This is a genomic window from Archaeoglobaceae archaeon, from assembly GCA_038734275.1.
Taxonomy (GTDB): Archaea; Halobacteriota; Archaeoglobi; order Archaeoglobales; family Archaeoglobaceae; genus WYZ-LMO2.
The window spans coordinates 56,827-111,620 of sequence record JAVYOO010000004.1 but is presented as its reverse complement, the minus strand read 5'-3'; the positions used below and the strand labels follow the sequence as shown (position 1 = coordinate 111,620).

Here is a 54,794-nt window from a genome sequence, read left to right as displayed (position 1 = left end):
CCAGATTGCGGTGCGGACATAGTTCTTGCACTCGAGCCTTCTGAGGCCTTAAGATACGCCAAATATTTGAACAAAAGATCGAAAGTAATTCTTAACTCCAGAAAAATAATTCCACCTTCAGTAACCGTAGGCTTGGCGAGATATCCTACGATTGAAGAAATTTTGGAGAATCTGAGAAAAATAACGAATGAAATCTACGAGGTAAATGCTTCTGAGATCGCTGAAAAAGTGGGGGATGCAGTTACAGCAAATGTTGTAATTGTTGGAATAATGCTCTCTTTACTAAAATTGCCTTTTAAAGTCGAACACGTTGAGGAGGTGATAAAAGAAACAATGGGGAGAGTAGAACTAAACTTAAAAGCTTTAAAAATGGGCTACAATTTTAGATTAACCCAGCCCTCTGTAGAATAAGCAGGTCTTCTGTGTCTATCTTTTCTCCCCTCTTGAACATTTCGTAAATCTCTTTTGCCTTCTTAAGGAGCTCTTCTCTTTCTATCTGCTCTTTTGTCTTATACTGTTTCGACTTTAGAGCCTTGATTACTTTTTCAAGATCTTTTATGTCTTTCTTCCTTCTGAGAGCTTCAGCATGACATTTATCTGCCTCTTTTTTACTTTCTGAGAACTTCAAATGCATTTCATCTGCAAGTTTTCTCTTCTCGTCCAGATCTTTTACCGTTTTCATCAGTTCTTCGTGGTATTTGTCCGCCTCATCTCCACATGCTTTCATTTCGTTGTTGATCTCTCTAACCTTATCCTTCAATTCTCTTATCCTCACTATGAGTCTCTTGAATTCCTCATGTTGCTCAAGTTGTGCTTTTCTTTCCTCCAGCTCTCTTTTTAGCTTGGAAATCCTTTCAACTATTGCCCTCTCTTTATCTATACTCATTACAGTGGTTTGCTGTTTGAATTCAAGTCTTCTAATTTCCTTTTCTATTTCTCCCAGAGGTCTTCCACCTTGGTCTATCTTCTTTCGCAGCTTGTCGACTTCTTTGTAGAGCTTATCTATTTCTTCATAAAGCTCGTTTTTCTTGGCTTTGAGTTCCTTGGTTTTATTGTTCAATTCATCCCTTTTGGTCCTCAATTCCTTAACTTTCTCAACTAACTGTTTCACTTCCTTGTTTAGTTCATCTCTCTTTTTTGCGCACTCCTTTGCAAACTGGTTGAGTTCATCTCTCTTCTTTGTAAATTCCTGCAATTCCTTCTCAAGCTCTGCCTTCCTTTCTTCAAGTTTCTCCAACATCATGGTCCCACAACAGCCTTTTTTAGCGTTGTGCACAGATGTTTTCATCTGGATTTAAATTTTTCTCTATGGGACTATGGTTGATGTGGAAACTAAATCTTCTATTTTGCATTCATCAGGCGATTTATCATCTCTTAATCTAAGAAAAACTGGAGCTCGTAGCTTTAAATCTTCTGTAATCTCGAGATATTCTACCTCACAAACATATTTCGGCTGACACCAATGCACCACTCTTCTCGTTTCGATCAAAAAATAAGGTGTTTTTATTTCTATTTCCTGCAACTTTTTAGAGAACCACTCAAGAAAATCTGAATCAAATCCGGAGCCAACCTGGCCGACATGCACGTAACTATTTCCAGATTTTAAAGCCAGAATAAGAGATCCAAATTTTCCCTTTCTTTCCCCTTCACCTTCGAGCCATCCAACAATTATAAACTCGCCAGTGTTTCTCTTCTTTATCTTTATCCAACTCTCCGATCTTTTTCCCGGAGTATAATAACCTCTTTTCTCCTTTCCTATAACCCCTTCTATCTCTGCCCTAACGACTTTCTCATAGAGCTCTTCACCTTTTTCCTCTACGTAATCCACAAGAGCGATTCTACGTGTATCTGAACAAAGTTCCGAAAGTATCCTCTTTCTATTTTCAAGGGGCGTTTTGTAAAGCCAACCTCGAGACTCAGTATAGAGGACATCAAATACCAAATAGTTTGCCGGAATCTTTTTAGCCAGAATTGATGCCTTAAACTTGCTATCCGTATGATCGCGCTTTTGCAGTAAACTAAAAGAGGGTTTATTTCCTTCAAATACCACGATTTCCCCATCCAGAATTGCGTTCTCTGAAACGAAATTCAAGAAATCAAACTCCGGATATCTGTAAGAAATCTCCAGCAATCTTCTGTTCTGAAGTCTTATTTTTTCATTCTTGACGTCAATAAAAGCCAAGGCTCTTGTCCCGTCCCATTTTATTTCAAAAAAATATTCAGGACTACTGAAGGGTTTTCCCTTAACTGCCAGCATCGGTTTTATTCTTTCTTCGAACCAGCTCATCTTATAGCCTCCAAGCTGGCTTTGAGTGCCTCCATTAGCGATCTTGCTGTAGGAGCTTCTTCTGGCATTAAAACCTCTCTGCCTGCAAGTTTAGCCTCTATCAGCTTCATTAGAGCCTCTTTGTATTCGTTTCTGAATTCTTCAAGTCTTAAAGGCTTTTTTAAAGCCAAAACAAGTTTTTTGGCAAGCTCAAGCTCTTCAGGGCTTATTTCTGCCTTAACTTCCCAACCGGTAATTTCCCTTGGACTGCGAATCTCGTCAATGTAGTGAAGATTGGCCATTAAAATCCCACCATTAAACTCACGTAAAGCGACAAGCCCTTCTTTCCCTCTTATTGCAATTTTTCCAATTCCCATGAGATTCGTTTCCTTCATAGCCTCTTTTAAAAGTAAGTAAGCCTTCTCAGCCCCCTTATCTGGAACTAAATAGTAGAATTGGTTGTAATAGATTATACTGAGTTCTGAAGGCTCGAAAAACTGCCTTATCTCGATTGTTTTTACACTCTTAAGGGGTATCTTTTCAAAATCCTCGTCAGTCAGAATCACATACTCGTTCTTAGAAACTTCAAAGCCCCTCGTGATTTCTTCGTCCTTAACCTCTATCCCGCATTTTTCGCAGTATTTTCTGTATCTTATTCTTCCACCGTCTCTTGAATGAAGCAAGGTGAACTTTATTTCCTTTGGAACTGCAGTGTTGTATGCCTTTACAGGAATCGAGACTAAGCCAAAGCTTATCGAACCTTTCCAGCTAGCCCTCATAATATGAAGTTCACTGAAAATAAATATATCTGTATTCAACACTATGCCACAAAGAATAAATCTTTCAACTATTACAGAATTCGTGGAAAAGCTCACTATACTCGTCGAAAAAGGTGAGGGTGAGAATGTAGAGTTTAAGGAGTTTCTTAATTCAACTCACTTAAAAGAGAGTCGTTTTAGACAGCTCGCTTGCCAGATGAACCATAGACTCATAATGGGGAAGGGAAGGGCATACTATGTGATAGGAGTTTCAGATTCGGGAATCGTGAAAGGACTGGACGAAGAGAAGTTCAATGAAACAATAGAAGTTCTTAGAAAAGTCGCAAAAGAAATCGAAGCAGAAATAAGTTCTGTTGAAAAATACAAAATAAATGGGGGATATGTAGGTATAATCGAAATCATGAAATCGAACGCCAAGGAGCATATTTTGATTGGCACTGCAGGACACGTAGACCATGGAAAATCAACCTTGGTTGGATGCCTCATAACTGGAATGCCTGACAACGGAGATGGAGCTACCAGAGTATTTCTTGATGTTTTAAAGCATGAAATTGAGCGCGGACTTAGTGCTGAACTGAGTTTTGCCGTTTTGGGCTTTAAAGATGGTAAAATTTTGAGGTTAAAAAATCCGATGAGCAAGGAGGAGAAGGCAAGAATAGTTGAAAAATCCGATAAACTTGTCAGCTTTGTTGACACAGTGGGACATGAGCCATGGCTTAGAACTACGATTCGCGGTCTATTAGGGCAAAAAATTGATTACGGATTGCTTGTAATCGCTGCAAACGATGGAGTCATGAGGACTACGAGAGAGCATCTCGGCATATTGCTGGCAATGGAATTGCCCGTAATCGTTGCAATTACAAAAATAGATATGGTTGGCGAAGAAAAGATAAAGGAGATAATTTCACAGGTTTCAAATCTTTTAAGATCTGTGGGGAGAATCCCGATACTTGTTCGAGACATCAGAGATGTCTTAAAAGTATCTAACTTTGTTTCTGAGAACAAACTGATAGTCCCAATAATTCAAACCTCTGCGGTTACACTTCAGGGGTATGATTTGCTCGAAGAACTGTTATACAGGCTTCCAAAAAGATATACTGCTGAAAAGGACTTTTTGTTGTATATAGATAAAGTCTACAGGGTTACAGGGGTTGGCGTGGTTGTGAGTGGAAGTGTTAAATCTGGAGAGCTCAGAGAGGGCGAGGACGTATTTCTCGGGCCATTTGACGATGGTAGTTTCAAACAGGTTAAAGTCATGAGCATAGAGATGCACCACTATCGGATTAGCAAAACTAAATGCGGAGACATTGTTGGAATTGCACTAAAAGGTGTTAGATACGAAGATATTCGTAGGGGGATGGTGATTAGCAAAACTATGCCAAAAGCGGTTCGCGAATTCGAGGCAGAGGTTTTCGTTTTCACTCATCCGACACTCATAAAACCGGGTTACGAGCCTGTGCTTCATTCTGAGACAATTGCCGAGACAGTAACATTTAAGGCAATTGAAAAAGGATACCTAAAAGCAGGGGATAGAGATAAAGTTCGAATTAGATTCAAATATCATCCTCAATGTGTCTTTGAAGGACAGAAGTTCATATTTAGAGAGAGCAGAAGCAAAGGAATGGGAGAAATCATCAGGGTTTTTGAATAGAGAGATATGTTTTTATAATTAAACATAAACCAATTCTTATGGAAGAGGGGATTACGAGAATTGGAGTTAGTTTGCCAAAAAATCTTTTAGATGACTTCGATAAGATAATAAAAAACCGTGGATACTCTTCAAGAAGCGAAGCAATAAGAGATGCAATTAGAGGATACATTGCAGACTATAAATGGCTTGAAAGTGAAAAAGGCGAGGTTATAGGAGTTCTTGTTGTTGTTTATGACCACCATGTAAAAGGAGTTAGCGATGCCATTATCTCCCTTCAGCATCAGTTCGCACACATAATCTCTTCAAATATGCATATCCACCTCAGCGAAGATCAATGCTTGGAGATAATAGTGGTAAAGGGAAACATGGAAGAAATAAAGAAACTGGTAGATAGGATTTCCGCAACGAGAGGTGTGCTAAACCATAAAATGATTACAGCACAGAAAGAAATTCAATAGACAAATGCATCTACAACGACGTGAACAACCCCGGGAGAGTAGTTTTTTACCTTTCTGATCTGAAGTATTTTGCATTTTTTTCCAACCCTTTCGCAGGCTTTTTGAACTCTGTAGACAGGCCTATCAAGCACCTTGAGCGGAGTTGATTCGTGATAGTGAATAGTTCCCTTACCATTTAAGGCTCGAATCCCCACTTCCAGAAAATCTTGGCAAAAAATGTGACCCATTACCACTCTGTCCGCAATTCTTTCGGGAGTAAGTAGCATTGAGTCCCCAAGGATTGGTAAAACGTTATTTAGCTTGTTTAATCGAATGTTTTCAAGCAAGTAGTAATATGCGTCTGGATTGATCTCAATTGCGAACACTTTTTCTGCTTTTTTTGCAATTGGAATCGTGAAGTATCCTATTCCAGCAAACATATCCACTACGATTTCATCCTTAGCCTCGTTTGCAACTCTCTGCCTTTCATGTTGATTTCCGAGACTAAACATCACCTTTGTTATGTCAAGCTTGAAAAAACAGCCATTTTCAACATGCACAGTTTCACTGCCCTCTCCAGCCAAGAGTTCAAGCTTTGGTTTTCTAATCATCCCCTCTTTGCCCAGGTCTCTCCAAACTGCTCTTAGTCTCGGATTTGAGATTAAGATCGAATTTGCTATCTCTCTTGCGTATCCGGACAATTCTTCTCTGAGCTTTATGATTGCAAGATCTCCGATAATTTTGTATCTGCTTGGTAGATGTTTACGAAACTCTTTGGGGATTCTATCTTTAATCAGATCAAAAAATCTTTTTCTTGGATTCTCAATAGGATAAGATTGCTCAACTACTTCAAATTCTAAAAAATACTGCTCAAATTCGTCCAAAATTGGGATTTCTACGTAATCACCAACTCTTTTGATATATCTGCTCCTATCCTCAGCCCCGATTTTTTCTACAAGTCTTCGAACTTCTTCTGCATTTTCCTTTCTAACTCTTAATGCCTTCATAAATCCCGCGGAAAAGCATAAGTTCTGCTTTTATACTCAAAGATAAAAACCTCCTTGCCTACTTCTGCACCAAATGGCCTCGGAACGAGCACTATATCCCCCTTCTCAGTCATGACTTCTGCGGTGCTCTCATCAAGATAAGTTATAACTCCCCAGCCAAAAGATTCTTTTTTAGCCACGAGAGTCGTGTTCGTGATATTTGCATGCTTCCCACTTATCAAATCGATACCTTTCCCAGCTCTGGAGTTTTTAACAACGTAGAGGTTTTCTCCTTTTACTACAACGTCCATATCTTCGTATTCAGGTAATCTGACGAGAAATGTAAATCGATAAACGTCTCTACCATCAATTCTTGTGTGCAGTTTTTTACTTTCCAGAATTTTTCCGCCAAGTTCTTCAGCGATCTTTTTAGAAATTTTTTCTCCAAGTTTTCTGCTCCCCAAGTAAAAGTCAATACCCTTCTTCATGATTTCGAACTTCGAAATGAAGTCTTTATCACCTTCACATTCCATAATAGTTTTCTCTACTATTTCCCTCGCTTTTTGAATCTCTTCTTCTCTCAGCTGTCTTTTACCTGCTCTGAGCTGAACAATGGATTCATAATAACCACCACTTTCCATTGAGCACTTCGGGCAGGAAATTCTGTGCACTTTGTAGTTTATTGGAATCTCAGTTTCAACAAAATCGCCATGCAAAATCCCTCTCAGGATTGCAATTTTGTCGTAAACGACGATTTCTTGAACTTCAAAATCCTGAACAACTCGAATTTTTTCGGCAATCCAACTTTCAATTGCCTCACCAAGGCCAATTTTTTGCCAGTCTTTACCCATTTTAACCGAATTACATTTACTGCATACTTCTAAAGTAAATTTCTCAATGCTTGCTACCTTCTCTCTTTCTATGAGACATTCCCCACAGACCTTATACTTGCTCTCTTTTCCACAGACTACGCATCGCACAACTTTTGTCATTGAAAGGATTGATAAAGTGATCTATAAATTTAGAAATTTTATAAAAAATAAAAATTAATTTAAACACACAAAAGTAAGCCAGTTCGTCTACGAATAAAAACGAACACAAGATATAAATACGATTTTGCTCAGCTAATTTTGGTGATTTTAGATGATGACCGGAAAAGAGTATATTGAAAGTTTGAAAAAATACAAGCCAAAAATTTACTTTATGGGAAGAAGAATAGAGAATGTCGCTGACGATCCAATAACGGCGCCTCATGTAAATGCTGCAGCAATGACTTACGAGCTTGCCCACGATCCAAGATTTGAAGATGTAATGACCGCCATTTCGCATTTAACGGGGGAGAAAATAAACCGATTCAATCACATTCATCAGAGCACTGAGGATCTTGTCAAAAAAGTCAGAATGATCAGGGTTCTCGGACAGAAGACTGGTTCCTGCTTCCAGCGCTGCGTTGGCTGTGATGCGATGAATGCAATTTACATAACGAGCTACAACATCGACAAGAAGTATGGCACAGATTATCACGAGAGGGTTAGGGAATACATAAAGTTCGTGCAGAAAAACGATCTCATGCCCGCTGGAGCCATGACAGATGTAAAGGGGGACAGAAGCAAAAGGCCGAGTCAGCAGGCGGACAAGGACATGTATGTAAGGGTTGTGGAAAAAAGAGAAGACGGGATCGTTGTTCGAGGAGCAAAAGCTCATATCACCGGTGTAGTCAACTCCCACGAGATCATAGCGATGCCCACAAGAGCTCTTGAAGCCGACGATAAGGACTACGCTGTTGCCTTTGCGGTGCCAGTTGACGCTGAAGGCGTTACCATGATCTTTGGGAGGCAAACGAACGATCTTCGCAGACTCGATGGAGACATAGACTGCGGAAATGCGAAATATGCTACTGTAGGTGGTGAGGCATTGGTGATCTTTGACGATGTCTTTGTTCCTTGGGAGCGCGTTTTCATGTGCGGGGAATACGACTTCGCTGGCGAGCTCGTTGAAGTCTTCGCTACCTTCCACCGCCAGAATTATGGGGCATGCAAAGTAGGAGTTGCGGACGTGCTTATTGGGGCAACAGCAAACGTTGCAGAGATGCAGGGAATTGCCAAAGCCTCGCATGTTGTTGACAAGATCACCGAGATGATACACTTGGCTGAAACTTGCTGGTGCTGCACCCTCGCGTGCTCTTACGAGGGCTATAAGACTCCCTCAGGAGCTTACATGCCAAATCCCTTGCTTGCAAATGTAACAAAGCTTAACATCACGAGATTCCCGTATGAGTGGTCAAGGATTGCTCAGGACATCACTGGCGGGATCGTTATAACATTGCCCTCTGAAAAAGATTACAAGAATCCAGAAACTAAGCATTTGATCGAGAAGTATCTCAAAGGAGTTGCTGAGACTCCGACTGAGCAGAGAATGAGAATGATCAGACTCGTGGAGAACCTTTCAATCGGTGCTGAATTGCCAGAGTCTATGCATGGCGCTGGATCACCGCAGGCACAGAAGATAATGATCGCAAGAAGGGGCAATCTGGAGATGAAGAAAGAGCTTGCAAAGGTAATTGCAGGAATAAAGGAAGATGAGCACTTCAAGAAAATAAGAGGGGTCAGCGAAAAAGAATTCTTTGCAAAGCTGAAATGAAAATTGCGGTGAAGTATTGCGGAGGCTGTAATCCGACTTACAAAAGAGAGGAAATTGAAGAAGTGCTAAAAAAGCACTTTCAGATTTTTTATTCTGGCGATTCAGAGCTTTTAGTCTGCATTAGCGGATGCAAGAGAGGTTGTGCGGGAGAAAAGGCTAAGGGGAATTTTGTGCACTTCGACGAGAAGGCTGAAGAAGAAGAGATCTTAAGAAAAGTAATAGAGAAAATTTTCAAAGCTGAAAAGTCCGCTTAGAGGTGGTTAAAGAGTATAATTTCTAAGTTCTGAACATTCTATTTTGAACCTCTTCTTCAACTCCTCAAGTATGTCTTTTACGTCTATTACTCCCGCTTCAGGTGGGTAAACGCCATTTATGTAGTCCTCATTTAGCAATTTTAGAGCGGTTATCGCACAAGGCAAGGCAGTGGCTTCAGTTGCGTCTTTACAAGCTATTTTATACGTAATCGAGCATTCTTCTCCATTTTTAGTTCCTTTAAGCCTTACACCCAGCCCAACCCCTGTAAGGGCATATTCGCCGAGCCTGTCGCTAACATTTGCAAGGATTTTTTGAAGTTCCTCAGGCTGGATTAGCTTATCTAATGACTTTGAAATTCAGTTCACCTACATTTATTACCCCGTCTCCTGTAAGCCCTAACTGAGAGAACACCTTTGCAATCTCATTTAGTTCAGATGGCCATATTCCGCCTTTGTTATAAACTTTTCTCACCTTCATATATCTCGGAATGGTTATCGGTTCGGGATGACCCACATTAGCCACTTCCCATGGTCCAATGGGTTTGGGAAATTCGAAAATCTCCGGTTCAGAAAGAGCATCTACCAACTCTCCATCCTTGTAAGTTTTCACCATACCAGTTATTGCATGAAAGTAATGTTCTATAATCGCTGGACCCATTGTTGGATCAATAGCAGTCCATACCCAATAAGTTCCGACTTCTTCGACTTTATCCAGTCTTCCGCTTCCATATTTAGCAATCAAATTAGTTATTCCGGGTGTTGCACCCATGCCCACAATGGCGGTCATTTTCTTTCCTATAGCTAATTCGTTTAAGTTCAGAGCATCTGCGGTGGAATCATAGTCATCGTTTATGTCTATGTAATCCACACCACAGCGAATTGCAGATTTTAAAACTGGAACGCCAAATTTGTAAAATGGTCCTACAGCGTTCACAACAACTTCTTTTCCCTTTAAAACTTCCATGAGCTCTTCTTCACGGGAAGCATTCACCTTCACGACTTTAACGTTACCCAAATCTCTTACAACTTCTTCTGCTCTTTCTACATTTATGTCTCCTATTGTCAATTCCAATGAACTGTCAATTTCGAGAATTTTCCAAACAATTTTCGATCCAATATGCCCCATACCACCTAATACTACAATTCTGTCCATGAACAAAATGTAATTTTTTAGTATTTAAAATTTAGTATTAAAATTAAAATTGGAAACCAAATTTCAGAGTTCAGCTTCGAAGTCTTCAACGGTATAGGTAAAGTCTTCGCCCTTTGCTTTTTTAATCTCCCTTGCAATTAGCCAGTAAACCAAAGCAAGGGCTTTTCTACCCTTGTTGTTCGTCGGAATAACTAAATCCACGTCTGCAGTTGAGTTGTTTGTATCGCAGAGAGCAATTACCGGGATTCCGATCTTCGTTGCTTCTGCAATTGCCTGCTTGTCTATCGCGGGATCGTTTACAAAGACTATGTCCGGTTCAGTGTATTCTTTTATGTTTGGATTCGTAAGCGTTCCCGGGACGAATCTGTCGATTATATATTTGGCCCCAATTACTTCTGCGAGCTTTTTGACTGGTTTGTGAGCATACTGCCTCGCTGCCACGAGCAGGATTTTAGATGGTTCGTATTTAAGAAGGAGTTTAACGCAAGCCCTAATCCTTTCATCGAGTTTCTTTATATCAAGTATGTAGAGTCCATCCTGCCTAACCTTGAATATAAACTCCCTCATGTCTCCCGTTTTTACCTGCGTTCCGATGTGCACACCTGCTGCAAGATATTCCTCTGGCGGAATGAGATACTCATACTCCGTTTCCATCATATTCTCACCATCTTTGCATTGAGCATTTCTTCGAGTCTTATCATCTCATTTAGCTTCGAAATTCTTTCTCCCCCAACCACGCCGGTCTTTATTAACTTTGCGTTAAAAGCCACTGCAAGGTGAGCAAGATAATTATCCTCTGTTTCGCCACTTCTGTGGCTTACAACAATCCTATATCCATTTTCTTTGGCCAGTTTTACTGCCCTAAAGGTGTCAGTTAAAGTTCCAATTTGATTAGGTTTCACGAGCAGGGTATTTCCCGCTTTAAGCTCGATACCCTTCCTTAATCTTTTGACGTTGGTCACAAAGAGGTCATCACCACAAACAAAACATTTAACACTTTTTGTAAGTTCAGCAAAGCTTTCAAAATCATTTTCATGGAACGGATCTTCAACGTATAAAAGGTTGTAATCTTCAACGAGCTTCGATATATATTCGATTTGTTCTTCTCTACTGAGCTTTTTATCATTATACACGTATTCTTTTCCATTCCAAAGCTCACTTGCTGCAACATCTATCCCTATTCTGACTTCAATGCCAATTTCGCTTTCAACCTTCTTTATTGCCTTGCTCAGCACTTCAAAAGCCATTTCGTCGCTTATTTGAGCAGCCCATGCGCCCTCATCCCCCTTGGCATAGAATATCTTCCTTGTTTTTAATTCTTCCATTACCTTCCTATGAACTTCAGTATTCGTTTTCTGGGCTTCTAAAAAATTCTTGGCCCCTACGGGGATTACAAGGAACTCCTGTATATTTGTTGACCCTTCAGCGTGCTTTCCACCACCAATTACGTTTCCGAGTGGGTAGGGTATCTCCTTTGCAAAGACCCCACCAAGATAAAGGCACAAAGGCATTTCCAAGATGGCAGAAGCACATTTAGCGGAAGCAATACTTGCGGAAACCGCAAAATTACCTCCGATATTGGAAAAGTTATCAGTGCCATCCAGAGTTCTTAATGCGTTATCGATCTCTTCCTGTTCGAAGACATTTATTCCGATTAAGGCTTTTGAGACTTTTTCTTCGATCTCCCTATATTTTCTGGGGTTAACCACGACAGCTTCCTCACTGCCAGTTGAAGCTCCGCTTGGTGCTGATGCTCTACCAACAAAGCCGTTGCTTTCAACTTCGCATTCGACCGTTTCGCGCCCTCTGCTATCAAAAATTATACGATAGCGAACATCTTCGATTATCACTTGATCACCTCAAAACATCTCGTATTTTTCTAGCCAAATAAAGCGGTTAGACCTTCTTTTTACAGTGATGGGAATTACACCTTTCTCGAATTCTTCTTGTGCTATATCAATAGGATCAGTTTTATTCGTCTCGATTAAAATAGGGGCCCCCATTGCTATCTGCAATGCCCTCGCTCCAATGATCCGGGCCTTTTCAAATCTCGTGTATTTAAACGGGAAATTCTCTTTAATGCTAATCACCTCTCAGATGGGGCCGCCGAGATTTGAACTCGGGTCTCCGGCTCCCGAAGCCGAAAGGATATACCAGGCTACCCCACGGCCCCCCGGAATTTTGCAATTTCACCAATTACAGATTTATGAGTTATAAACATTCTTCTACAGCAATATCTTTCGATTCCAAGCTCATCCAATGCCTCTTTCGGAGATTTTCCGGCTTTTAGTAACTCAAGGTATTTCTCGTAGATATGTCCTATCACCGCTCCACAGGAAAAGCACCTAATTGGAAAATCACTTGCCCTTTCCTCTTTGAATACCAAAAAGATCACCTGTAAGATGTTTGCCTTCTCTTTCTTGCTCCTCTTCCTCCCTGTAGCTTTGGAAGCTTTCTTCTTATGTCGTTAACAAGCAATGTTCGATCATATTCAAGAAATGCCTTTCTTAGTTCTTCGTCTCCACTGAATTCCACGAGTGCCCTTGCTATCGCGGTTCTTGCTGCTTCCGCTTGGCTAACAACACCTCCACCTGAAACATTTACTTCGATGTCAACTTTTTTAGCCAGCTCTCCCGCGATTTTTATCGGCTCAAGCATCATCTTCTTGGGTAATTCTTGTGGGTAAATCTCCAACGGGATTTTATTGATTCTAATTCTGCCGACTCCATCCCTTGCTACCGCCCTTGCTACTGCGGTTTTTCTTTTACCACTCGTAACAACTATCTTCACTTAGCCCACCCCAAGTGTTTGCTAACTTCCTCGAGATAAACAAACTTTTCTGTTTTTGAAACTTTCTCAAACAATGCGTTTTCAATCTTCTGGAATTCCTTACCTCTGAGCTCTTCAGGAACCCCTATGAAGACTCTAAGCCTTCTGTATGCTTCTCTGCCTCGCCTACTACTCCATGGAAGCATTCCCCTGACGGTCCTTTTGAATATCTTTTCCGGATGTTTTGGAAAATACGGGCCCTTTTCCTTACTGCCCCTGTCGTATTTGGCTTTATATCTTTGGAATATTTCCCTCTCACTACCCGTTATTACTGCTTTTTCAGCATTAACCACCACAATTCTTTCTCCGTTTAACAATCTCTTTGCAATGATGCTTGATAACCTCCCAAGAATGTGCCCTGAGGCATCAATAATGACGTATTCCCCACCCAAGGTCTCAAGAACTCTCTTGATATTCATTCTCTCACCTAAATTAAAATTCTAACAGATTTACCAGACGGATTTATCTTCAATAGATCCTCGATCTTCATACACTCCCCACCAGCTTCCTTTATCTTAGCAATAGCGGTAGCAGAAAAGCTGAATGCTGCAACCTTTACTGGTTTACTTAGTTCCCCACCGAGAACCTTTCCCGGAACCAAGATATACTCCCCTTCTTTTGCAAATTTCTCTATTTTATCCAGTCCCACCTCTGCCCAATCTCTGGCTGGTGAGGCCAGTCTTTCTGCCACATATCTCCATATCCCGACTTTATTTTTTGCACTCTCTTCAAGCAGTAAATTTATGAGATTTACAAGCCTTGGATTTGTTTTTCTCTTCTGCAACTCCCTAACTTTTCCCATACCTTACACCTCGATGTATTAATCCCCGTTACCATACTGAATTTAAATTTTTGCTTGTTTTAGGGTAATTTTAAATACTACGAGAGGATTGGTGAATGTGGAAGAACTTGAGATTGAACTACTTAAGATACTGGAGGATAACGCAAGGATTGACTACGACGAAATAGCTGAACAACTAGGGATAGATGTTGAAACTGTAAAGAATACCATAAAAAAGCTTGAAGAAAACGGAGTAATACTGAAGTATAAAACAATAGTGAATTGGGACAAGGTTTACGAGGATTATGTATATGCCATAATAAACTTAAAAGTCTCACTTTCAAGGGAAAAGGGATATGATGACATCGCCAAGAGAATTGCGAAGTTTCCCGAAGTTCATGCTGTAAGGCTTGTGAGTGGTGAGGCAGATTTTCAGGTTGTGATTAAAGGTAGAAGTCTTAAGGATGTGGCATTCTTCGTCGCAGAAAAGATTTCAACGATCCCTGAAGTTAGGGATACGATTACTCATTTCGTCCTGAGAACTTATAAGGAAGAAGGGGTGACGCTGTTTGCAGATGAGGAAGACAGAAGACTTGCATTTGTCCCGTAGATTGGCGAAAAAAGTTCAGGAGCTAAAACCTTCCGGCATTAGGAGATTCTTTGACCTCGTAATAGGTAGAGATGACGTTATAAGCTTGGGTGTGGGCGAACCGGATTTCCCGGTTCCATGGAGGATCCGAGAAGAGATGATATACTCGCTGGAAAAAGGATACACTTCCTATACCTCAAATGCGGGGTTACCAGAACTGAGGGAGGGTATTGCAGAATATTATCGAAGATTTTCTCTTGAAACTTTTCCTGACAGAATAATCGTCACTACTGGAGCGAGCGAAGCGATTGATCTCGCAATAAGAGCCATAATCGACCCGGGCGATAGAGTCATACTTCCTGAGCCAGCCTATGTGAGCTATAGACCTCTCATCAGCTTATGTGGTGGTGAGGTTATCTCAATCCCCACGAATCCGGATTTCAAACTCTCTGGTGAATTAATAGGGAAATACGCAGATGATAAAACCAAAGCCATAATTTTGAACTACCCAGCAAATCCTACAGGAGTTAGCTACCAAAAAAAAGAGCTTGAAGAGATTGCTGATAGCATTATAGAGCACGATTTGCTCGTAATTTCAGACGAAATTTACGCTGAACTCACCTATGACTTCAAACATGTAGCCATAGGCTCTCTTAACGGTATGGAAGACAGGGTCATAACAATAAATGGATTCTCAAAGGCTTTCTCAATGACGGGGCTAAGAGTCGGATACATAATCGCTCCAGAAGATATATTGAACGGTATTTTGAAAATACATCAATACTGCATGCTCTGTGCACCAATAACTTCTCAGATTGGGGCTATTGAGGCTCTAAAGTGCCTTGACGAAGTGGAAAAAGCGAGAGCAGAGTATTTGCGAAGAAGAAACTACGTTTTCAAGAAGTTAAGCGAATTTCTTGAAATAAAGAAGCCAGAAGGGACCTTCTATGCATTTCCGAATATCTCCTTAACCAATATGGGCAGTGAAGAATTTGCTGAGAAGTTGTTATTTGGTAAGAAAGTTGCGGTTGTGCCCGGAAATGCCTTTGGAGAGTGTGGAGAAGGATACGTTAGGTTAGCCTTTGCTGTGAAATTCGAAAAGCTTAAAGAGGCTTTAGATAGGATGGAGGAGTTCGTCCATGGCAAAGGTTAAGCTTTTTGCCTTATTTAGAGAACTTGCGGGAGTGAGCGAGATCGAAGTTGAAGGTAGAAATTTGAGGGAGATTCTGGAAAACCTTACAAAAAGGTTTCCAAAACTTAGAGAAGTTTTCTTTGAAGACCAGAAACTGAAAGAATTCGTTCAAATAATGGTTAATGGAAAAAATGCCCGTGGTAATCTCGACTTCGAGGTTTCGGATAGAGATCTGATAGCAATATTTCCGCCAGTAAGTGGAGGATAGTTTTTTCTGCAATCGCGCAAATATTAACTGAATGATCATATACGGCAAACCCTACAACGACTCAGAGATTCTTGCGGTGATGCATCCCCTTCTTAGGGAGTGGTTTCTATCGAAATTTAGCTCATTCACGCCCCCTCAAAGGTTTGCGATCGTTGAATCTCATCTTGGCAGAAATGTCCTCATAACTTCTCCCACCGGGAGCGGTAAAACACTTGCAGCGTTCATTTCCTCATTAAGCATGTTATTACAAAAAGCTGAAAAAAGCGAGCTCAGTGACGAGGTTCATGTTGTATACGTTTCCCCCTTAAAAGCCCTTAATAACGACATAAGAAAAAACCTTGAAGAACCTCTTAGAGAAATATATGAGCTTGCAGAAAAAAAGGGCATTGAGCTTCAGGAAATAAGAGTAGCGGTTAGAACAGGAGACACTGATGCCACAGAAAGGCAGAAACAGATGAAAAAACCGCCACATATTCTAATAACAACCCCAGAAACGCTTGCAATAACTTTATGCAGTCCAAAGTTTTCCAAAGCTCTCAGAAACGTGAAGTTCCTGATCGTGGACGAGATTCATGCAATGGCGGAGAACAAACGTGGAGTTCACCTTTCGCTTTCAATTGAAAGACTTCAGAGAATTCAGCTTGGAAAAATGGTTAGAATAGGACTTTCCGCAACAATAGCGCCGCTTGAAGAGGTTGCAAGATTTCTCGTTGGCAGAGAATACGGAGTTGAGCGTGACTGTGTGGTTGCAGATGTGACTTTTGAGAAAAAGACAGATATAAAGGTAGTTTCTCCTTTGAGCGACTTTTTCAATCTATCTGCGGAAGAAATCAACGAAAGGTTATACGATACCATCGCAGAACTTGTTAAAAAATCGAAGACAACCCTTATCTTCACAAACACAAGAAGTGCCACCGAAAGAGTGGTTTACTACTTGAAGAAAAGGCTTAATGAACCGATTAGGGCACATCACAGCTCTCTCTCAAAAGAAGTCAGACTTGAAGTAGAGAATGAGCTTAAGGAAGGAAAGCTGAAATGCGTTGTTTCATCAACAAGCCTTGAGCTTGGCATCGATATAGGCTATATTGACTTGGTGATCCTTCTCGGTTCTCCTAAAAGCATAAACAGAGCTCTTCAGCGAATCGGGAGAAGTGGGCACAGACTTCACGAAGTCTCGGTAGGCAGAATAATCGTTCTTGATCCAGATGACCTTGTTGAGTGCACAGTTCTCGCCAAGGAAGCCATGGATCGAAATCTCGACAGAATAAAGATTCCAGAGAATTGTCTGGATGTGCTATGTCAGCACGTGGTCGGGATGTCCATTGAAAAGAAGTGGACAGTAGATGAGGCTCTTGCTCTGATTAGAAATGCATATCCTTATAGAAATCTCAGCAGAGAGGACTTTTTATCGGTGCTTCGATATCTCTCTGGTGAGTTTTCCGAGCTTGAAAGAAAGAACGTTTACGCAAAGATATGGTTCGACGAAAATGAGGGAACTTTTGGAAGAAGAGGAAAGATGGCAAGACCGATTTATTATCTTAACGTGGGCACGATTCCCGATGAAGTTGCAATAGGGGTGGTAACCAAGGAGGGAAAAATGGTCGGCAAAGTAGAAGAGGATTTTGCTGAAAGACTCGTTGCTGGCGACATCTTTGTGCTTGCGGGGAAGACTTTCAGATTTCTAAAATCTAAGGGGATGAACATAATTGTTGAAGAAGTCGAAGGTGAGAAGCCAACAGTGCCAAGCTGGTTTAGCGAACAGCTACCATTGAGCTACGATCTTGCTTTGCGCATTCAGAAATTCAGGGGAGAGATTGAGAAAAGAATTGATTCGAATGCGATTGAATGGCTCATGGAGAATTACAACCTGGACGAGAAATCCGCAAATGCCATCTACAGATTCTTTGTTGAGCAAAAGCTTTTCAGTGAGATCCCAACTGATAAAAAGCTTGTAATAGAAAAATTCGAAGGGGAGAAGAACTACTACTTTTTCCACACTCTCATCGGCAGAAGAGCGAATAGTGCTATTTCAAGAGTCTTTGCATACCGGGTTGGCTTGATGAAGAACTGCAATGTCCAAATGGTAGTAAACGACAATGGCTTTGCTTTAATTCTTCCGCCATATAAATTCCTGAACGATGCTGAATTAGAGTCGCTGTTCATGATTCCAAATTTCGAAGAGCATTTAATTCGATCTCTCGACCATACTGAACTTTTACGGAGACGCTTTAGGCATGTGGCAGTTAGAAGTTTTATGATCTTGCGAAACTATCTCGGCAGAGAGAAAAGCGTATGGAAACAACAGCTAAACGCTGATGCTATCCTTAACTTTTTAAAGCGTTACTACCCAGACTTTCCAGTGCTGAAAGAAACATATCGGGAGATCATGGAAGATTCGATGGATATCCAAAATGCACTTGACTATCTTTCAAAGATAGGAAAGGAAATCGAGATCAGAATCATCAGAACCCCTTATCCGAGTCCATTCGCCTTTAACCTATTCGTGCTTGGAGAAGAAGATGTTGTATTGATGGAGGACAGAAGAAAGGTTCTTAGAGAGCTTCATGAGAAGGTCATGAGCATTATAGGGGGTGGAAGTTGAAGCTAAAGTTATACTTAGATTTCGTGAAGATCGAGCACACACTATTTGCTCTCCCGATTGCCTATGCTGGAGCTCTTTTAGCGGGAGAAATAACCCTTAGAGTTGCTTTCTTAATCTTTACTGCATTCACTGGCCTAAGGACATTTGCAATGGCCTGCAACAGGATAATCGATCGTGAAATCGATGCAAAAAATCCAAGGACTGCAAAAAGACATTTGCCTGCTGGTCTGATCAGTCTTAGAGAAGCTTATGCAATAGCAGTGGTTGGTCTTATTGTTTATTTCGTCTCCGCTTATCTGATAAACCTTACCGCATTCATACTCTCCCCCATTCCAGCAATTGTCTCTTATGTGTATCCATACCTGAAAAGGTTCACATGCTTTTCTCATTACTTCCTTGGGCTTAGCGTTGCCTTCGCATTGCTTGGTGGCTGGATTGCCGTGAAGGATAGTATAATGATCCCTGAGAATGTTCTGCTGTTCTCTTTGGCGCTTCTTTTCTGGGAAGCTGGATTTGACATGATCTATGCCCTCCAGGATGCTGAATTTGATCGAAAAGAGCGTTTGCATTCTGTAGGTGGGCATTTTGGAGTAAAATTTGCAAAAAGGCTTTCGATTCTAAATCATGCTATCTTTTTTTCATTGCTGGTTTTAGCTTTTGCCACCGAACCAATAATCGGGTTCGCCTTACCATTCGTTGCGCTTCTGCTAATTTTAGAGCACTATCTCATTCGGGAAAAGCATGATGAGGAAAGAATTCAGATGTCTTTCTTTTATCTTAACGCAATTCTCAGTGCATTGCTGTTTCTTTCGATTTTTGTGCAATTCTTGCTGAATTTAGAAATTTAAAAATTAAATAAGCTGAAGACCGAGCTGATAAGCGGATTTTAGCAGATCTTCTCTCTCCCTAACAGTCCCAGCTTCATTTAGCCCATTTCCACCTACAATTCCCACGAGTTTCATGCCGAAATTTGAAAATCTCTTTCCGAGCTCTTTCATAACTGCTTCTCCATCGTTCCCCCTCCCCTGAGTATAGACAAGCACGAGTTTCTTTCCCGCAAGCTTAGATTCTCCTCTTAGAACGTTTATCGTTGCAAGAAGTCTGTCAAGGAAGGTTTTTGTCTGCGCGGTGACATGACCCATGTATATCGGAGTTCCAATAACCAATCCCTCTGCACTTCTTATGGCTTCGTAGATCTTTTGCATATCGTCCTTTTGCTGACATTCTCCATGAACCTGGCAGTAAAAACATCCCTGACACCAGTTTATGCTCAGCTCATTTATTTTAAATATACCAACTTCTGCGCCCTTAGATTTAGCCCCTTCTAAAACTTTTTTAACCAGAATCTCGCTGTTGCTTTCAGTTCTCGGACTACCCACAATCCCAACTATTTTCATGTCGTTTCGAGGTGAAAACTGTTCAAAAATTTTATCAAAATTGAAACCAGAAAAGCAAAAGCCTTTAAAAACCATCGACATTATAGCTTAAAAGGGGGCCGTGGGGTAGCCTGGGTATCCTCTCGGCTTGGGGTGCCGGTGACCCGAGTTCAAATCTCGGCGGCCCCATTTCACCACAATTTTAAAAAGTGATTTCGTAAAAACTTTTCACACTCACAAAATAGCCGTGGAGCTTTATAAAACTCCCGATTTCAGCTACGATGATCAGCCGATTTATTTTTGTTTTCAGCTCAAACTTGAAGAAAAAAGAATTAGAACGAATATTTGAACTCATGCCCGGTATGAGAAAAGCTAATAATTAAAAAGAACAATCTTTAATTATATGATAAAATCTGAAGAAATTAGGAAATCCGTGGAAATACCTGAATGGATTGAAGATATATTTGATAGATATCTTACTGCGGAGTTTACGTATATGGATGGAGAGACACCAAGAACGATCGCAGTTCTTCCTTATTACGATTCGAAAAGGAAATCAATAGTGATTACCACTTCGCCAGCTTTTTATAAGAAGGTAAGTTGTGTTAAGAGGAATCCAATGGTTTCTATACTGTTTAGCAACTCGAAATACAGTGGCATTGAGGAAAATGCGGTTGTTTTGGTGTACGGTCTGGCAAAAGTTGACGAAGACATAGAGAAAAATATGGGCTATATCATGAATCTAATGATAAACCAAAAAGACTCGTGGAAAAAGACTGTCGTGGCTAAAATGGTTGAAGAACTAATGTCTCCGATGGCTAAAAAGCTGATGGATTGGTATGTCTACAGAATAGTCATCGAAGTGAAACCTCAAAAGATACTTGTTTGGCAGGATGGTAATTTAGATAAGCCTCCTGAAGTCTTGGAGGTGAGATTTTGAAGCTTGAAAAACTTTTGAAGGGGTTTGAAAGGGCAATAGTCTCATTTTCCGCCAATGGTTACCCAATCAGCTTCCCTTCGACTAAGTTTAGAATTCTGGAAAAAAGGATAGTGCTCCCGAAGCCAAAGGGTTTGCAGTTCGATATTAAGACAAAGAAGGCTTGTTTGCTTTTTCATTCACACAATGAGTTCGTAAAGAATATCAGATCAATTACATTATACGGAACCTTAACCCAAAAAGGTGAAATTCTCGAATTTGAGCCAAAAAAATGCTACAAATTTAAGCAAGGTGGCATTTTGAATACACTCAGATTTATATTGAGAGGTAAGAGAAGGGTTAAAAAGTTCTTTGAAGTATACGAAGAAAAATGAACTTTCAGTAATTTACAAAGGAAAATTATCCAAAAAATTTTTAAATAATTTGTAGCATTTATACCTGTGGAAAATATAGATTGGAAGACAGTAGTGGATGAGCTCTCTTCCGCAGTTGTCATTGTTGACTGGCGTGGGAGAGTAATATATGTGAATAAAATCTGGGAGAAGTAAGCGGATTGGAGTATGATGAAATGCTAAACAACCCCCACAAATATTTCGAACCAGAAGATTATACAAAACTCGTTGAGTTGGTCGTTAGAACTTTTGTAGAGAAAGAAGAAAGTAGACCCGCCCCTTATTATTAGATCTTTCGACGCTTGGGGGCGTATTCATTGGCTTGAAGCCAGAACAAGATTCGCAGAAATGAATGGAAAGCCCTATTGCATAATAGTCTACACCGATGTCTCCGATAGAATTGCTTTGCAGAAAAGAATAGAAGATCTTAACGAATATCTCAAACTGCTGAATAGCATGCTGAGACATGACATATTAAATATCTTCACGAGGGTGTACACATTTTTGGAACTTTTGGAGGAAGAATCCCAGCACAAATTGATCCAGAAAGTGAAAAACGCAGTAAATACCGGTATAGAACTCGTAAAAAAGATGAAAGAACTGGAATCTTCAGCAGAAATTAAAAGAGAGCCATACAACCTGAGAAGTGTCCTTGAAGAAGTCGCTAACAGTTATGGGGTCAAGATTTTATTCGAAGGGGAAGACGCAACTGTTATTGCTAACGAAGGGATTTACAGCATTTTTAGCAATTTAATCAGCAATGCAGTTAAACACGGTAAAGCCACAGAAGTCAGGGTAAAGGTCTCGAGTGACTCAGAAAAAGTAGAGGTCATATTAGAGGATAACGGAAAAGGTATACCAAGAGATTTCGTCTCTAAATTGTTCACTAAGGGCTTCACTACTGGAGGTAGCGGTCTGGGTTTGTTTATTGTAAAACAACTCATAAAGAGTCTTGACGGTGACATTGAACTTATAGATCCGAACAAAGCTTCATTCTTGCTAAGATTTAAAAAAGCTCCAACTCAAAAATTAGAGAGGGGAACTGGAGAAATAAGCACTTCTTTAACTTAAAACCCATAGAAGATATCTTGTTGAAAATACGTAAAAAGATTTAAGCCAAAGAAACGGCTATGCCAGCTAAACCATTGCAAACTTTCCATATAGCAATTAGTGCATCTTCTTCACCCTAATCGCTACTAATAGAACGAGAATCAGGAGAGCCAGAAGATAAGCGTAATATCTCTCAAGCCAGCTCTTCTCAAGCACGGTAACATAAGCGTAGAAACTGCCAGAAACTTCTTTGCCTTCATAATTGTCTGCCTTGTAGCTTAGCTCAATCCTGTATTCGTTGTTCGGGATTACGTCTTCGTCCACGTAAACCCTAAAAGCCACTGAAGCAACGCTATTACTTTCAATTCTCTCCAGATAGGCTTCAGGAGTTTTCAGCCTTATTCCGGGGCTTGGATTTAGCTTGAAGTGAACGTTTTTTGCAATTCCACCGCTGTTGGTAATCTCAAGCCTAAGAACGTTCTCGCCATGGTAAATTATCGCCTTTCGATGAACTTCAAAAAACGGATTTTCTTCGATTAGCAGGGGAATTGTCTTTGTTTCTGAACTCGCTAATAGTTCTGAAGCGACGATTTTGTAATCTGCAATTAACCTGAGCTCTTTAAAGCCAAAACTCGCACTTTCGCTAACCTTGTATTTTAATGCAATTCTCCTGACTTCTCCCGCGTTGAGGTAGCCCAACAAAAACTCTGTTGCGTCGAATTCAAAGCTATCCGCTTCAATTTTCAACTTAAGTCCAGAAATCGGGAAAGCATTGTTGTTCATCACAGCAAGCTCCAAAATTCCGCTCTCGTCCCTCTCGAACTTAGATTTGCTCAAGGCGAACTCAAGACCTTTGCTGATTTTTTCGAGCTTCATTGGAATAGCTATTTCTTCATAGCCTCTATTCCATCCGTTATCGTAGTATAAGTAGCTAATAGCCAAGGTGAAGTTCTCTGCCTTTGCAATGCCTTCAAATGTGATCATTGAAGAATTCAGCGGTCTTAAGACTGGTAAATAAAAAACTTGGGGCGTTACACTTTCAAAGCCGAGCAACCTTATTTCTAAATCTCTCGCCTCTCCGACGCCAGAGTTTGTGATCATAAGCGTTATTCTGTTTACTTGCCCCTCGTAGAGCTTGGAAGTTAAGGCTGAAACCCTGAACTCAGGCTTAACTGACTCAATGACGTCGAGCTGGAATTCGAAAGTTTCGAATTCGGAGCAGTATTCGTATCTGTAACTCCCGCTTTCGTTTAAAATATTGCAAAGTCTTTCGTAGTCAACGTATAGCGTAAAGCTGATTTTTTCACTTGCATTCTGTGGAATCGAAACAGGAAAGCTCAAATCAACGCTCTTTGCTGGTGGAAGTGCTGGAATATAGATCTTTCCAAGCTTAACCTCCGCACCTCTGCTTTCAAGCCTGATTTCGAGGTTGTAGGCTGTGAGTGAGGCGTTGTAAAAGAGCTCTTTTTCAATCGTCCCGAATCCAATTTCTTCGGGTTTTGCGAGATTTACCAAAACAACTTTCAATTCATTCATCTTCCCAGCACTCAAATAGCTTGTCGTGGAATAAGCCTCAAGGTCAGGCTGAGCGACAACTTCGAATGCCAGAAAAACCAAGAAGAGAGCAAAAAGAATTGCTTTCATTCAATTCCACCTCCCATTCTTTTTAGAACATTTACAGCGAGAGTTAGGCTTACGAGAGTATACAAAACCAGAATTCCGAGTTCTGGAAGAATTTGCTCAACTCCGCTACCCTTAACCATTATCTCTCTGAATGCTGTGTTCGCATAGGTTAAAGGGATAACGAGAGCGAAGATTCTTGCAGCTTCTGGCATGCTTTCGAGCGGGTAGAAGAAACCTGAGAGAAATATGTTTATCAGTCCGAAAATCATCACTGTCTGAATTCCCTGAAGCTGTGTTGCTGAAATTGAAGAGATGGATAAACCTATTCCCACCGAGCCAGCAAGGAAGAGAAGCTGAGTTAAAATGAGCAGAGCGAAGCTACCCTTAACTTCAACTCCAAATAGATTATGGATCAGAAACATTACGATTAAAACGTCGAGTGTTATCATCGCAGTAATTGCCAAGAATTTTCCGAGAATAACATCTCTGCTGTTCAAAGCCTTTAAAGATAATTCAAGAGTCCCTTCTTCCTTCTCTCTTGCCAACGAGCTTGCTGAAAGTATTAAGCTGATCATTAGCGTAACCACGCCGATGAGCGCTGGGGCTACGAAGTCGATGAGTCTCGTTTTCGTGGAAAAAACGAACCTCTGCTCAACTTCTATACCGCCGAACGTTTTCGTTGAAATGCTGTAACCCAAATTCCTTATTCCGTTCACAACAGCGTTAGCCACTGCGGAGTTTGATTCATCGGCATAGACTTCAACTTCAGCCCTTCCCTTAGCCAATCCGCTCTCAAAATCTTTTGGAATAAAAAGCATCGCATCAACTTCTCCCCTTTTTATTAAATCCAAACTCTCGCTTTTCGTAGCCAAGAAGTAATCGAGATCAAAGGCTTCTCCAAGGCTCAAAGCCGAAATCAGAGCATTCGATGCTTTGCTGTTGGATTCATCCACAATTGCCAAGCGAACATTCTTTATGTCTCCTGAAAAGGCGTAGCCAAAGATGAGAGTAAGTAAGATAGGCTGAATGAGTATTAGTGCAAAAAGCCTTCTCTCTCTGACTATGGTCTTCAGTTCTTTGACAATTACCACTTTTATTGGCATTTAACCACCCAATAGCCTTAGAAATGCATTTTCGAGCGTTTCTCTTTCAATTTCTACTTCCAAAATATCGTTTCCAAGAATTTTGAACAACTCAGGAACTCTGATTTTTGCGTTGTCAACGAGCACGCTGATCTCGTTTCCTTTTAACTCAGCGTTTAATCCAACGCTTTTTAGCTTTTTAAAAGCATCTTCCGCTTTTGCTACTTTTACCTTGACGATTTCTCCTCCCAAGGCTTTTCTTTTAATATCTTCTGGGCTCCCTTCTGCTAAAATTTCTCCTCCTCGCATAAGGACTATTCTTTGACATTTCTCAGCTTCGTCCATGTAGTGTGTTGTGATGAGAATCGTCTTTCCCTCCTTGTTCAGCGATTCAAAGTATTCCCAAAAGCTCTTTCGAAGCTTCGGATCAACTCCAGCGGTTGGCTCATCGAGAATTAGCAGATCTGGCTCATGAACCATTGCACATGCAAAAGCGCATCTTTGCTTCATTCCTCCGCTTAGATTTCTTACAAGCCTATTTCGGAATTTTTCAAGCTCCACGAGCTTTAGTAGCTCTTCTATCTTCTGCTTGGCATTCTTTACACCATAAGCCTCTGCAAAAAATCTTAAATTCTCCTCAACGGTTAGATTTAAATATAGTGGAGCATTTTGTGGCATCCAGCCAATTTTTTCGGCATTTATCTCCACTTTTCCTTCATAGGGAACGAAACCGAGAATTGCTTTAATGGTTGTTGTCTTTCCCGCCCCATTTGGACCGAGAAGCCCAAGGATCTCACCAGATCTGACCTTCATATTCAGATTATTTACCGCAACGAACTTTCCAAATCGAACAGTGAGATCTTCGATTTTGATCTTTTCCATGCTCTTTTATAGTGATAAAACCTTTATAATTTTGTTGCCAAAACTCCAAGCACGAGAAAATTTTAAATATCCTATCTATAACTAAAGACAATGCCAGCTAAACCATCGCAAACATTCGCATATAGCTTCGATTTTAGGTTTAGCTGGTGCTATAGGTTTAGCTACTAAAGGAGGTGTTTTGCAGTGGCTCTGTCTGTGTATGGCTCTATGCTCTATAAATATAAGAGGTGTTTTATATGATTGGGAAATTAAGGAGATTGCGAAGAATACTGCGAAACGGAAGGACTTTGATTATGCCAATGGACCATGGAGTTAGCAAAGTTGAAAGCGGGCTGGAAAACGTTGAGGAAACATTGAGATCAGTAAGCGATTATATAGATGCAGTAGTTCTTCACAAGGGAGTGGTGAAGCACTCAAGAATCGTTGCTGAGCTGGAAATTGGATTGATCGTTCATCTAAGCGCCTCAACAAGCCTCAGTCAGGATCCGAATGACAAAAGGATTGTTTCAAGCGTTGAAAATGCAATTGCCCTTGGAGCGGATGCGGTTAGCGTGCACGTGAACATTGGAAGCCAAACTGAAGGAAGGCAACTTGAAGAACTCGGACAGGTTTGCGAAGTTGCGGACAGCTATGGCATTCCAACGCTTGCGATGATGTATCCGAGAGGTAAGGTAGAGGTGAATACCGAAACCGTAACTCAGGCTGCGAGAGTTGGCTATGAGCTTGGAGCGGATCTTGTAAAGGTTCCATACGTTGAAAAATTCGCTCAGGTGGTCAAATTCTGCAAGGTGCCAGTTGTAATTGCAGGTGGGAGCAAAGAGAACGAATATGAGCTTCTCAGAAAAGTTGAGAGTGCACTGAAAAGTGGTGCATGCGGAGTTGCGGTGGGGAGAAACATTTTTAGCAGTCCCTCACCAAGGGATATTGCTAAGGCATTGCATCACATAATCCACGAAGGGATGAGCGTTGAAGAGGTGCTTGAATATGAAGGAGATCTGGTTGCTGGCAGATGGAGATAACTGGGACGAAGTTAAAGCTGATTTAAGGAACGCGATCGAGCTTGGCTTTGATGGTGCAATAATCCAGCAGAAGTTCATCGAAAAGGCTAAAAAACTCGGAAAAATTGAGCTTCAGCCCTTGGAAGAGATCGTTGAAATAAAGTCCGCAAGAGATCAAGAATTGGCTTTAGGCAAGCGGACAGCAGTGCTAAAGTTCTCAGACTGGAAGGTGATTCCGCTTGAAAACATAGTTGCGATGAAGAAAGGAAAAGCAATTGTGATCGTGGACAGCATTGAAGATGCACGGCTCGCGTTGACAACACTTGAGAAGGGAGCGGATGGAATTGCAGTTAAAGGCAATCGAGAAACTCTTAGAAAATTCTACGAGCTTGTTAAGGCTGAAAAAGAGAAGATAGAGCTAAATAGGGCAAAGATAAAAGAAATAAAACCACTTGGACTTGGGGAAAGAGTTTGCATTGACACCGTTTCGATCATGTCAGTCGGCGAGGGTATGCTTGTTGGCAACAAAGCGGGATTCATGTTTCTCGTTGCAAGTGAAAGCGAAGAAAGTGAGTATGTGGCTTCAAGACCATTCAGAGTCAATGCGGGGAGTGTAAATGCCTATCTTAAGGTTGGAGATAAAACCAGATACCTCTCTGAGCTTAAAGCGGGGGACGAGGTTGAGATTGTCAAGTTTGACGGCGAAGTTAGGAAAAGCCATGTCGGTAGAGTGAAGATTGAACGAAGACCATTGCTTTTGATCGTTGCAGAAGCCAATGGAGTCGAAGGCAGTGTTATTCTGCAGAATGCGGAGACTATAAAGCTGATAAATCCAGAAGGGAAGCACGTGTCGGTTTCAGAACTAAAGGTGGGCGATGAAGTCCTTGTATGGGTTGGTGAGAAGGCAAGGCATTTTGGTGTCAAGGTCGAAGAGTTCGTGGTCGAAAAATGAGGCTTGTTGCAACTGTTTCGAACTCTCAGGAGTTAAATTTGGCAAAAGAGGCGGATCTGGTGGAGCTTAGGCTTGACTTGGGCGAGTTTAAAGAGTTGCCAAAAGGCAAATATATAATAACATGCAGAAGGAAAAAAGATGGCGGACTTTACGAGGGGGACGAGGAAAAAAGAATTGAAAAAATAAGGCTTTTTGCTAAGAAAACCGATGCAGAATTTGTAGATCTTGAATTTGACCTTCAAGACCGGTATTTTGATCACTTCGACTGCAAGATCATAGAGTCCTATCACAACTTCACCGAAACTCCGAATTACGAGTTCTTAAGAGACTTGGTTGAGAACAAAAGGGGGGACTATTTCAAGATTGCAACCCTTGGCAAGAGCATTGAAGACTGGCGAAGAATTGTTAAACTCCTTCTTGAGCATGAAAACGTTGTTGCTTTTCTTATGGGCGAGGATTTCAAATTCACGAGGATCTTTTCCGCATTTCTTGGCTCACCTTTAATTTACTGCTATGTTGGGACAAAAAAGGCTCCTGGACAAATCGAGCTTAGTGAAGCAATCCGAATTCTCAGCCTTTTAGGGGTGAGAGAGTGAAGATCCTGATCTATGGTGTTGGAGATCTTGGAGCTTTGTTAAAAGATTTCTTCTACTCGAAGGGATACTATGTGAAGGGTTATGACGTAGATCAAATGAAAAGAGAGACTAATAGCATTTCCGAATTCGATGTAATATTTGTATGCACTCCAATGGGTGAAATAAGGAATGCTTTGGCTCATATAAGGAGTGAAGCTAAAAAGAATGCGTTGCTTGTTGACGTTGCATCTGTGAAAAGTGTTTCAATTTCAGAATTTGAAAAATCAGGCTTTGATTTTCTTAGCATTCACCCAATGTTTGGAAAAGACAGCGATATGGCTCTCGCTAATATCATAGTGATCCATGAGTCTGGAAGAGAGGAAGAAAAAATTATATTAAATGAGTTTATAAAAAGTGGGGCGTTAATTACTAAAATGAACGCCGAAGAACACGATAAGGCCATGGCGAAAATTCAGGGGCTTACTCATTTCCTATTGCTGGCATTTGCTGATCTTTCCGAAGGCGTGAGCTATGGCACGCAGATCTACAACATTCTTAGAAAGCTATCCGCAAGGTTCCTTGCCCAGAACTGGGAGATGTGCTACCTGATCCAGAAAAATGCAGAAAAAGATCGAGAGGAATTCGTTAGCAAAATTTTAGCACTTAATGAAGCGATAAAAGACAAAGAGAAATTTAGAAGGATCTTTTTGAAATTAAGAGAGAAATCAGAAAGTGCCGAGAACAGCGAACTATTGCTTGAGATTTGCAAGATAACCAAAGACTTTAACGAGCTCGAAAAAATGAGGGGGGCGCTTAAAGTTATAGATTCCCTAATTCTCCGATTGCTCGAAAAAAGAGTTGAAATTGCAAAAAGAATAGCAGACAAAAAGAGGGAGATCGATGAACCGATCGAAGTAAAAGAGGTCGAAGACGATAAGATCAGACAATTGCTTAAAAAGACAACTTTGAACCCATTAGCAGTTGAAGGAATTTTTGAAAAGATCATGAAGCTTACCAAAGAGGAGGAATACTCCAGAATTGGAATAAATAAAACTGTTGCAGTTCTCGGACCAAAGGGAAGTTTCAGTGAGGAGCTTGCCCTTAAAGTTGTTGGTTCAAGGCTCCCACTAAGGTATTGCTCAAACACAGACGAGATCATAAAGCTTGTCGAGAGCGGTGAAGTCGACTATGGGATCGTGCCAATCGAGAACTCTGTAAATGGAACTGTTTTGCCTGTGCTCGATGCACTCATGAGCCATGAAGTCGAGGTTTTTGGCGAAGCAAAGCTTGAGGTTAATCATTGTCTCGTAGCGAAGAGAGAGCTCAAATTTGGGGACATAAAAGTAGTTTACTCGCATCCACAAGCTATAGCGCAGTGCATGGGTTTCATAAACAACTATTTGCCGAATGCAGAAATTAGATACACGTCTTCAACAAGCGACGCTATAAGGCTACTTGACGATTTCTCTGCAGCGATCGTTTCCGAGAACGCAGCAAAGCTTTACAAATTGGTTATTTTGAGAAAAGGGATTCAGGATCTTCGGGACAGGAACATTACAAGATTTTACATGATCAGGAGAAAAACAGGAAAAATGGAAGGAAAAATAACTTCACTCTTCTTTGCAGTCGAGGACAAGCCCGGAGCATTGAAGAATGTTCTTGAAGTATTTTATCGCAAGGGTTTCAATCTCAGAAAGCTTGAATCCCGACCAGCTAAGACAGGGCTTGGAGACTATGTCTTTTTCGTTGAAGTCGAAGCACCGCTGAGTGAAGAGGATGCAAAAGAGTTAAAGTTGTGCACGACATTCTATAAGATCATTGGCGTTTTTGACGAAATTGACAAGCTCGATGTCTACCAGCGTTCGTAATGCGTTAGCTCCTCAATCGGATACCTACTTCTCCTTGAAGGTTGCTCCGCGGGATAGCCAATTGGAATTATAGCCATCGGTCTAACGTGCGCTGGCAACCCCAAGATCTCTGAAACTCTTTTTTCATCAAAAGCCCCTACCCAGACCGCACCAAGGTTTAGTGCGGTAACTGCGAGCAGGATGTTCTCAACCGCTGCGGTAGCATCTTGTTCAGCATATAGCTTTCCCCTCTCGCCATAGACTCTCATGCTTCTCGGATAATTTGCACAGACTACCACAACAACTGGAGCCTGAGCAATAAACATCTGCCTAAGCGAAGCTTTAGCGAGCTCATTCTTTATATTCTGATCCCTGACTACAACAAAATCTCTTGCCTGCAGATTTCCTGCCGATGGAGCAGCATTTCCAGCTTCCAAGATCAGCCTAACCGTCTTTTCATCGATCTCCTTTTGCTGAAACTTCCTAATTGAAACTCGCCTAAAGATCAGATCGAGTTCTTTCATATCCGTAGATACTCCCGGGATTTAAAAATACTTTCCAAAATATGTAAAAATAAAATTATAGAATAATCTCAATACCAAGTTTCTCCGCAAGCTCCTTGTAGCGATTTCTTATCGTGACTTCAGTAACTCCAGCAACTTCTGCAACTTCTCTTTGCGTTCTTCTTTCGCCAAGCAGAATTGAAGCAACATAAATAGCTGCAGCAGCCACGCCAGTGGGACCACGACCACTCGTGAGTTCTCTCTCTTCCGCTTTCTTTATAACTTCAATTGCCTTCCTCTGCACTTCCCCGCTAAGTCCCAGTGCAGCACAGAACCTCGGAACGTAGTCCGCGGGACTAGTAGGCATCAGCTTGATTCCGAGTTCCCTTGTTATGAAGCGATAAGTTCTTCCAATTTCTTTTCTGTCGACTCTCGAGTAAACTGCGATCTCTTCAAGAGTCCTTGGCACTCCTGCCTGCCTGCATGCACAGTATAGAGCAGCTGCAACGACACCTTCAATGCTTCTACCCCTTATGAGGTTCTTTTCAACCGCCTTTCTGTAGATCACAGCCGCAGCCTCTCTAACGCTCTTGGGCAATCCCAATGCGGAAGCCATTCTGTCAAGCTCGCTTAAAGCGAATGCAAGATTTCTTTCGGTTGCATTGCTGATCCTTATTCTGCGTTGCCATTTTCTAAGCCTGAATAGCTGTGCCCTGTTCCTTACCGAGATCGCCTTGCCGTAGTAGTCTTTGTTGCTCCAGTCTATGATCGTTGATAAGCCCTTATCGTGAATTGTGAAGGTGACTGGTGCACCAACCCTGCTCCTACGATCTCTTTGCTCACTATCAAATGCTCTCCATTCTGGACCAGCGTCTATATACTGATCCTCAATTACAAGCCCACAGTCCTGACAGATGAATTCACCTCTTCTATAATCTCTTATGAGCCTCGGGCTACCACATTCAGGACAAACTTCGATATCTTCTTCTCTCTCAATCTCCTTTCTTTCTACTTCCTTTTCTACTTCCTTTTCCCGAACTTTTTCTACTTCCACCATACTCCCTCACCACGAACAGATCCTCATAAACAACTTTATTCGGCTTTATCAGCACATAAGGCGAGATTATCGGTCCTATTATATCATGGACTACACCTACATGCTCCATTTTCCTTGTTACAACTTTTTCGCCAATCTTTGGCAAATTCGTAGGTTGAATTCGAACTAAAAGCATCCCCGATTTCGTTTGTTTTTCGGGTTTTCCGAGAGGTATCAAACTCGTCATGTAGTATATAAACTTTGCGGTCTGGGTATATAAATTTTTCGGTCGCCTATAATTATTTAAAACACAGGTAAAAAGAAACACCCTTATCATCCCAGAGGTTTCTAAGTTACACATGGAGCTCTTAGAGTTAATGGATGCCATAAAAAAGAGATATTACGACATCGACAAAAAAAGCAGTCCACTTTTTCTGCTTTCAGTTCTTTTTGAAGAAGTTGGAGAATTAGCTGAGGCTGTAAGGAAAAATAAATCTGAAGATATTGAAGAAGAGCTATGTGACGTTCTTTTCATGGTTTTAAGCCTTGCTAATTACTATGATTTCAAGCTCGAAAGCAGGCTCGTGGAAAAGTATCTAAAAGGAGACCCGAGCACCCGTTGGGATCTCGAACGATAACTTAATTAACTTTTAATATCACACAATTTTATGCTATTCAAAGATTTCGCCGAATTTTGTGAAGGCATAGAAAGAATCTCCTCGACCTTGGAATTAACCGAAAAAATCTCAAATTTTATAAAAAAAATAGACCATGACAAAGATCTATACAACGTTGTTCTTTTCCTAATGGGGAAAGTCTATCCGGCTTGGGAAGAACGAGAGTTAGGAGTTGGTGTTGGACTTCTTTACGAAGCTCTTGAGAACGTGAGTGGATTAAATAAGGAGAAGATAGAAGACCTGGTAAGAGAGCTTGGAGATCTTGGGTTGGTGAGTGAGAAAATAATTAAAGGTAAACAGATGCTGACCCTTGAAACAGAAGAACTGACAGTTCAAAGAGTGAGGGAAATATTCGACGAAATTTCCTCTCTGATAGGAGAAGGGAGTAGAAAAAGGAAAATTTTGCTTCTAACAGGCTTATACGGACTGGCATCACCACTGGAGGCTAAATATCTGACAAGGCTGATTATGAACGAGATGCGCCTTGGCGTTGGAGAGGGCATCGTTCGAGATGCAATAGCCAGAGCATTTGGCTTGGATGAAGAACTCGTAGAGAGAGCCTACATGGTTACCAATGACCTTGGAAGAGTTGCTGTTATTGCTAAAAACAGCGGAAGGAAGGGGCTTGAGGAGATAAAGATCAGGCTTCACACTCCTGTAAGAATGATGCTCGCTCAGGTTGCGGAGAGCTTTGAAGATGCTATAGCAGAGATGGGGGAAGTTGCAGTAGAGTGGAAATTCGATGGAAGCAGAGTTCAGATCCACTGGGGAGATGGAGAGCTAAGGATTTACTCTCGAAGGCTTGAAAACGTTACAAACGCGTTGCCCGAGATTGTAGAAGAAGTAAAAAAGAACGTGAAAGAAGGGGTTATACTCGATGGCGAAGTAATAGCGGTTAAAGATGGAAAACCCATGCCATTCCAACATGTGCTGAGAAGGTTCAGAAGAAAACATGGGATTTCGAAAATGGTTGAGAAAATTCCCCTGCAGTTCTACGCCTTCGACATTCTTTATTGCGATGGAGAAGTTATAGACAAACCACTCTCAGAAAGGCGGAGAATTCTTGAATCTGTGATTTCCGAGTCAGAAAGAATAAAGATTGCAAAGCAGACAAGAACAACGAACAAAGAGGAAATCGAGGCGATTTTCAACGAGGCGATAAATGCTGGACATGAGGGGGTTATGCTAAAAAATCCAATTTCACCCTATATACCCGGAAAGAGAGGTAAACACTGGCTAAAGCTTAAATCCGTAATGGAAACACTCGATCTCGTTGTTGTTGGCGGTGAGTGGGGAGAAGGTAAAAGAAGCCACCTGATAAGCTCCTACGAGCTTGCATGTGTTGATGAAATGACAGGAAAACTGCTCAGAGTTGGCAGAGTAGCAACTGGCTTTACCGACGAGGATCTTGAAGAACTTACAGAGCTTTTCAAGCAGATAATAGTAACGCATGAAGGTAAAATTGTTGAGTTTCTGCCAAAGTTCGTGTTTGAGGTCGCATATCAGGAGATACAGAAAAGCCCGAAGTATGAGAGCGGATACGCTTTGCGTTTTCCGAGGTTTATAAGGCTGAGAGATGACAAAGACATGCAAGAGGCAGACACATTGGGGAGAGTTGAGGAACTGTATAATCTTCAGTTCAAGAAAAGAGCTTAAAGAAAATTTTATAATTTAGAGTTTCACTAAATTTATGGATGTCGCAAAGGCAATTGCAAATGCTCTCTGCGACCTTGGTGTTCGTAGAGTTTACGGGATAATTGGAACGTCTCTGATTGACTTCATCGATGCACTTTATGATTTTAAGCAGATCAGATATATCTCCTGCAGACACGAACAAGTCTCTGCATCAATGGCAGATGCTGAAGGGCGACTTACTGGTTTTCCTGGGGTTGCAGTTGCCCATGCGTCCCCCGGGACCCTTAATTCAGCAATAAGCGTTGCAAACGCATACAAAGATGGTTCTCCAATGGTTTTAATCGCTGGCAGTGTTAGCAGAGCGCTGAAAGGAAAGAATTCGATGCTCGAAGCTAATCAGTTCGAAGTAATGAAGCCTATCACAGTAGGCTGTTTCAGGATCGAAGATCCAAGCAAAGCTATTGAAACGATTGAAAAAGCCTTTTCAACTGCTCTTAGCGAATGTGGTCCCGTTTACGTTGAAGTTCCAGAGGATCTGTGGAGTGAAAGCTGTTCCTATGCTACGCCCGTAATGAGGGTTTCGAGAAGAAAGGCAAGCGAGGAAGAAATCCAAAAGGCGGTTGAGATCATAAAGAAGTCCTCGAGACCACTGATCGTTGCTGGCTACGGATTAAACAGCCCCGAGGGCAGCAAAGCTTTGCTTGAGCTTGTTGAAAAAACTGGAATTCCAGTTATCACAACTGGCAACGGCAGAGGAGCAATAAGCGAAGAACATGAGCTTTGCTTTGGAAGAGTTGGATTCGGTGGTGGAAGTTTGCATGCGGACAGAGCTTTGAAGAACTCTGATTGCGTTATCTGCCTTGGATGCCAGCTTTCAGACATCACAACTTATAGCTACAGAATGATGCCTAAAGGAGACATTATTGCAGTAACGCTTGACAGAGAGGCTGGCAATAAGCTTAATTATTCTCTGATAAGCTACAGCGATGCGATCGATTTTGCTAAGAGACTTGCTAAAAAGTTAGATTATAGGGTAGATAAAAGCTGGATAGAAGAAATTAATGGCTGGAAAAAAACATGGGACGCTTTTTTAGATCAACTATGTGAAATGCGGTATGAGGGGTTTGCAAATCCGAATCTTTTCTTCAAGAAATTGAATGAAAAACTCGAAAAAGCAGTTGTTTGTGCTGGGCAGGGTATGCATGTGCTATACGCTCAGAATTATCTTAAGGCAAAATTCCCGAGAAGCTATCTCGCTGCAACAAATCATGGCGCCATGGGATTTGGATTGCCAGCGGCGATGACAGCAAGACTGCTGGGTTATGAGTCCATCGCTGTTTTGGGCGACGGAGAGTTTATGATGACGATCCAAGACCTTGAAACTGTGGTTAGAGAAAAAATTGCGGTTAAGGTTGTTGTTGTAAACGATAACAGCTACAGAGTGCTTTACTTCAGGCAAAAATTCCAGAAAGAAGGAAGAATTTATGGAACGCTACATAGCAATCCTGACTTTGCTAAATTAGCAGAGATTTTCGGGGCAGGGGGGATTAGGGTAGAGAAAGACAGTGAAATCGATGAGGGAATAAAAGCGATGCTCGAAAGCGACAAGCCATTTGTGCTTGATCTCGTTATAAGCCCAGATTCTTTTGCCCCTTTAAACACCGAAGCGCTCAATGACTGAGCTTTGATCTCTGATAGGTGTAAATAATCCTTTGCACCGCTGTAAGGTGGCTTAGCACTGCGATGACTAAAATACCCCAGTATATGTAGCCAGAAACCATTGCAATGAATAGAATGATCATTCTCTCCCCTCTTTCAGCGATGCCGACATCGCATTTATCCAGAAACTTCTCCGCCCTCGCTCTCGTGTAGCTGACAAGCAGTGCACCGCTCATCGCAATGGCAACGATCAGCCAATCGATGCCGTATAAGCCGAGAGCTATGAAGATCAGCACATCGACGTATCTGTCAAATACCGAGTCAAGGAAACCGCCAAAATTAGTTGCCATTCTCTGAGTTCTTGCGACAAGCCCATCAAGCAGATCGAAAACTCCGCTGAGAAGAACAAAGATCGCTCCGAGAATTATAATACCATAAAATATCGATATGAATGCAAAAAGACCGAGAATTAGGCCAATGAAAGTTAGCTGATTTGGTGTTAGCCTTTTTCCAATGAATTCGCCAACGGGAGCGAGTTTTTCTGTGACTTTCGGCTTGAATTTGCTGAGCATGTCCGCCTTTGTATTTTATGGTTTAAAATTTTACTGTTTAAAACCAATAAAGCTTATAAATTGATGTTGAGTGTGATATATATGGTCTCAGTCAGTTATCCGGAAGAGGGGTTTGCGAACATAGTTGGTCAATTAATAGAACAAAAACTAAAGGAGAATCCAAAAAAAGCTGAAATCGCCAAAAAGTTGCGTGGAACGATATTTTTAGAGATTAGAGATATGGGAGTTAGTGCAACGGTTGAATTTTTGAACGATGCTATCAAGGTTACAGATGAAAAACCGCAAAAAGATTTTGCTTTGATCTCGGTATCGGATTACGAAACTTTAACACTCCTCTCAACTTCGGGTTTGTTAAAACAGCTCAGATTGATGCTTTCTGGAAAGCTAAAAATCAAAAAAATCGGTCTTGCAAGAAAGTTTGGTGCTCTGATAAGCTGACTATATTTTTATTTTTGTCCTAAAGGAACGAGCTCAATCTCAAATAGCTTAGACCATCGCTTTCCAGTTACAAAAAGCCTTTTACTTTCAGCATCGTAAGCTATGCCATTTAGCACGTCGTTTATGTCCCTCTTATCTTTATAAATCCCACTCAAATCGATCCAACCAATTACTTTTCCCGTTTCTGGCTCAATAATTGCTATTCTGTCTTCCATCCAGACGTTGGCATAGATTAAGCCTTCGACGAATTCAAGTTCGTTAAGCCTGCTAACTGGTTTTTCATCGTGAACTTCAACCTTTGCGACGATCTGAAATGTTTTCGGATCGAGAAAGTAGAGACTTGCTGATCCATCGCTCATAATCAGTCTTTGCCCATCAAAGGTCAATCCCCAGCCTTCCGTTGAATAGCTGAATTCACCTATAACTTCAAAGGTGTTTTTGTCGTAAATAAAGGCTCCATGTTCTCGCCAAGTCAGCTGAATAATTCTGTCGCCGATAATCGCTATTCCCTCACCAAAACAATTCGGCGGAAGCTCTCGAAGTTGAACTACCTTTCCAGTTTCCAATTCTACTTTGCGTAGCGTTGAAAAGCCGTATAATCCAGTGCTTTCATATAAGTAGCCATCCTCATATACAAGCCCCCGAGTGAAGGCATTCGGATCGTGGGGGTAGATTTTTACCACCCGATAGCTATAAAGCCTCGGGCTTTCGCTTTGCAAGATTGATGAAACAAGAATTGCCAAAGCCAATGCGATTAGCAAGAGAACCAATAATGCTCGAAGCTTTCTCATAGCCACTCTACAATTCATTTTTTTGCTTAAATTTAAGCTTTGCCCTACCAAGGATCAAGAATTTTATATCGTTGCGAGAGGCTTTTCTATGCAACTGAAAAAGTCAAGGGAACTATACGAGGAGGCAATTAAACTCATGCCGGGCGGTGTTAGCAGTCCAGTTAGAGCTTTTAAGCCGCATCCGTTCTACGTGTATGAAGCTAAGGGTTCAAAGCTCATCGACGTTGATGGAAACGAGTTTATAGACTACTGCTTAGCCTACGGAGCTTTGATTTTAGGGCATGCAAATGCTGAAGTAAAGGAGGCTTTAAAAGAACAGCTTGATAAGGGCTGGCTTTATGGAACACCCATAGAACTTGAAGTAAGGTATGCAAAGCTCATAAAGAAATTTTACCCCTCAATAGAGATGCTCAGATTTGTTAATACGGGAAGCGAGGCAACGATGTCCGCTTTAAGGCTTGCAAGAGGTTTTAGCGGAAAGGAAAAAATTGTAAAGATCGAGGGCAGCTTTCACGGATCGCATGAAGCTGTTCTTGTTAAAGCGGGTAGCGGAGCGACGACGTTTGGTGTTCCAAACTCTGCAGGGGTTCCAAAAGACTTTGTTAAGAACACTTTGCAAGTGCCATTCAATGATGCTGAAAAGCTCTCTGAAGTGCTTGAAAAGAACAAAGACGTTGCCTGCGTTATAATGGAGCCAGTTATGGGCAACTCTGCTCTAATAATTCCGGAAGGGGATTACTTAAAGGAGGTTAGGAAAATCACAAAGGAAAACGACGTCCTGCTGATCTTTGATGAGATCATAACGGGCTTCAGGCTTGCAATGGGTGGAGCACAGGAATGCTATGGAATAAAGCCTGATTTAACAACGTTGGGCAAAATTGCTGGTGGTGGATTTCCAATCGGGATCTATGGAGGGCGCAGAGAGATCATGGAAAAAATTGCTCCTGTGGGCAACGTTTATCAGGCAGGAACCTTTAGTGGAAATCCCATGAGCTTATTGGCGGGCTATACAACGATTAAAATCCTTGAGAGAGAAAGAGTTGTTGAAAAAGTCTCCGAGAAGGCTAAAAAGCTCTGCAGTGGAATTCGGGATCTGCTGAGCGATAAAAATGCGAATGTGGAAATTGCACAGATCGCATCGATGTTCTGTCTATACTTTGGAAAAACTCCAAGGGATTACAGTGAAGCTCTAAAGCTTGACAAAGAAGCATATATGAAGTTCTTCTGGAAATTGCTTGAAAATGGAGTCTTTTTGCCACCCTCACAGTTTGAAACATGCTTTATGAGCCTTGCACACAGCGATGAAGATATACAAAGAACAATCGAGGCAATTGGCGAAGCACTATGAAGTTGAGAATTGGGACGAGAGGTAGCAAGCTTGCTCTGGCCCAAACAAAGATCGTGGCTGAAAAATTGGAAAAAGAGGGTTATGAAGTCGAGATCAGGATCATAAAGACCGCAGGAGACATAATGAAGGATCGCCCACTGCACGAGTTCAAGGGCATGGGAGCATTTGTAAGAGCTATAGATCTGGCTCTTGCAAGGAAAGAGATCGATCTGGCAGTGCACAGCTACAAAGATGTGCCAAGCGAGAGAGTTGAAGGCACAAGGATCTCAGCAGTGCTTAAAAGAGATAGCCCATGCGATGCTCTTATTGCAAACGGCAAAAAGTTGGAAGAGCTCGAGAGCGGAGCGAAAATTGGAACTTCAAGCCTAAGAAGGCGGGCTCAATTTTCAAGGCTCAGAAATGACCTTGTTTTTGAGAATCTACGCGGTAATCTTGATACGAGAATAAGAAAGCTTAAAGAAGGGGTTTATGATGCTATAATTGTTGCAGAAGCGGGAATCCAGAGATTGGGCTTGAAAGTCGATTACCAGCGCTTCCCTCCAGATCTTATAGTTCCTCCACCAAATCAGGGAATAATAGCGATCGCCACGCGAGAGGGCGAAGATGAGCTTGTTTCTTTTTTAAACGATCAAGACACATGGCTTTGCGCACAGGTTGAGAGAAAAATTGCCCAAGAACTTGGCTTTGGCTGTGCAGTGCCATTTGGAGTTTACTCAGAAGTTCTTGGTAGCAAAGTTAGAGTGGTTTGCGAAGTTCTCTCTGGAAAATATATAAGAATCGAGGATAAAATTCCAAAAGACTCCGCTTTAGAGAATGCTTTGGAAATAGCGAGGAGGATAAAAAGTGGCTGGTAAGGTTTACCTTGTCGGTGCTGGGCCTGGAAGTAAAGATCTGCTAACCTTGAGAGCTCTTGAAGTAATAAAGCAAGCGGATGTGATCTTATACGATGATCTCATTGGAGAAGTTGCTGAAATTCTGCAAGAAACCAAAGCAGAGCTAATAAGCGTTGGAAAAAGAAGAGGAGCCCATAAATTTGAGCAAGAGGAAATAAACAAAATGCTTCTCGAATACGCCAAAGCGGGTAAAACTGTTGTTCGACTTAAAGGCGGAGATCCATTCGTCTTCGGTAGGGGCGGAGAAGAGGCGGAATTTTTGAAAAAGAATGGTGTTGCTTTTGAATACGTCCCGGGAATAAGCTCCGCTATTGCTGTCCCGGGAAAAGTCGGGATTCCGCTGACTCACAGAAATTACGATCCTGCAGTCGTTTTTATTACGGGTCAGGAGAGCAGAGAAAGGCTAAACTGGAAGGCATTGGCCCAGCTGAATGCAACTATTGTAGTCTTAATGGGACTTTCGAATATTGAAAAGATCTGCAGTGCTCTAATTGAGAACGGAAAGGATCCAGAAACTCCTGTTGCGGTCATAGAAAAAGGTTTTTCGCCTGATGAGAGGGTGATTGTTGGCAAGCTTAAGGACATCGCTGAAAAAGTTAAATCGCTCGGCGTTTCACCACCAGCAGTTATCGTGATCGGAGGTGTTGTTGAGCTTCGAGATCCTTAGCTAAAGTCTTTTTAGCTCTCTAATCCAAAAGAGACTTTTTATATGGTAAAAATGATCTTTAGAGACGTATGCTTTGCTTATAGCTCATTCGTCAAGTCTGATATCAAAAAACTATTTTTCCAAGCTTGATATAGCCTACAGCCAATCCTAACTTCTCAGCTTTCCTTCTTAGCTCTTTGTCGTTTGTAATGATACCACAACCAAGTTTTTTTGCTACTTCAAGAATCCCCTCATCTCCCTGAGCACTCTCAACGATTTCAGCTTTTTCAATTAACTTCAAAGCTATCCGAACCGCTGTCCTTTCTTCGCCTGAAAGCTTCTTTTCAAGCTTTTTAAGCTCGTTCAAAACCGTTGTTGGCACTATGAGCTTAAAATTGGAAAAATCAAGTTTATTTTGAACTGCATAAATCAAGGCGTTCGTGTCAAAGATTACACGATCACTCCAGATCCTATCAGCCTCCATCTCCCCCCAACCCTTCTGCTTATCGCAACTCTCCAACCCTGCTCAGCGCAAACGGGTCTTCGCAGAGATACTTCTACAACCTGCTCCCTCACGGATTTCACATCCCCAAGAGTGATTGCAGTGCCTATAGCCAGCATTAGGGGTTCATTTGTCTTTATTTTATCCACTTCCAGGTTGTCTTCAACACCTACAACTGTTTTAAAAAGCTGAGATTCCATCGTGAACTCCTTTAAGACTGGTGGTAGCTCATTTGGATGGCCGAGGACATTACCAACCATGGCATCTGCTTTGGTAAGAAATGGATCGAGCTTTGTCGCTACGCCAATTAACCCACCAGGCCTTGCCTCTTCAATCTGCCTACCAGATGCCATAATACTCTCAACAGTCGTAATAATTGGTTCCCAGCCCTTATCCTTTTTTACTCCCGGTCGAATCTCAACTTCGTCTCCTACCCTTAACCTTCCCCTCATGAGACTTCCACCAACAACCCCACCAACCATTTCCTCGGGCTTCGTCTTTGGTTTGTTCACATCAAAACTTCTTGCTATCTGCATCAAAGGTGGCGCTTTCAGATCCCTTGGAGGGGTTGGAATGGTTTTTTCAATTTTTTGTATTAAAGCATCGATGTTGACTTTTTGTTGTGCAGAAACAGGGACTATTGGAGCATTTTCAGCAATCGTCCCCTTAACAAATTCCTTTATTTCTCGATAACTCTCAAGAACTCTCTCCTTTGGGACAATGTCAATCTTATTCTGGGCTATTACTATTCTCTTTACTCCAATTATCTCAAGCGCAGATAAATGCTCTCTTGTCTGTGGCCTTGGACACTTTTCGTTGGCAGCAATCACCAGAACCGCTCCATCCATGATCGCCGCACCGCTGAGCATCGTTGCCATCAACATCTCATGCCCGGGACTGTCAACAAAGCTAACAGTTCGCAGTATCTCCGTCTCCACATTGTGAATCGGGCATATGGGTTCAGTTGTAAAAGCCTCTGGTTCATTACATTCGGGGCATTTTCTAAATGTGGCATCTGCATATCCAAGCTTTATTGAAATTCCCCTCTTTTTTTCTTCACTATGTCTGTCAGTCCAAACACCACTCAGTGCCGCTACAAGGGTTGTTTTACCGTGATCAACATGACCAACAAGGCCTATGTTGATTTCCGGAAGTGGAACTTCTTGCATGCTTTAAGAACCGCTGGTTTGTATTTAAACTTGGTGCCAGTGAAAAGATAGTTTGACACGCAAGTTTAAAATAATCGAAAAGATAATAGTATTGTTGTGAAAGCCCTAACAAAAGGGGAAGAGTTGATTGGCGAACTCGTCTCAAGAGTTGCAGGAGAGATAGGAGCAATTTTATATTCCTTGGGTATAAAAGATGAATTCACCGATGACCAGCTTGCGTTGGAACTCGGAATAGAGATCAATGAAATCAGAAAAGCTCTTTTTGCAATGTATGAACTTGGACTTGCAGAGTATCGAAGAAAGAAAGATGACGAGACTGGCTGGATGGAGTATTACTGGCGCCTTAATTACGATAAGGCGCGGGTTGTGCTTAGAAGAGAACTTGAGAAGACGAAAGAGAAACTTTTAAGAAAGCTTGAAGCCGAAAGAAACGCGATTTACTATATCTGCCCAAACATGTGTGTAAAAGTTAGCTACGATGATGCAATTTCGTTAAACTTTACGTGCCCGAGATGTCAGAGCGAATTGCAATTTCTCGATACAAGCTCAGCAATTCAAAAGATTGAAGAAGAAATTAGAAGGATCGAAGAAATACTATCTGGGCTTTGAAATTTGCTTCTGTATCTCCTCTCTCAACTTTTTCGCAACTTTTATACTCGTTTCGACTATTTCGTCGAGCAGGTTTTCACTTAGCAGATAGTCCCCGCTTTTCTGCATCGCAACAATATTATCATTTCGATCCACACTCACCGTTAGAGTTGTGTTGCCGACACTGAGTTCATCTCTGGAAGGATCAACTAAAAACCTATCTCCGACAATTAGAGAAGTTACAGAAACTGGAAGATCATTAATAGGCAACTCATAGTCTTCTCCTAATCCAAATCTGCTTGCAGGAACCTTTGAAGTCATGAGAGCAGATATAGATGCAATTGCTGACGCGTCAAGCAAATTGCCATCATCATCAAGCGCATGAATGTCAACAAAGACTATCCAGACTTTTTTTCCGGATTCAATGCACAATTTTGACAAGTCAACTGCTTCACTCTCTCTAATCCCACGATCCACCACTCTTGCGAGTTCTATAGAAGTCTCATCTGGTGGCCCAGGCTCGAAAGTTGGAGATGCGAGTGGGACAAGCTCTGCATTTACAATTATAATTCCCTTATCAGGAGTATCGGGAAAAGGCTCGCCAGGTTGCATTTTGATTCCAACAACAACCTGGGTATTGCCGAGCTTCACAAGTGCAGATCCTTCTGCTTTTTCAATCACTCCAGTCTTTATCTCTACCTTTCTGAACTCATCAAACTTTCTTCCATCAATTCTTTCTCCTTCTCTGAGCTTTGAGAGAACGTAGTCTTTTTTTATGTCTACAAGAATGTCTTCAGGCATTCTCTTCCTCCTCCTCAACAAATTGTTTCATTATAGCTTCCCTCTGGAGATTGTATATCTCCATTGCTCCCTTTTTTGCCAATTTAATTGCTTCCTTGATCTCATCCCTTGTCATTCTACCGTCCATCTGTAGTAAAGCAATTGACTCTATCTTTCCACCACGAATTAGAAAGGCAAAAGGCATGTCTGCCTCGCCAAAGTTATCTTCTTCTTTCATTGGGTCTAAAACAAGCACTCCATCAACTTTTGCCACCGCAACAGATGTGAGCATGCCTTTCATTGGTATTCCAGCGTCTACGAGTGCAACACTTGCCGCATTTATGCATGCTGTTCTGCTTCCAGCATCCGCTTGCAAAACCTCAACGAAAATGTCTACAACGCTCCTTGGAAATAGTTCCTTCATTATCACAGCTTCGAATGCTTCTTTGCTAACCTTTGAAATTTCTATACTTCTTCTATCTGGTCCCGGACGTTTGCGCTCTTCAACGCTGAACGGAGCCATATTATAGCGATATCGCACTACAACCCTGCTTGGGTCCTGAATGTGCCTTGGAAATGCTTCTCTTGGACCATAAACTGCCGCAACAACTTTATTCTTTCCCATTTCTATGTAGCATGAACCATCCGCTCTCTTTAGAACATCTACTTCAATCTTTATCGGTCTTAGCTGATCAGGAAGTCTGCCATCAAGTCTTTTTCCATCAATAATAAATTTATCCGGTTTGGACATTTTTTCTCCTCCTTATAAATTCACCAACTCTATCTGTAAGCCCCTCTGTATGGGCTTCTTTTTCGATCAGATATACCACTTCCTCAGCAATGGCTACCTTTTTCCTGTCTCCATTGAGCCAGATCAAACCATTTTGACCCACAACTATTTGAACGTCAAGCTCGGTTTTTATCAGCTTGATCATGCTACCTTTCTTACCAATAACTCTCGGAACCCTTGCCGGGTTTATGGCTACTATTCTTCCAAATCTTATGGCTCTGCAGACCTTGTCCTTCATCGTAATGGTTACCCTCATTCTCGGATCTATACTCATCACTTTGGCAATTATCGCATCACCGATATCAAGCACCTCATTTGGCTTTTTGCCCGGCTTGGTGTCAGGATTCTCGCTTAAAGGCAAAAATGCCTGATAAGGGGAGTTTATATCCACATTCCATCCATTGGCAATAACTTCTCTCACAATTCCAATTATCGTGTCTCCTGCAGAAGGATTATATCGGCCCTTTAGGGGTATAACCCTTATAGAGTTATCAGTTTGCTCGTAAAGACCGATAATTCTCGCATAAACTTTATCCCCCTCTACATAAGTTCCATGTCCTGCTAACTTTGGATTTGTCGATATCAAGTCACCTGGAAGAACTATTTTTCTCATCCTATCCTCCTCAGGATCTTTGTTAATGCCTCGCCCTTGCTTATACGACCTAAAAGGTCCATGAGCTCTCCATACATTCCCGAAGGGATCCTCATAACACAGATCCAGCTACCATCTTTCTGCCATTCTTCCTTTGTTACGCCTCCAAAATTATAAAGTGCCGAAATGGCCTTTCCCGTGTATTCTGGTGGTATTTTTATGGCTATTTCCATTTCTTCAAACTTCAAAGGCAGAATGGGCTTCAAAGCTTTAACTATATCTTTTATCTGTGCTTCTACAGACTTAAAGATGTCAACATGAACCCTCGCCTCTTCAAGAGCTCGCTCGATTCTTGCAGGCGGATGTGGAGCATTGGTTCTTGGATCGATTGCATTTCTGCTTATAAAGGTGATTATTTGCTTCTTTTTAGCTTCAAGCATCTCTTTTCTCTGTTCAGCAGTTATCTGAACTTCTCCTTCGAGGATTATGATCTTCGCTATTTCTCTCGGATTAGTTGTCCCAAATACTTTCTGTAGTTCTTCAGTTGATGCTCTCTCTCCTTTCCTCGAGTTCTTGAAAACCTCCTCCACTGCGAGAAGTTCTTCAAAATCAACCTCTTTGCCTTCCTTCAGATCTCTGGCAAGATAGGGATCTACAAGAACCTCGTAATCATTTCCTCCTTTCCTTATTCTTGCTATTACAGCTTTTTCGAGAGAAACCATACTACTTCTTCAACTCTTCTTTAATCCTCTCGTTGGCCTTTTGAACGTATTTTCTAAGCTCTTCAACCCCCATTTCTCTGTAAAGTTTCTCGTCTGTTTTTACGTAGCCAACTTCTACGTCTTCTGGATTTAGCTCGCTCTCGATGCTTTTGCCTATAGCAACAAGGGCCAAAATCAAGGCTTCTTCGAAGCTTAAATCCTCACGATATTCTTTCTCAAAGAATTCCACAACCACATTTCTACCCATTCCAATTGCTGTTGCCTTATATTCAAGCAATGCACCGCTTGGGTCTGTTTCGTATAACTTTGGAACTTTATCAACGCCGGCAATCAGGAGAGATACTCCGAATGGTCTAACTCCGCCATACTGCGTAAACTGCTGCTTGAAATCACATATTTTCTTTGCAAGTTCCTTAACAGTTATAGGCTCCTCATAAGTGAGACGATTAATTTGAGCTTCAACCCTTGCTCTGTCGATCAGGATTCTTGCATCCGCTACCAGTCCAGAGGTTGCAGCACAGATGTGATCATCAATTTTGTAAATCTTTTCTATTGTATCTGCCTCTAATAATCTGCTTCCAACTCTCTTGTCTGCAACGAGAATTACTCCCTCTTTAACTTTAATTCCAACTGCAGTTGCTCCTCGCTTTACCGCTTCTCTGGCATACTCTACCTGAAACAGCCTCCCATCTGGGCTGAAGACCGTTATGGCTCGATCATATCCCATTTGTGGAAGATTCATACTAACACCCCCAACTTCTTTCTGCAACCCTTTAAAGTTCCACTTACTCCAAGAGTCAGCAAGGCTATATTTTCTTCTCCTACCTTATCTATTAGCGTCAGGGCTATCATAACCCTATCCAATGCCTCGAGATTGCACCTCACTATTCCCTTCTCCCCGTCGAATTCTTCAAGCTTTAAGCCACACTCCACTGTAGAGGTTTCACCAAACAATGTGATGAGATTTTTCACCATCGCTTCCAGTATCGCCCTATCGTCCACTCTTCCTTTATTTATAACTCTGAAGGCAATATATCTTTTTCTACTCCTCATCGAAGGCGGAAGTTTCACACATTAAGTTGAAGTTTTTAAAGATAAATTTTTCAGTTGGGGAAGAAATTTTTTATTCCAGGCAAAAATCTTTCATGCTCAAAAGACAAACAAAGGACTTTATCAACGTAGATCCTCTGCAAACAGGGGGCAAATTAACTGAGGAAGCAAGAGAAGCTTTGCTTGAATGGGGAGATGGATACAGCGTTTGCGATTTCTGCGAAGGAAAGCTTGACGAAATAAGAAATCCGCCCGTTTATGATTTTATTCATAAAGATCTGCCGGAATTTCTTGGTTGTGAAGTTGCAAGAATAACAACAGGAGCAAGAGAAGCGATGTTCGCAGTTATGCACGCTCTTGCAAAAAAGGATGCCTGGGTCGTGATGGATGGAAATGCGCACTACTCGAGCTACGTTTCAGCTGAAAGAGCTAAGCTTAATGTTGCTGAAGTTCCAAACACTGGTTATCCTGAATATCTTATAGATGCTGAAAAATTCGCAGAAGTTCTTGAAGATACAAAGCGAAAAGGAGAAGTCGTTTTAGCTCTGATAACTTATCCTGACGGAAATTATGGCAATCTTCCAGATGTTAAAAAGATTGCAGAGATCTGCGAGTCTCAAGACGTTCCATTGCTTGTAAATGGCGCCTATGCAGTTGGCAGGATGCCAGTAAAACTGAAAGAAATTGGAGCGGATTTCATTGTGGGAAGCGGACACAAGTCAATGGCTTCGAGTGGCCCCATAGGAGTTCTTGGAATGAAAAGAGAATGGGAAGAAGTTGTGCTTAAAAGATCGAGCAAGTATAAGAACAAGGAGATCGAGTTGCTTGGGTGCACTGCAAGGGGAGCAAGCCTGATGACTCTCATGGCTTCCTTTCCTGCAGTGAAGAAGAGAGTAGAGAAGTGGGATGAAGAAGTTAAAAAAGCCAGATACTTTGCTTCAAAAATGGAGGAGCTTGGAATCATACAGCTTGGTGAAAAGCCACACAACCACGATCTAATGTTTTTTGAGGCTAAAATTCTCTATGAAATCTCGAAAAAGGCTAAAGATGGGCGATTTTTCCTATACAAAGAACTAAAGAAGAGAAGAATCCATGGGATTAAGGCAGGACTGACAAAGCATTTCAAGCTTTCAACTTATGGCTTGAAGCAGGAAGAAGTGGATTACGTCCTTCAGGCTTTTAAGGAGATCATAGAAGCCTATGCTAAAACCTGAAACCGCTGAAAAGCTTGAAAAGCTAAAAAGGTTCGTTGGTTCATTCAAAAATGCTATAATAGCCTTCAGCGGTGGTGTTGACAGTGCAACGCTAACTGCGATCTGCAAGCAAGAGATTGAAGACGTTTTGGCAGTAACTATAAAGACAAAGGCTACTGCAAGCAGAGAAATTGAAAACGCTAAAAGAATTGCTCAGGAATTAGGGATTTCTCATGAGTTTCTCGAGCTGGACGTTCTCAAAATAAAGGAGTTTGTCGAAAATTCGAATGAAAGGTGTTATTACTGCAAAAAAATGATGTTAAAGGCACTTGTGAGCGTTGCAGAGAACAGAGGTTTCGAGGTCGTTTTTGAAGGCACCAATGCGAGCGATATTATTGGAGACAGACCAGGCTTTAGAGCGGTTCTTGAAGAGAAGAAGGTTTTAAGCCCTTGGGTTAAGTTTGGAGTAGAAAAAGAAGAAATAAGGGGGATTGCAAAAGAAATGGGCTTCTCTTTCCACGATTTACCCTCTCTTGCTTGTCTTGCAACTCGAATCCCTTATGGATTAAGAATTTCTCCGGAAATTCTCGAAAGGATTGATAGGGCTGAAAACGTGAGCTTGGAAATTTTAGGAGTTAAAAATGTCAGAGTTAGGGATCTTAATGGCATAGCTGTGATTGAAGTTGAACAAAAAGAGTTGAGTAAAGTTTTAGATTCTCAAAGGTTATTTGAGCTAAGAAAATGCCTACATGAGCTTGGATTTCGTTCTGTTTTGCTTAATCTCGATGGCTATGGCGAGGGGAATGCTAAAAATTATTCAGCTTTTAAGCTGTCGGAGTAGCAACACGAGAATGCCGAAGGCTAAGATTTCAGAAGCAAGGGAGAACAGAATTAGATAGCTTATCGAGAAATCGTAAAGAAAGCCCATCAAAGAGCTTCCCAAGAGAAATCCGATGCCGAAGCCTGTGTTAAGAATTCCATAGGCGGTTGCTCTTTTACTCGCTCCAGTTATCTCAGCCACTCCCGCACGCATCACGGATTCTTGCATTCCTACAATGGCGCCGAAAAGAATTAAGCCCAAAATCGGATTTGCTTCTAAGGATAAAATGACGGAGATTGGAGTTAAAACTGGAACCAAAACAAGGCATTTCAGCCCTAATTTGTCGTAAGCTCTGCCAACTAAAAGCGCGGAGATTGCATCTACACCCATTGCCAAAGCATATAGCATTGGAATGAGCTCATCCGAAAATACGGAGTTCAGCTTGAAATGATACGCCAAAAGCTGGAAATTCACAAGCCCCGCAACAGCAAGGATCGTGAAGGCTATGTAAAGCCAAAAGGCTTTGGTAAGCTTATCTTCACCTTTTTTCGGAATTTCTTCACCCACATAGCTCTGCTTTGCACTCAATAGAACTAAAAGCATCAGAATAGTTGGAATAAACAAAATCAGAAAGCCCTCCCTGTAGCCGTAGCCCAAGAATAGGACAACAAAGAAAATAAATGGCCCAAGAACCGCACCGATTTGATCGATAGCTTCGTGAATCCCAAATCCCTTTCCTCTGCCAATCTTTGCTGTTGCAAATGAAATAAGTGTGTCGCGAGCAGGAGAGCGAAGAGCTTTTCCAAGTCTTTCCAGAATTATGAGCAGAAGAATGATCTCAAGCGAATTGGTTAGTGCAATCAGCGGAATTGAAAGGATTAAGGCATAGCCCGCAAAGGTAAAAGCCCAGTATCTTTTAGATCTGTCCGCAAAGTATCCCGCAAAGATCCTGAATCCATAGCTCAGGAATTCACCAATTCCGATAACAAGTCCGAGCATTAAAGCAGTGATCCCAAAGGTCGCAAGATAAGCGCCTATTACACTTCTTGCCCCCTCGTAGGTTGTATCTCCAAGCAGGCTGACAATGCCCATTAGCAAAACAAATCTGAGAGCTTTCTCCACATTCTTTGGATACAAAAAAGATTTTAAATTTTGTGCTGGCTCTTATTGTGCAAAATTTCGATCCAAAGCTCTGCATCCTTTGCAGAGGTAGAATGCTTTGCAATCTTCCTTATTGCCCGATGCTCTCAGGCTATAGAATTAAGGTTGATTTTAACTTGAAAGAAATCTTCGGCTCATCTCCGCCAGCTTTGTTCGTTGGAAGAGCAAATTATCTAAAGGTTAGAGTTTGCCCTGCACTGCCTCCAGTTGTGGGCGATACAACGCTTTACGACAAACCCGAGCTTTGGGCGGAAATGCCCATAGAGAAAATACTCGATTTTCGATACTCTCTGATCCATGGGCAGTTCATTGCAGACGTGAGAAACCCGAGATCAAGAGAGGCGGACATTCTGCAGGAAATAAGTCTCTACGAGAAACCGGTGGAGCTCGAGGTTATATTTGAGAAGCCACCCGCTCCAAAGGTTTTATTCGATGATTCTACGCCACCAATGGGTCCTTCCGCGCCAGCAAAAGACGTTCGAATCTGTAGTACTCCAAAAGCACCAAAGGTAGTTGAAGAAGTCTATGAAAGCACAGATCTTGGAGCATTCGAAGCTATGAGGCTTTTGTATGAAAAAGGAATTGCGGTCTCTCATATTCAAAAATTGCTCTCCGCAGGAGCTCTCGGAGTAAGAAGAAAGCTCGTTCCAACAAGATGGGCGATAACTGCGGTGGATGACTCGATTTCAAAGCAATTAATTGAAGAATTAAAGCACTTTGAGAACTTGGACCACTACAGGGTTTTTGTTCTTAAAGAAAAGAGAAATCTTTTCATGGTGATCTTAACTCCACAAACATGGTGCTTTGAGTGGGGTGAAGCTTGGTTCCCGCAGACGACATGGAATTTCGGCAATGAGATGTTCATAGAGACGGACTGGGAAGATCATAGAGGCAGAAGGACTTACGCCTCGCTTGGTGGATGTTATTACGCTTCAAGGCTCGCAACCACAGAGTATTTAAGGAAAATAGGGCGACAGGCAGGAGCAATAGTATGGAGAGAGATCTATCCGGGATTTAAGATTCCCATAGGCGTTTGGTTTGTCAGAGAAATGCTAAGAAAATGCTTTAATCAAAAATTCATTGAGTTCAACACACTCGAAGAGGCTTTGGATTATTTGAGGGGCTTTTCAAAGGCGGGAATTGACAACTGGGTTAAAAATTCAAAGTTAATAGATCACTTTAGAGGTCAGAAAACGTTATGGAGCTTCTTATAGAGCGAAAACGAGTTTCGAGTGCTCTCGGAAAGAGCAACCTTCCCGGATTGGATTACACACTCAATCCCTACATCGGCTGTTCCCATGGCTGTATATACTGCTATGCACGGCTTTACTGTGAGCCGAGAATTGGCAAGAACTGGGGTAAGATCGTTGTCGTGAAGGAGAACATTGCTGAGATCCTTGCAAGGGAATTAAGAAGGAAGAAGAAAGGATTAGTCGGACTTAGCACGATCACTGATGCCTACCAACCCATTGAAGCCGAGACGAAACTAACAAGAGAACTACTGCGAATTCTTCTGGAGAACAACTTCAAAGTCAGCATTCAGACAAAAAGCTCTCTTGTTTTGCGTGATCTTGAGCTGTTGTGTGCGAAAAAAGGGCTGGTAGACGTTGGATTCACGATAACAACGCTTGACGAGAGAATCTCAAAAATTGTAGAGCCAGGAGCATCACCTCCGAGCGAGAGAGTGAAGGCTTTAGAAAAGCTCTCTGCTGAGGGAATTAAAACATGGATCTTCTTAGGACCAATTATCCCAGAGATTAGCGAGGAAAGTTTTAATGGAATCGTTGAGATTGCAAAAGCAACAAATAGTTTACTCTATTACGACAAGTATAGAGTAAAACCCTATATGTCGGGTTTTGCAAGAGAACTTGCAGAGAAAGCTAAAAATACTGACTGGAAAGCGATTGCAAATAGACTCAAGGAGCTTTGCAAAGCTAAGGGTGTCGAGTTTACATCTGGATTTGGGGATTTTTAGACTTAAAAAGCCTTTAGTCAGAGAAACCTGTGAATGGATTATAACGTAGCCTATCACGTTGCCGATCGCGATATTCAACGCCTCATTTGCTTCAACGTAGACTTCCTGAACATCCAATTTGAATTCTACTTCGTCCCCGATACATTTCAACAACGCTTCCAACGATTTCTTCGACGTTAATCGGTCTTAAAGCTCCTATCACCTCTTCAAGCACTCTCTTATCTCTAATTTTTTCTACCATTTTAATAATCTTATGTAGAACCTTTGAGTAAGAATTGGGTCATTTACTTCGAGCACACCTGTCACCACCGTTAAATCGTTTAGTATATGTATGTCTAAGGATAGTAACTCGAAAGTTCTGTTTGTGAACGGTGACCACTATCGCGGGTTTACCATTGATTGTAGCTTTGAAGCTCAGCCTTAATCTTTTTCAACGCCTGCCCCATAGAGGTTGGACATTTTATGTGTTTTCCAGTTTCTTTAAGTAGCCATAAACGAACTCTCTTATTTTTTTAAGAGAGAAGGGTTTTTCCACGAAATCCTTTACCCCAAGGTCACGAAGTTCTCTAAAGTGCTCTTTAAGATAAGAAGTAACAACAACTATACTGGCATTTGGATCTATCTTTTTTATTTCTCTCGTCGCTTCTACACCGTTCATCTCAGGCATGTTTATGTCCATAAGAACGATAGCAGGTTTATGAATTTTGTAAAGTTCAACCGCCTCCTTTCCGTTTGAAGCCGTGAGAACAGGATAGTCCTTCAAAGTTTTTTGGAGCGCTTCTCTAATTACCTCGTCATCGTCCACCACGAGAATAGAATCCATAATTACTACAATAATCATAAGTATATATCGTTTTCGGAATTTTGATTCCATACCCAGTGGCACTTAAATTAAAAATAATAATATTAAATTGGTATTATTTAATCTCTTGTCAAAAATCAGAAAAAGCCTTCTCAAGCGGTGGGACTATTTGCTTCTTTCTGCTCATTACTTTTTCAAGCCATAAGCTTTTACCTTCAAGCTTCTTTCCAAATGCCTTCTCAACAACTTTTGGATCGTCGGTTACAACCAGTAGTTCAGTTCCCTCTTTCATAATATCCGTTAGCATAAGAAATACGCTGTGATATCCCTCAGCTTTTTTTTTCGCAAGCTCTTGGTATATCTCTTCTTTCCTTCCCTCAATCATTGAGAGATCTAGAAGCTCAATCTGTCCTATCCCAACTTTCTTCCCGCCCATGTTAAAGTCCTTGAAGTCCCTCATCATTATATCCCTCGCAGACATTCCCTCAACATCTGAAAGCTTTGATTTCACTTCTATGCCGAATTTAATCAAATCTTTAATTCCAGAAATCTTTGCAAGTTCTTCAGCAGCTTTTTTATCTAACTCTGTTGTAGTTGCTGACTTAAAGATTACTGTATCGCTTAGTATCGAGGCAAGCATAATTCCAGCAATATCCTTTGGCACCTCAATACCAGTTTTATCGTATAGAACTTTAAGCACCGTAGCTGTGCAACCAACAGGTAGATTGAAGAATAGAATCGGATTTGGAGTTGTTATATCTCCAAGCTTGTGATGATCAACAATTGCAACTATCTCGCCATTTTCCAGATTCTCAAGGCTCTGAGCTTTTTCAGAATGATCCACGAGAGCAATCTTCTTTCCAGATGCATCGGAGATCTTTTGGGGTGTTTTGAAGCCAAATTTTTCAAGGACAAACTTTGTCTCTGGATTCAGATCCCCTTGAACTGCTGGCACCGCTTCAAAATCAGCTTTCATAAGTTTGCTCATTGTGCCCTTTTCCTTCCATTTATTCCAGAGGTACGCAAATGAGATTGCAGAGCAAACGCTGTCTGTATCGGGATTCTTGTGCCCGACCACATGCATTTCCCCTGCCATGTTTGCTAATCCCTCTGCGAATAAATAACGTTTTCTAAATGAGAAATACTAAGAGATCCAAGCTATTCGGAGATCGTTCGTTTGAATCCCATCAATGCTAACTCCATTATTCAAGAAACGCAGAAAGCTTATATATCCACATCCAAAAGCGAATTTGTGGATGCAGAGAAGGTTGCCAAAATCCTGGATGCTGAAAAAGCATTTGTTATTGGTAACAAGATTTCGCTCTTTAGAATTCCTCCAGAACTTGCAGAGGAGCTTGGGGAGTTGATAGAGATAATAGCTCCAAACGAAAAGTGCGCCGGTTATGCTGTTGTAAATGGTGAGAGTATAGTTTTTAAGAAAGCAGAGGAGAAAATAATAGCTTTTGTTGATAATGATAAGATAATTGGCTCGCTTAGGAGGCTGGAAGAGAATGTTTGAATACGCATACTTTGACGAAGTTATCAAAGGAAATTCAAAAGAACTCGTGGAATACTTGTCCAAGATAAAAAAATTCTTCGATTCTGGGATTCTCAGCGAATTGGCGTATACGACTGAAAATTTTTCATATTTTGCGGTTCGGGAGCCTTTAATGCTCGCTGTGAAGGTGCAAGGAGATATTGGAGAGGCAAGATTTCAGGCTTTAAAACTACTGAAAGATTTGGGCTATGTAGGTAAAGATGTCTACAATCTCGAAGAAGTCTTTAGATTCGTTGAAAAAATAGACAAGATGCCATTAGAAGAGTTTTTACGAGAAATAAAGAGATTAAGAAGCCAAATTTAATCAAATCCCTTTAAAAAGGCTTTAACATTTTTTCCAAGAACTTCGTGGTTGTATCCTCCCTCAAGGACTGCAAATCTCCTACCATTGCACTTCTTTTCTGCAAATTCTTTTATTATTTCGCCAATTTTCGTGTAATCTTCGGTCTCCAAAAGTCCACCCCAGTCTTCCTTGTGTCTATCAAACCCGGCAGAGACTGCAATTATATCGTATTCGTGTTTTTCCAAAAATTCCGCAATTCCATCTATGTTGCTACCACTCATATGATAGTATTTGACCCTCTGCTCTTCTCTGAAGGTATTTGCAGTTCCATCGCCGAAATGCAGATCAAAATCGACAATTGCTGCCCTTGAGATTTTGCCACCAGCAAGAAGTTTTTTAACGGCTATGGCAACGTTGTTAAAGTAGCAAAAACCCCAGGCGCTGTCTGGACTTGCATGATGCCCTGGAGGCCTTATCAAGCCAAAGCTTGGTTCTTTGAAAGCGATTTCGCTTGCCAAAATCGCACCGCC

At 41.5% G+C, this 54,794-nt stretch carries 67 protein-coding genes and 2 tRNA genes (2 of these 69 only partly in view); 32 read left to right on the top strand and 37 right to left on the bottom strand.

What is annotated here, in order from left to right; genetic code table 11:
* Positions 1-411: the 3' portion of an indolepyruvate ferredoxin oxidoreductase subunit beta gene (iorB, locus tag QXI54_06110; protein ID MEM0302724.1), read on the top strand. Its footprint begins 186 nt before the window's first position; 411 of the gene's 597 nt are visible here — the last part of the coding sequence; the start codon falls outside the window, past its left edge; the stop codon is at positions 409-411.
* Here the strand turns inward: iorB and QXI54_06105 are convergent.
* The 3 genes from QXI54_06105 to QXI54_06095 are packed head-to-tail and all read right to left on the bottom strand — an operon-like array spanning position 383 to position 3,045.
* Positions 383-1,288, bottom strand: a complete 906-nt coding sequence (locus QXI54_06105; protein MEM0302723.1) for a coiled-coil protein — start codon at positions 1,286-1,288, stop codon at positions 383-385. The genes iorB and QXI54_06105 overlap by 29 nt on opposite strands.
* An 18-nt stretch (positions 1,289-1,306) precedes the next feature.
* Positions 1,307-2,287 carry a non-homologous end-joining DNA ligase gene (gene ligD, locus QXI54_06100; GenBank protein MEM0302722.1) on the bottom strand — a complete coding sequence of 327 codons (981 nt, stop codon included), beginning with the start codon at positions 2,285-2,287 and terminating at the stop codon, positions 1,307-1,309.
* Positions 2,284-3,045: a Ku protein gene (locus QXI54_06095; GenBank protein ID MEM0302721.1), complete on the bottom strand. Its 762-nt coding sequence runs from the start codon at positions 3,043-3,045 to the stop codon at positions 2,284-2,286. Before QXI54_06095 ends, ligD begins: the two co-directional genes overlap by 4 nt.
* An 82-nt stretch (positions 3,046-3,127) precedes the next feature.
* Here QXI54_06095 and QXI54_06090 point away from each other — a divergent pair, with 82 nt between their 5' ends.
* Both QXI54_06090 and nikR read left to right on the top strand, forming a co-directional pair.
* Complete coding sequence (locus tag QXI54_06090) at positions 3,128-4,696, top strand: GTPBP1 family GTP-binding protein (protein MEM0302720.1); 1,569 nt, start codon at positions 3,128-3,130, stop codon at positions 4,694-4,696.
* Positions 4,697-4,734: 38 nt separating this feature from the next.
* Positions 4,735-5,154, top strand: a complete 420-nt coding sequence (gene nikR, locus QXI54_06085; protein ID MEM0302719.1) for a nickel-responsive transcriptional regulator NikR — start codon at positions 4,735-4,737, stop codon at positions 5,152-5,154.
* Here nikR and QXI54_06080 read toward each other — a convergent pair.
* A complete protein-coding gene (locus QXI54_06080; GenBank protein ID MEM0302718.1) occupies positions 5,148-6,140 on the bottom strand; it encodes a class I SAM-dependent methyltransferase family protein in 993 nt (330 codons plus the stop codon). The genes nikR and QXI54_06080 overlap by 7 nt on opposite strands.
* Entirely contained in the window at positions 6,137-7,111 is a 975-nt protein-coding gene (locus QXI54_06075; GenBank protein MEM0302717.1) for an NMD3-related protein, read from the bottom strand. The genes QXI54_06080 and QXI54_06075 overlap by 4 nt, the downstream gene beginning before the upstream one ends.
* A 151-nt stretch (positions 7,112-7,262) precedes the next feature.
* On the opposite strand from QXI54_06075, the gene QXI54_06070 reads away from it, so the two are divergent.
* Together QXI54_06070 and QXI54_06065 are read left to right on the top strand one after the other, a co-directional pair.
* Positions 7,263-8,759: a 4-hydroxyphenylacetate 3-hydroxylase family protein gene (locus QXI54_06070; GenBank protein MEM0302716.1), complete on the top strand. Its 1,497-nt coding sequence runs from the start codon at positions 7,263-7,265 to the stop codon at positions 8,757-8,759.
* Complete coding sequence (locus QXI54_06065; GenBank protein ID MEM0302715.1) at positions 8,756-9,013, top strand: hypothetical protein; 258 nt, start codon at positions 8,756-8,758, stop codon at positions 9,011-9,013. Before QXI54_06070 ends, QXI54_06065 begins: the two co-directional genes overlap by 4 nt.
* 6 nt (positions 9,014-9,019) lie before the next feature.
* Here the strand turns inward: QXI54_06065 and QXI54_06060 are convergent, their stop codons facing one another.
* From QXI54_06060 to QXI54_06015, 10 genes are all read right to left on the bottom strand, one after another.
* Complete coding sequence (locus tag QXI54_06060) at positions 9,020-9,178, bottom strand: hypothetical protein (protein ID MEM0302714.1); 159 nt, start codon at positions 9,176-9,178, stop codon at positions 9,020-9,022.
* Positions 9,179-9,350: 172 nt separating this feature from the next.
* Entirely contained in the window at positions 9,351-10,166 is an 816-nt protein-coding gene (locus QXI54_06055) for a saccharopine dehydrogenase NADP-binding domain-containing protein (protein MEM0302713.1), read from the bottom strand.
* Between the two features lie 63 nt (positions 10,167-10,229).
* Positions 10,230-10,823, bottom strand: a complete 594-nt coding sequence (rpsB, locus tag QXI54_06050; GenBank protein MEM0302712.1) for a 30S ribosomal protein S2 — start codon at positions 10,821-10,823, stop codon at positions 10,230-10,232.
* The gene (locus QXI54_06045) at positions 10,820-12,016 is read right to left on the bottom strand and encodes a phosphopyruvate hydratase (protein ID MEM0302711.1); all 1,197 of its coding nucleotides are present in this window, start codon (positions 12,014-12,016) and stop codon (positions 10,820-10,822) included. Before QXI54_06045 ends, rpsB begins: the two co-directional genes overlap by 4 nt.
* Before the next feature lie 9 nt (positions 12,017-12,025).
* Entirely contained in the window at positions 12,026-12,256 is a 231-nt protein-coding gene (locus tag QXI54_06040; protein MEM0302710.1) for a DNA-directed RNA polymerase subunit K, read from the bottom strand.
* 8 nt (positions 12,257-12,264) lie between these two features.
* Positions 12,265-12,339 (bottom strand) — tRNA-Pro (locus QXI54_06035).
* Positions 12,325-12,552 (bottom strand): DNA-directed RNA polymerase subunit N, encoded by a 228-nt coding sequence (locus QXI54_06030; GenBank protein ID MEM0302709.1) that lies wholly within the window; start codon positions 12,550-12,552, stop codon positions 12,325-12,327. Before QXI54_06030 ends, QXI54_06035 begins: the two co-directional genes overlap by 15 nt.
* Before the next feature lie 5 nt (positions 12,553-12,557).
* Entirely contained in the window at positions 12,558-12,956 is a 399-nt protein-coding gene (locus QXI54_06025) for a 30S ribosomal protein S9 (protein ID MEM0302708.1), read from the bottom strand.
* Entirely contained in the window at positions 12,953-13,414 is a 462-nt protein-coding gene (gene rplM, locus QXI54_06020; GenBank protein MEM0302707.1) for a 50S ribosomal protein L13, read from the bottom strand. The genes QXI54_06025 and rplM overlap by 4 nt, the downstream gene beginning before the upstream one ends.
* Before the next feature lie 8 nt (positions 13,415-13,422).
* Complete coding sequence (locus QXI54_06015; protein MEM0302706.1) at positions 13,423-13,797, bottom strand: 50S ribosomal protein L18e; 375 nt, start codon at positions 13,795-13,797, stop codon at positions 13,423-13,425.
* Between the two features lie 97 nt (positions 13,798-13,894).
* Here QXI54_06015 and QXI54_06010 point away from each other — a divergent pair, with 97 nt between their 5' ends.
* The 5 genes from QXI54_06010 to QXI54_05990 are packed head-to-tail and all read left to right on the top strand — an operon-like array spanning position 13,895 to position 19,215.
* Positions 13,895-14,386 carry an Lrp/AsnC family transcriptional regulator gene (locus QXI54_06010; GenBank protein ID MEM0302705.1) on the top strand — a complete coding sequence of 164 codons (492 nt, stop codon included), beginning with the start codon at positions 13,895-13,897 and terminating at the stop codon, positions 14,384-14,386.
* Positions 14,352-15,518: an aminotransferase class I/II-fold pyridoxal phosphate-dependent enzyme gene (locus QXI54_06005; GenBank protein ID MEM0302704.1), complete on the top strand. Its 1,167-nt coding sequence runs from the start codon at positions 14,352-14,354 to the stop codon at positions 15,516-15,518. Before QXI54_06010 ends, QXI54_06005 begins: the two co-directional genes overlap by 35 nt.
* Positions 15,505-15,765, top strand: coding sequence for a ubiquitin-like small modifier protein 1 (locus QXI54_06000; GenBank protein ID MEM0302703.1), 261 nt, complete (start codon positions 15,505-15,507; stop codon positions 15,763-15,765). The genes QXI54_06005 and QXI54_06000 overlap by 14 nt, the downstream gene beginning before the upstream one ends.
* Before the next feature lie 31 nt (positions 15,766-15,796).
* Complete coding sequence (locus tag QXI54_05995; GenBank protein ID MEM0302702.1) at positions 15,797-18,367, top strand: ATP-dependent helicase; 2,571 nt, start codon at positions 15,797-15,799, stop codon at positions 18,365-18,367.
* Positions 18,364-19,215, top strand: coding sequence for a UbiA-like polyprenyltransferase (locus tag QXI54_05990; GenBank protein MEM0302701.1), 852 nt, complete (start codon positions 18,364-18,366; stop codon positions 19,213-19,215). Before QXI54_05995 ends, QXI54_05990 begins: the two co-directional genes overlap by 4 nt.
* A 3-nt stretch (positions 19,216-19,218) precedes the next feature.
* Here QXI54_05990 and QXI54_05985 read toward each other — a convergent pair whose 3' ends face one another.
* The gene (locus QXI54_05985; GenBank protein MEM0302700.1) at positions 19,219-19,764 is read right to left on the bottom strand and encodes a flavodoxin family protein; all 546 of its coding nucleotides are present in this window, start codon (positions 19,762-19,764) and stop codon (positions 19,219-19,221) included.
* A gap of 94 nt (positions 19,765-19,858) precedes the next feature.
* On the opposite strand from QXI54_05985, the gene QXI54_05980 reads away from it, so the two are divergent.
* The 4 genes from QXI54_05980 (at position 19,859) to QXI54_05965 (ending at position 22,143) form a co-directional block, all read left to right on the top strand.
* Positions 19,859-19,932, top strand: a tRNA-Pro gene (locus tag QXI54_05980).
* A 214-nt stretch (positions 19,933-20,146) separates the two neighbouring features.
* A complete protein-coding gene (locus QXI54_05975; protein MEM0302699.1) occupies positions 20,147-20,683 on the top strand; it encodes a hypothetical protein in 537 nt (178 codons plus the stop codon).
* A complete protein-coding gene (locus tag QXI54_05970; GenBank protein ID MEM0302698.1) occupies positions 20,680-21,054 on the top strand; it encodes a hypothetical protein in 375 nt (124 codons plus the stop codon). The genes QXI54_05975 and QXI54_05970 overlap by 4 nt, the downstream gene beginning before the upstream one ends.
* 366 nt (positions 21,055-21,420) lie before the next feature.
* The gene (locus QXI54_05965; GenBank protein ID MEM0302697.1) at positions 21,421-22,143 is read left to right on the top strand and encodes a HAMP domain-containing sensor histidine kinase; all 723 of its coding nucleotides are present in this window, start codon (positions 21,421-21,423) and stop codon (positions 22,141-22,143) included.
* Between the two features lie 96 nt (positions 22,144-22,239).
* Here the strand turns inward: QXI54_05965 and QXI54_05960 are convergent, their stop codons facing one another.
* From QXI54_05960 to QXI54_05950, 3 genes are read right to left on the bottom strand one after another with little or no spacing between them, the layout of a single operon-like run.
* The gene (locus QXI54_05960) at positions 22,240-23,766 is read right to left on the bottom strand and encodes a hypothetical protein (GenBank protein ID MEM0302696.1); all 1,527 of its coding nucleotides are present in this window, start codon (positions 23,764-23,766) and stop codon (positions 22,240-22,242) included.
* Positions 23,763-24,848 carry an ABC transporter permease gene (locus QXI54_05955; GenBank protein MEM0302695.1) on the bottom strand — a complete coding sequence of 362 codons (1,086 nt, stop codon included), beginning with the start codon at positions 24,846-24,848 and terminating at the stop codon, positions 23,763-23,765. The genes QXI54_05960 and QXI54_05955 overlap by 4 nt, the downstream gene beginning before the upstream one ends.
* A complete protein-coding gene (locus QXI54_05950) occupies positions 24,849-25,709 on the bottom strand; it encodes an ABC transporter ATP-binding protein (protein ID MEM0302694.1) in 861 nt (286 codons plus the stop codon).
* A 236-nt stretch (positions 25,710-25,945) separates the two neighbouring features.
* On the opposite strand from QXI54_05950, the gene QXI54_05945 reads away from it, so the two are divergent.
* Genes QXI54_05945 through pheA form a run of 4 tightly spaced genes read left to right on the top strand, consistent with a single transcriptional unit; the run spans position 25,946 to position 30,102 of the window.
* Positions 25,946-26,728: a 2-amino-3,7-dideoxy-D-threo-hept-6-ulosonate synthase gene (locus tag QXI54_05945; protein ID MEM0302693.1), complete on the top strand. Its 783-nt coding sequence runs from the start codon at positions 25,946-25,948 to the stop codon at positions 26,726-26,728.
* Positions 26,694-27,659: a 3-dehydroquinate synthase II gene (locus tag QXI54_05940; GenBank protein ID MEM0302692.1), complete on the top strand. Its 966-nt coding sequence runs from the start codon at positions 26,694-26,696 to the stop codon at positions 27,657-27,659. Before QXI54_05945 ends, QXI54_05940 begins: the two co-directional genes overlap by 35 nt.
* Positions 27,656-28,255 carry a type I 3-dehydroquinate dehydratase gene (locus QXI54_05935; protein MEM0302691.1) on the top strand — a complete coding sequence of 200 codons (600 nt, stop codon included), beginning with the start codon at positions 27,656-27,658 and terminating at the stop codon, positions 28,253-28,255. The genes QXI54_05940 and QXI54_05935 overlap by 4 nt, the downstream gene beginning before the upstream one ends.
* Positions 28,252-30,102, top strand: coding sequence for a prephenate dehydratase (pheA, locus tag QXI54_05930; protein ID MEM0302690.1), 1,851 nt, complete (start codon positions 28,252-28,254; stop codon positions 30,100-30,102). Before QXI54_05935 ends, pheA begins: the two co-directional genes overlap by 4 nt.
* On the opposite strand, the gene QXI54_05925 is transcribed toward pheA, so the two are convergent.
* From QXI54_05925 to QXI54_05915, 3 genes are read right to left on the bottom strand one after another with little or no spacing between them, the layout of a single operon-like run.
* Positions 30,087-30,605, bottom strand: coding sequence for a nitroreductase family protein (locus tag QXI54_05925; protein MEM0302689.1), 519 nt, complete (start codon positions 30,603-30,605; stop codon positions 30,087-30,089). The genes pheA and QXI54_05925 overlap by 16 nt on opposite strands.
* 55 nt (positions 30,606-30,660) lie before the next feature.
* Positions 30,661-31,641, bottom strand: coding sequence for a transcription initiation factor IIB (locus QXI54_05920; GenBank protein ID MEM0302688.1), 981 nt, complete (start codon positions 31,639-31,641; stop codon positions 30,661-30,663).
* The gene (locus QXI54_05915; protein ID MEM0302687.1) at positions 31,577-31,867 is read right to left on the bottom strand and encodes an H/ACA ribonucleoprotein complex subunit GAR1; all 291 of its coding nucleotides are present in this window, start codon (positions 31,865-31,867) and stop codon (positions 31,577-31,579) included. Before QXI54_05915 ends, QXI54_05920 begins: the two co-directional genes overlap by 65 nt.
* A gap of 112 nt (positions 31,868-31,979) precedes the next feature.
* Here QXI54_05915 and QXI54_05910 point away from each other — a divergent pair, with 112 nt between their 5' ends.
* The 3 genes from QXI54_05910 to QXI54_05900 are packed head-to-tail and all read left to right on the top strand — an operon-like array spanning position 31,980 to position 35,613.
* Positions 31,980-32,258, top strand: a complete 279-nt coding sequence (locus QXI54_05910) for a MazG nucleotide pyrophosphohydrolase domain-containing protein (protein ID MEM0302686.1) — start codon at positions 31,980-31,982, stop codon at positions 32,256-32,258.
* 30 nt (positions 32,259-32,288) lie between these two features.
* Entirely contained in the window at positions 32,289-33,953 is a 1,665-nt protein-coding gene (locus QXI54_05905) for an ATP-dependent DNA ligase (GenBank protein MEM0302685.1), read from the top strand.
* Positions 33,954-33,987: 34 nt separating this feature from the next.
* The gene (locus QXI54_05900) at positions 33,988-35,613 is read left to right on the top strand and encodes a thiamine pyrophosphate-binding protein (protein MEM0302684.1); all 1,626 of its coding nucleotides are present in this window, start codon (positions 33,988-33,990) and stop codon (positions 35,611-35,613) included.
* Here QXI54_05900 and QXI54_05895 read toward each other — a convergent pair.
* On the bottom strand, positions 35,603-36,163 hold the full coding sequence (locus tag QXI54_05895) for a CDP-alcohol phosphatidyltransferase family protein (GenBank protein ID MEM0302683.1): 561 nt from the start codon (positions 36,161-36,163) through the stop codon (positions 35,603-35,605). The two genes, QXI54_05900 and QXI54_05895, sit on opposite strands and share 11 nt — an antisense overlap.
* 81 nt (positions 36,164-36,244) lie before the next feature.
* Here QXI54_05895 and QXI54_05890 point away from each other — a divergent pair, with 81 nt between their 5' ends.
* Positions 36,245-36,601: an SCP2 sterol-binding domain-containing protein gene (locus QXI54_05890; protein ID MEM0302682.1), complete on the top strand. Its 357-nt coding sequence runs from the start codon at positions 36,245-36,247 to the stop codon at positions 36,599-36,601.
* Positions 36,602-36,609: 8 nt separating this feature from the next.
* On the opposite strand, the gene QXI54_05885 is transcribed toward QXI54_05890, so the two are convergent.
* The gene (locus QXI54_05885; protein MEM0302681.1) at positions 36,610-37,392 is read right to left on the bottom strand and encodes a glutaminyl-peptide cyclotransferase; all 783 of its coding nucleotides are present in this window, start codon (positions 37,390-37,392) and stop codon (positions 36,610-36,612) included.
* A gap of 88 nt (positions 37,393-37,480) precedes the next feature.
* On the opposite strand from QXI54_05885, the gene hemL reads away from it, so the two are divergent.
* Genes hemL through cobA form a run of 3 tightly spaced genes read left to right on the top strand, consistent with a single transcriptional unit; the run spans position 37,481 to position 40,300 of the window.
* Positions 37,481-38,740, top strand: coding sequence for a glutamate-1-semialdehyde 2,1-aminomutase (gene hemL / locus QXI54_05880; GenBank protein ID MEM0302680.1), 1,260 nt, complete (start codon positions 37,481-37,483; stop codon positions 38,738-38,740).
* Positions 38,737-39,594 carry a hydroxymethylbilane synthase gene (gene hemC / locus QXI54_05875; protein ID MEM0302679.1) on the top strand — a complete coding sequence of 286 codons (858 nt, stop codon included), beginning with the start codon at positions 38,737-38,739 and terminating at the stop codon, positions 39,592-39,594. The genes hemL and hemC overlap by 4 nt, the downstream gene beginning before the upstream one ends.
* A complete protein-coding gene (gene cobA, locus QXI54_05870) occupies positions 39,584-40,300 on the top strand; it encodes a uroporphyrinogen-III C-methyltransferase (protein ID MEM0302678.1) in 717 nt (238 codons plus the stop codon). Before hemC ends, cobA begins: the two co-directional genes overlap by 11 nt.
* Before the next feature lie 103 nt (positions 40,301-40,403).
* Here cobA and QXI54_05865 read toward each other — a convergent pair whose 3' ends face one another.
* Both QXI54_05865 and QXI54_05860 read right to left on the bottom strand, forming a co-directional pair.
* Positions 40,404-40,763: a PIN domain-containing protein gene (locus tag QXI54_05865; GenBank protein ID MEM0302677.1), complete on the bottom strand. Its 360-nt coding sequence runs from the start codon at positions 40,761-40,763 to the stop codon at positions 40,404-40,406.
* A complete protein-coding gene (locus QXI54_05860) occupies positions 40,730-41,950 on the bottom strand; it encodes a translation initiation factor IF-2 subunit gamma (GenBank protein ID MEM0302676.1) in 1,221 nt (406 codons plus the stop codon). Before QXI54_05860 ends, QXI54_05865 begins: the two co-directional genes overlap by 34 nt.
* Before the next feature lie 96 nt (positions 41,951-42,046).
* Here QXI54_05860 and tfe point away from each other — a divergent pair, with 96 nt between their 5' ends.
* Complete coding sequence (gene tfe / locus QXI54_05855) at positions 42,047-42,559, top strand: transcription factor E (protein MEM0302675.1); 513 nt, start codon at positions 42,047-42,049, stop codon at positions 42,557-42,559.
* On the opposite strand, the gene rrp42 is transcribed toward tfe, so the two are convergent.
* From rrp42 to QXI54_05825, 6 genes are read right to left on the bottom strand one after another with little or no spacing between them, the layout of a single operon-like run.
* The gene (rrp42, locus tag QXI54_05850; GenBank protein MEM0302674.1) at positions 42,545-43,339 is read right to left on the bottom strand and encodes an exosome complex protein Rrp42; all 795 of its coding nucleotides are present in this window, start codon (positions 43,337-43,339) and stop codon (positions 42,545-42,547) included. The two genes, tfe and rrp42, sit on opposite strands and share 15 nt — an antisense overlap.
* Positions 43,332-44,069 carry an exosome complex exonuclease Rrp41 gene (gene rrp41, locus QXI54_05845; protein ID MEM0302673.1) on the bottom strand — a complete coding sequence of 246 codons (738 nt, stop codon included), beginning with the start codon at positions 44,067-44,069 and terminating at the stop codon, positions 43,332-43,334. Before rrp41 ends, rrp42 begins: the two co-directional genes overlap by 8 nt.
* The gene (gene rrp4 / locus QXI54_05840; protein ID MEM0302672.1) at positions 44,053-44,721 is read right to left on the bottom strand and encodes an exosome complex RNA-binding protein Rrp4; all 669 of its coding nucleotides are present in this window, start codon (positions 44,719-44,721) and stop codon (positions 44,053-44,055) included. Before rrp4 ends, rrp41 begins: the two co-directional genes overlap by 17 nt.
* Complete coding sequence (locus QXI54_05835; protein MEM0302671.1) at positions 44,718-45,422, bottom strand: ribosome assembly factor SBDS; 705 nt, start codon at positions 45,420-45,422, stop codon at positions 44,718-44,720. Before QXI54_05835 ends, rrp4 begins: the two co-directional genes overlap by 4 nt.
* Before the next feature lies 1 nt (position 45,423).
* Complete coding sequence (psmA, locus tag QXI54_05830; protein ID MEM0302670.1) at positions 45,424-46,164, bottom strand: archaeal proteasome endopeptidase complex subunit alpha; 741 nt, start codon at positions 46,162-46,164, stop codon at positions 45,424-45,426.
* On the bottom strand, positions 46,161-46,493 hold the full coding sequence (locus QXI54_05825; protein MEM0302669.1) for an Rpp14/Pop5 family protein: 333 nt from the start codon (positions 46,491-46,493) through the stop codon (positions 46,161-46,163). The genes psmA and QXI54_05825 overlap by 4 nt, the downstream gene beginning before the upstream one ends.
* A gap of 74 nt (positions 46,494-46,567) precedes the next feature.
* Between QXI54_05825 and pscS the strand changes: the two genes are divergently transcribed.
* Positions 46,568-47,686 carry an O-phospho-L-seryl-tRNA:Cys-tRNA synthase gene (gene pscS, locus QXI54_05820; GenBank protein MEM0302668.1) on the top strand — a complete coding sequence of 373 codons (1,119 nt, stop codon included), beginning with the start codon at positions 46,568-46,570 and terminating at the stop codon, positions 47,684-47,686.
* Entirely contained in the window at positions 47,673-48,506 is an 834-nt protein-coding gene (gene larE, locus QXI54_05815; GenBank protein ID MEM0302667.1) for an ATP-dependent sacrificial sulfur transferase LarE, read from the top strand. The genes pscS and larE overlap by 14 nt, the downstream gene beginning before the upstream one ends.
* Here the strand turns inward: larE and QXI54_05810 are convergent.
* Positions 48,483-49,607, bottom strand: coding sequence for an MFS transporter (locus QXI54_05810; protein MEM0302666.1), 1,125 nt, complete (start codon positions 49,605-49,607; stop codon positions 48,483-48,485). The genes larE and QXI54_05810 overlap by 24 nt on opposite strands.
* Before the next feature lie 47 nt (positions 49,608-49,654).
* Here QXI54_05810 and QXI54_05805 point away from each other — a divergent pair, with 47 nt between their 5' ends.
* Both QXI54_05805 and QXI54_05800 read left to right on the top strand, forming a co-directional pair.
* Positions 49,655-50,860, top strand: a complete 1,206-nt coding sequence (locus tag QXI54_05805) for an Nre family DNA repair protein (GenBank protein MEM0302665.1) — start codon at positions 49,655-49,657, stop codon at positions 50,858-50,860.
* The gene (locus QXI54_05800) at positions 50,845-51,621 is read left to right on the top strand and encodes a radical SAM protein (GenBank protein MEM0302664.1); all 777 of its coding nucleotides are present in this window, start codon (positions 50,845-50,847) and stop codon (positions 51,619-51,621) included. Before QXI54_05805 ends, QXI54_05800 begins: the two co-directional genes overlap by 16 nt.
* A gap of 91 nt (positions 51,622-51,712) precedes the next feature.
* On the opposite strand, the gene QXI54_05795 is transcribed toward QXI54_05800, so the two are convergent.
* From QXI54_05795 to QXI54_05785, 3 genes are all read right to left on the bottom strand, one after another.
* Positions 51,713-51,862 (bottom strand): hypothetical protein, encoded by a 150-nt coding sequence (locus tag QXI54_05795; protein MEM0302663.1) that lies wholly within the window; start codon positions 51,860-51,862, stop codon positions 51,713-51,715.
* Positions 51,863-52,081: 219 nt separating this feature from the next.
* The gene (locus tag QXI54_05790; protein MEM0302662.1) at positions 52,082-52,444 is read right to left on the bottom strand and encodes a response regulator; all 363 of its coding nucleotides are present in this window, start codon (positions 52,442-52,444) and stop codon (positions 52,082-52,084) included.
* A 109-nt stretch (positions 52,445-52,553) separates the two neighbouring features.
* Complete coding sequence (locus tag QXI54_05785) at positions 52,554-53,519, bottom strand: manganese-dependent inorganic pyrophosphatase (GenBank protein ID MEM0302661.1); 966 nt, start codon at positions 53,517-53,519, stop codon at positions 52,554-52,556.
* 156 nt (positions 53,520-53,675) lie between these two features.
* Here QXI54_05785 and QXI54_05780 point away from each other — a divergent pair, with 156 nt between their 5' ends.
* Together QXI54_05780 and QXI54_05775 are read left to right on the top strand one after the other, a co-directional pair.
* Positions 53,676-53,942, top strand: coding sequence for a hypothetical protein (locus tag QXI54_05780; GenBank protein ID MEM0302660.1), 267 nt, complete (start codon positions 53,676-53,678; stop codon positions 53,940-53,942).
* A complete protein-coding gene (locus tag QXI54_05775) occupies positions 53,935-54,285 on the top strand; it encodes a hypothetical protein (protein MEM0302659.1) in 351 nt (116 codons plus the stop codon). Before QXI54_05780 ends, QXI54_05775 begins: the two co-directional genes overlap by 8 nt.
* Here QXI54_05775 and QXI54_05770 read toward each other — a convergent pair.
* A protein-coding gene (locus tag QXI54_05770; GenBank protein MEM0302658.1) for a histone deacetylase family protein crosses the window boundary here: on the bottom strand, positions 54,282-54,794 show its 3' portion. Its footprint extends 219 nt past the window's final position; only the last 513 of its 732 coding nucleotides appear in the window; the start codon falls outside the window, past its right edge; the stop codon is at positions 54,282-54,284. The two genes, QXI54_05775 and QXI54_05770, sit on opposite strands and share 4 nt — an antisense overlap.

Excerpts from the sequence above, each read along its gene's own strand:
- QXI54_06105 (MEM0302723.1), bottom strand. The coding sequence starts at position 1,288 with ATGAAAACATCTGTGCACAACGCTAAAAAAGGCTGTTGTGGGACCATG.
- ligD (MEM0302722.1), bottom strand. The coding sequence starts at position 2,287 with ATGAGCTGGTTCGAAGAAAGAATAAAACCGATGCTGGCAGTTAAGGGA.
- QXI54_06095 (MEM0302721.1), bottom strand. The coding sequence starts at position 3,045 with ATGAGGGCTAGCTGGAAAGGTTCGATAAGCTTTGGCTTAGTCTCGATT.
- nikR (MEM0302719.1), top strand. The coding sequence starts at position 4,735 with ATGGAAGAGGGGATTACGAGAATTGGAGTTAGTTTGCCAAAAAATCTT.
- QXI54_06080 (MEM0302718.1), bottom strand. The coding sequence starts at position 6,140 with ATGAAGGCATTAAGAGTTAGAAAGGAAAATGCAGAAGAAGTTCGAAGA.
- QXI54_06075 (MEM0302717.1), bottom strand. The coding sequence starts at position 7,111 with ATGACAAAAGTTGTGCGATGCGTAGTCTGTGGAAAAGAGAGCAAGTAT.
- QXI54_06070 (MEM0302716.1), top strand. The coding sequence starts at position 7,263 with ATGATGACCGGAAAAGAGTATATTGAAAGTTTGAAAAAATACAAGCCA.
- QXI54_06065 (MEM0302715.1), top strand. The coding sequence starts at position 8,756 with ATGAAAATTGCGGTGAAGTATTGCGGAGGCTGTAATCCGACTTACAAA.
- QXI54_06055 (MEM0302713.1), bottom strand. The coding sequence starts at position 10,166 with ATGGACAGAATTGTAGTATTAGGTGGTATGGGGCATATTGGATCGAAA.
- rpsB (MEM0302712.1), bottom strand. The coding sequence starts at position 10,823 with ATGATGGAAACGGAGTATGAGTATCTCATTCCGCCAGAGGAATATCTT.
- rplM (MEM0302707.1), bottom strand. The coding sequence starts at position 13,414 with ATGAATATCAAGAGAGTTCTTGAGACCTTGGGTGGGGAATACGTCATT.
- QXI54_06015 (MEM0302706.1), bottom strand. The coding sequence starts at position 13,797 with ATGGGAAAAGTTAGGGAGTTGCAGAAGAGAAAAACAAATCCAAGGCTT.
- QXI54_06005 (MEM0302704.1), top strand. The coding sequence starts at position 14,352 with ATGAGGAAGACAGAAGACTTGCATTTGTCCCGTAGATTGGCGAAAAAA.
- QXI54_06000 (MEM0302703.1), top strand. The coding sequence starts at position 15,505 with ATGGCAAAGGTTAAGCTTTTTGCCTTATTTAGAGAACTTGCGGGAGTG.
- QXI54_05995 (MEM0302702.1), top strand. The coding sequence starts at position 15,797 with ATGATCATATACGGCAAACCCTACAACGACTCAGAGATTCTTGCGGTG.
- QXI54_05985 (MEM0302700.1), bottom strand. The coding sequence starts at position 19,764 with ATGAAAATAGTTGGGATTGTGGGTAGTCCGAGAACTGAAAGCAACAGC.
- QXI54_05975 (MEM0302699.1), top strand. The coding sequence starts at position 20,147 with ATGATAAAATCTGAAGAAATTAGGAAATCCGTGGAAATACCTGAATGG.
- QXI54_05965 (MEM0302697.1), top strand. The coding sequence starts at position 21,421 with ATGAATGGAAAGCCCTATTGCATAATAGTCTACACCGATGTCTCCGAT.
- QXI54_05960 (MEM0302696.1), bottom strand. The coding sequence starts at position 23,766 with ATGAAAGCAATTCTTTTTGCTCTCTTCTTGGTTTTTCTGGCATTCGAA.
- QXI54_05955 (MEM0302695.1), bottom strand. The coding sequence starts at position 24,848 with ATGCCAATAAAAGTGGTAATTGTCAAAGAACTGAAGACCATAGTCAGA.
- QXI54_05950 (MEM0302694.1), bottom strand. The coding sequence starts at position 25,709 with ATGGAAAAGATCAAAATCGAAGATCTCACTGTTCGATTTGGAAAGTTC.
- QXI54_05945 (MEM0302693.1), top strand. The coding sequence starts at position 25,946 with ATGATTGGGAAATTAAGGAGATTGCGAAGAATACTGCGAAACGGAAGG.
- QXI54_05940 (MEM0302692.1), top strand. The coding sequence starts at position 26,694 with ATGAAGGAGATCTGGTTGCTGGCAGATGGAGATAACTGGGACGAAGTT.
- QXI54_05935 (MEM0302691.1), top strand. The coding sequence starts at position 27,656 with ATGAGGCTTGTTGCAACTGTTTCGAACTCTCAGGAGTTAAATTTGGCA.
- QXI54_05925 (MEM0302689.1), bottom strand. The coding sequence starts at position 30,605 with ATGAAAGAACTCGATCTGATCTTTAGGCGAGTTTCAATTAGGAAGTTT.
- QXI54_05920 (MEM0302688.1), bottom strand. The coding sequence starts at position 31,641 with ATGGTGGAAGTAGAAAAAGTTCGGGAAAAGGAAGTAGAAAAGGAAGTA.
- QXI54_05915 (MEM0302687.1), bottom strand. The coding sequence starts at position 31,867 with ATGACGAGTTTGATACCTCTCGGAAAACCCGAAAAACAAACGAAATCG.
- QXI54_05910 (MEM0302686.1), top strand. The coding sequence starts at position 31,980 with ATGGAGCTCTTAGAGTTAATGGATGCCATAAAAAAGAGATATTACGAC.
- QXI54_05905 (MEM0302685.1), top strand. The coding sequence starts at position 32,289 with ATGCTATTCAAAGATTTCGCCGAATTTTGTGAAGGCATAGAAAGAATC.
- QXI54_05900 (MEM0302684.1), top strand. The coding sequence starts at position 33,988 with ATGGATGTCGCAAAGGCAATTGCAAATGCTCTCTGCGACCTTGGTGTT.
- QXI54_05895 (MEM0302683.1), bottom strand. The coding sequence starts at position 36,163 with ATGCTCAGCAAATTCAAGCCGAAAGTCACAGAAAAACTCGCTCCCGTT.
- QXI54_05890 (MEM0302682.1), top strand. The coding sequence starts at position 36,245 with ATGGTCTCAGTCAGTTATCCGGAAGAGGGGTTTGCGAACATAGTTGGT.
- QXI54_05885 (MEM0302681.1), bottom strand. The coding sequence starts at position 37,392 with ATGAGAAAGCTTCGAGCATTATTGGTTCTCTTGCTAATCGCATTGGCT.
- hemL (MEM0302680.1), top strand. The coding sequence starts at position 37,481 with ATGCAACTGAAAAAGTCAAGGGAACTATACGAGGAGGCAATTAAACTC.
- hemC (MEM0302679.1), top strand. The coding sequence starts at position 38,737 with ATGAAGTTGAGAATTGGGACGAGAGGTAGCAAGCTTGCTCTGGCCCAA.
- QXI54_05865 (MEM0302677.1), bottom strand. The coding sequence starts at position 40,763 with ATGGAGGCTGATAGGATCTGGAGTGATCGTGTAATCTTTGACACGAAC.
- QXI54_05860 (MEM0302676.1), bottom strand. The coding sequence starts at position 41,950 with ATGCAAGAAGTTCCACTTCCGGAAATCAACATAGGCCTTGTTGGTCAT.
- rrp42 (MEM0302674.1), bottom strand. The coding sequence starts at position 43,339 with ATGCCTGAAGACATTCTTGTAGACATAAAAAAAGACTACGTTCTCTCA.
- rrp41 (MEM0302673.1), bottom strand. The coding sequence starts at position 44,069 with ATGTCCAAACCGGATAAATTTATTATTGATGGAAAAAGACTTGATGGC.
- rrp4 (MEM0302672.1), bottom strand. The coding sequence starts at position 44,721 with ATGAGAAAAATAGTTCTTCCAGGTGACTTGATATCGACAAATCCAAAG.
- QXI54_05835 (MEM0302671.1), bottom strand. The coding sequence starts at position 45,422 with ATGGTTTCTCTCGAAAAAGCTGTAATAGCAAGAATAAGGAAAGGAGGA.
- psmA (MEM0302670.1), bottom strand. The coding sequence starts at position 46,164 with ATGAATCTTCCACAAATGGGATATGATCGAGCCATAACGGTCTTCAGC.
- pscS (MEM0302668.1), top strand. The coding sequence starts at position 46,568 with ATGCTCAAAAGACAAACAAAGGACTTTATCAACGTAGATCCTCTGCAA.
- larE (MEM0302667.1), top strand. The coding sequence starts at position 47,673 with ATGCTAAAACCTGAAACCGCTGAAAAGCTTGAAAAGCTAAAAAGGTTC.
- QXI54_05800 (MEM0302664.1), top strand. The coding sequence starts at position 50,845 with ATGGAGCTTCTTATAGAGCGAAAACGAGTTTCGAGTGCTCTCGGAAAG.
- QXI54_05795 (MEM0302663.1), bottom strand. The coding sequence starts at position 51,862 with ATGGTAGAAAAAATTAGAGATAAGAGAGTGCTTGAAGAGGTGATAGGA.
- QXI54_05790 (MEM0302662.1), bottom strand. The coding sequence starts at position 52,444 with ATGGATTCTATTCTCGTGGTGGACGATGACGAGGTAATTAGAGAAGCG.
- QXI54_05785 (MEM0302661.1), bottom strand. The coding sequence starts at position 53,519 with ATGGCAGGGGAAATGCATGTGGTCGGGCACAAGAATCCCGATACAGAC.
- QXI54_05775 (MEM0302659.1), top strand. The coding sequence starts at position 53,935 with ATGTTTGAATACGCATACTTTGACGAAGTTATCAAAGGAAATTCAAAA.